This window comes from Pseudomonas flexibilis (genome assembly GCF_000806415.1).
Taxonomy (GTDB): domain Bacteria; phylum Pseudomonadota; class Gammaproteobacteria; order Pseudomonadales; family Pseudomonadaceae; genus Serpens; species Serpens flexibilis.
In genome coordinates this window covers 339214-395240 of the sequence record NZ_JTAK01000006.1, presented here as the reverse complement: position 1 = coordinate 395240, position 56027 = coordinate 339214, and the positions used below count along the sequence as shown (strand labels likewise).

Genomic DNA, 56027 nt, shown 5'->3' with positions numbered 1-56027 from the left:
GGCGCTGGCCACGCTGGTGCTCTCCGCCTACGAAGGCGCCCTGCTGCAGGCGCGTGTCGCCGGCGATGGCGCGACCATGACGATCACCACCGGTCTGCTGCTGGACCTGCTGCAGCACGAACGAAACAACAAGAACCCGGAGTCCCCATGAACAGCTGCGTCGATAGCGCCCCGCGCACCGAGACCGTCACCTTCAACGCCCTGGACGGCTACCCGCTGACCGGTACCCGCTTCGCCGCCAGCGGTCCGCTGCGCGGCACGCTGCTGGTAGCCGGCGCCACCGGTGTGCCGCAGGGCTTTTATCGCCGCTTTGCCGAATACGCCAGCGGCCACGGCTATGCGGTGCTGACCTTCGACTACCGCGGCATCGGCCGCTCCCGGCCCGCCAGCCTGAAGGGCTTCGAGATGGAATACCTGGACTGGGCGCGCCTGGACCTGGCCGCCGCCGTCGAACAGGTCGACGCAACGCAGGGGCCGCTGTTCCTGGTCGGCCACTCCTTCGGCGGACATGCCTTCGGCCTGCTGCCCAGCCACACACGATTCGCCGGCGCCTACCTGTTCGGTACCGGCGCCGGCTGGCATGGCTGGATGCCGCTCGGCGAGCGCCTCAAGGTGATGCTGATGTGGAATCTGATCTTCCCGGTACTCAGCGCCTGGAAGGGCTATTCGCCCTGGAAGATGCTGGGATTGGGCGAGGACCTGCCGATGGGCGTGTATCGCCAGTGGCGCCGCTGGTGCAAGTTCCCGCGCTACTTCTTCGACGACCCGCAGATGCGCGGCATTGAGGAACCCTTCGCCACGGTGCGCACGCCGATCGTCGCGGCCAACACGCTCGACGACCTGTGGGCGCTGCCACGTTCGCGCGATGCCTTTGTGCAGGCCTACCGCAACGCACCGCTGCAGCGCCGCGACATCGACCCGACCCCGTTCGGCCATATCGGCCACATGGGCTATTTCCGTCCCGCCGCCCAGCCACTCTGGGACGAGGCGCTGGACTGGTTCGCGCAGCAGGCTTAGCGCCCCGGCGGCCACGGCCGCATCACCGCAGGGCGGTCGAGGCAACGCCTTGGCCGCCGAACGCGGCGTCGATGCACACCGCATCGCCGGCCGGAAACACGCCACCCACGAAAAAGCCGCCCGAAGGCGGCTCTTTCATCAGCAGGTGGCGCTTACAGCTGCGGACCGGCGTTACGGATGGCTTCGCTCACCTCGAACTTCTGGAAGTTCGTGACGAACTTGCCGGCCAGCTCGCGGGCGGCGGCATCGTAGGCAGCCTTGTCGGCCCAGGTGTTGCGCGGATTGAGCAGCTCGGTCTCAACGCCGGCGACGGCCTTCGGCACGTCCAGGTTGATGATCGGCAGGTGCTCGGTTTCCGCGCCCACCAGCGAGCCGTTCTGGATCGCAGCGATCACCGCACGGGTGGTCGGGATGCTGAAGCGCTTGCCGACGCCGTAGCCGCCACCGGTCCAGCCGGTGTTGACCAGGTAGACCTTGGAGCCGAATGCCTGGATGCGCTTGATCAGCAGCTCGGCGTAGACACCGGCCGGGCGCGGGAAGAAGGGCGCGCCGAAGCAGGTGGAGAAGGTGGACTTGATGCCGGCACCCGAACCCATTTCGGTGGAGCCGACCAGAGCGGTGTAACCGGACAGGAAGTGGTAGGCAGCCTGCTCGTTGTTGAGGATCGACACGGGCGGCAGCACGCCGGTCAGGTCGCACGTCAGGAAGATCACCGCCTTCGGCTCGCCACCCAGGTTCTTCTCGCTGCGCTTCTCCACGTATTCCAGCGGATAGGCGGCACGGCTGTTCTGGGTCAGGCTGTCGTCGGCATAGTCCGGGATGCGCTTGTCATCCAGCACGACGTTTTCCAGCACGGTACCGAACTGGATGGCCTTCCAGATCACCGGCTCGTTCTTCTCGGACAGGTCGATGCACTTGGCATAGCAACCGCCTTCGATGTTGAACACCACGCCTTCGCCCCAGCCGTGCTCGTCGTCGCCGATCAGGTAGCGGCTCGGGTCGGCGGACAGGGTGGTCTTGCCGGTGCCGGACAGGCCGAAGAACAGGGTGACGTCGCCGTCTTCGCCGATGTTGGCGGCGCAGTGCATCGGCAGCACGTCCTTCTCCGGCAGCAGGAAGTTCTGCACCGAGAACATCGCCTTCTTCATTTCGCCGGCGTAGCGCATGCCGGCGATCAGCACCTTCTTCTGGGCGAAATTGATGATCACGCAGCCATCGGAGTTGGTGCCGTCACGCTCGGGCACGCACTCGAAGTTGGCGACATTGAGCACCTGCCACTCGTCCTTGCCGGCCGGGTTGTAGGTGTGCGGGTTGATGAACAGCTGACGGCCGAACAGGTTCTGCCATGCGGTCTGGGTGGTCATCTTCACCGGCAGGTAGTGCTCACCGGCGGAACCGACATGCACATGGGAGACGAAATGATCCTGGGCGTTGTTGAACGCCACGACGCGGTCCCACAGGGCGTCGAACTTGTCGGCGGGGAAGGGACGGTTGATGGCGCCCCAGCCGATCTGTTCGCGGGTGCTCGGCTCTTCGACGATGAAGCGGTCGGCCGGGGAACGACCGGTGCGGTGACCGGTACGGACAACCAGTGCACCGTTGGCGGCCAGTTGGCCTTCGCCGCGGCGCAGCGCTTCCTCGACCAGCTGGGCGGGGCTGATATCGGTGTAAACAGTAGTGTTACCTTGCGTCATGTGCGTCCTCGTCGGCGGCTGCCGAGCCCTCTCTGTTGCTGTGTAGTGCCCCCAGGGTTCCACTACAGAAAAAAGTGCCGGGGATTATGCCAGAAACGCAGCGCCTTAGGGAGCGCTTCAAATGAAGCCTGGCTATCGCTGCGATTGAGCAAATCTCTCGTGAATGCCCCTCAATGCCGCGTGGACGACGGCTCGTCACTGCCTCCGCCAGCGAACAGCTGGGCGATATCGGCGGCATCGAAGAGATAACGGTGATTGCAGAACTGGCAGTCGATGCTCAGCGTGCCGCCTTCCTCTTCCAGCAAGCGGCGCGCATCCTCCTCGCCCAGGCTGACCAGCGCCCGCGACGAGCGCTCGCGCGAACAGCTGCAACGGAACTGCAAGGGTAGCGCGTCGAACAGACGCACCTGCTCCTGGTGATACAGGCGATGCAGCAGGGTTTCGTTGTCCAGCTTCAGCAGCTCTTCGGCGCGCAGGGTATCGGCCAGCGTAGTGACGTGCTCCCAGGCGGCCTGACGCTCCTCCGGGTCGCGCAGCCGGTCGGCAGGCAGCGCCTGGAGCATCAGCCCGCGTGCGCGCCGGCCGTCGGATTGCAGCCAGAACTTTGTGGGAAGCTGCTCGGAATTGACGAAATACTGGCTCAGGCATTCGGCCAGGTCGGCACCGTCCAGGGCGACGATCCCCTGGTAACGCTGGCCATCCTTGGGGTCCACGGTCAGCGCCAGCACACCCTCGGGCATCAGCTCGCGCAAGCCGGCCTGCGCGTCGATCTGCTCGGCATGGTAGCGGGCAATGCCACGTACCTCGCGCTCGCTGGAGCATTCCACCATCAGCAGCGGCACCGGACCGGACGAGCGAGCCTGCAGCACCAGCAAACCTTCGAACTTCAGATTGCCGGCCAGCAGGGCGGCCGCCGCCATCATCTCGCCCAGCAGGCGGGCTACCGGCTCGGGATAGGCGTGCTTGGCCAGCACCTGCTGGTAGCTGTCTTCAAGCGCGACCAGCTCGCCACGCACGTCGTTGTCATCGAAGAGAAACCGCTGGGAAAAGTCGAAATCGGACATCGGCAAGCCCTTGTGAGACCGCCGCACAGGCGGTGTCACGCTGCAAGGAAAACGCGAATTCTAGGTGCTTTCGCCTCCGCCTTCCAAGCTGCCCGGGGCCGGCGACTTTTTTCACCATTCGTCGCCTGCAAATTTTCTGCGCTCGTCTACGCTGCCCAGCTCCGCTTGCAGGGGGTCCGTTGCCTTGACAGTTTCCCGGACCCATCACCTATACCTGTAGGCGCAACACACACCTTGCCGAAGGGGCGCTAGACATGGATGTAAGCGTTTTCGGTACCGGCTACGTAGGATTAGTCCAAGCCGCTACCATGGCCGATGTCGGCCACCGCGTGGTTTGCGTCGACATCGACGCCAACAAGATCAAGCAACTGCAGCGTGGGGTCCCCACGATCCACGAGCCAGGCCTGTCAGGCCTGCTTGAGGACAACCTCAAGGCCGGCCGCCTGTCGTTCAGCACCCAGGCCAGCGATGCCGTCACCCATGGCGAGCTGATCTTCATTGCCGTGGGCACGCCGCCCGACGAGGATGGTTCTGCCGATCTCAGCCATGTGCTGACCGTCACCCGCGAGATCGTCGCGCAGATGACCGACGACCGCACCCTGATCATCAAGTCCACCGTGCCGGTGGGTACCGCCCATCAGGTGGAACAGACCGCTCGGGACGAACTGGTCCGCCTGGGCAAGCAGCACCTGCGGGTGCGCGTGGTCTCCAATCCGGAGTTTCTCAAGGAGGGCAGCGCGGTCGCCGACTGCATGCGCCCCGACCGCATCATCATCGGCACCGAGGACGAGCAGGCCCGCGCGCAGTTGGCCGAGGTCTACGCGCCGTTCTGTCGCAACCACGACAAGCTCATGTGGATGGACAACCGCAGCGCGGAACTCACCAAATACGCCGCCAATGCCATGCTGGCCACCCGTATCAGCTTCATGAACGAGCTGGCCAACCTCGCCGAACGCCTGGGCGCCGACATCGAAGCGGTGCGCAAGGGCATCGGCTCCGACCCGCGCATCGGCTACCACTTCATCTACCCCGGCTGCGGCTTCGGCGGCTCCTGCTTCCCCAAGGACATCCGTGCCCTGCTGCACACTGCCGAACGCAGCGGTATGCCGCTGCGCCTGCTGCAGACCGTCAGCGACATCAACGACAGCCAGCGCCACATCCTGCTGGCCAAGCTGCGCCAGCACTTCCCCGAAGGCCTGGCCGGCAAGGCAATCGCCCTCTGGGGTCTGGCCTTCAAGCCCAACACCGACGACATGCGCGAAGCGCCCAGCCGCTACCTGATGGAAGCGCTGTGGCGCGAAGGCGCCACGGTGCGCGCCTATGACCCGGAAGCCATGGCCGAATGCCGACGCCTGTACGGTCATCGCAACGACCTGGTGCTCTGCCCGACCCGCGACGACACCCTGCTGGATGCCGACGCCCTGGTCATCTGCACCGAATGGAAGACGTTCCGTGTGGTGGATTTCGACTGGCTGGCCAGCCAGTTGCGCGCTCGCCTGGTCGTCGACGGACGCAACCTCTACAACCCGGCCCAGGTGGCAGGTGCCGGCCTGCACTATCTGGGCATCGGCCTGCCACACATCGCCCCCGCCAGCCAAGCGAGCCCGCAATGAAGATCCTGCTGACAGGAGCCGCCGGCTTCATCGGTGCGCATTGCGCATTGCGCCTGCTGCGCGATGGTCACCGGGTGGTCGGCGTGGACAATTTCAACGACTACTACGACCCCGCCCTCAAGGAGGCTCGGGTCGAGTGGGTGCGCGAACAAGCGGGCGACTTTCCGCTGCTGCGCCTCGACCTGGCGGATGCCTCCGCCACCGCCGAGGTATTCGCGGAGGTCCAGCCCGATGCCGTCATCCACCTGGCCGCCCAGGCCGGCGTCAGGCATTCGCTCAGCCACCCGCGCGCCTACACCCGCAGCAACATCGAAGCGTTCCTGAACATTCTCGAAGGTTGCCGCGCCAACCCCGTGGAACACCTGCTGTACGCCTCGTCCAGCTCGGTATACGGCGCCAACCAGCACACGCCCTATTCGGTGCACCATCCGGTCGACCATCCGCTCTCGCTGTATGCGGCGACCAAGAAGGCCAACGAGGCGATGGCTCACGCCTACAGTCACCTGTTCGGCATTCCCTGCACCGGGCTGCGCTTCTTCACCGTGTACGGTCCCTGGGGCCGACCGGATATGTCCCCCGTCCAGTTCGCCCGCGCCATCAGCACGGGGCAGCCCCTGCAGCTGTTCAACCACGGCCAGCATCAGCGCGACTTCACCTACATCGACGACATCGTCGAGGGCCTGGTGCGCCTGCTCGACCATCCGCCGAGCCCGGACTCCGCATGGGACCGAGACCGGCCCGACCCGGCCAGCAGCATGGCGCCCTGGCGCCTGCTCAACATCGGCGGCCAATCGCCTGTGGAGCTGCTGGAGTACGTCGCAACCCTGGAAAAACACCTTGGGCAGAAGGCACAGGTACAACTCAGGCCCCTGCAACCCGGTGACGTGCTGAGTACCTGCGCGGATGCCGGCGAGCTACAGCAACTGACTGGTTTTTCGCCACGGATCGGCCTCGACGAGGGAATCGCCCGGTTCGTGGAGTGGTTTCGCGCCTACTACCACCCGGACGCATCTGCCCGATCCGGCGCCGTTTCGCCCGGGCAGATCGCCCTGACTCGTTGAGGAGACCGTTCGGCATGACTGCTTCGCATAGCAAACCGCTGCTGGGAACCCGCGAAAAGCGCCTTGATCCTGCACTGCGCAAGACGATCGGCGAAAGTCTCTATATCCAGGATCGGGGCTGGATCACGGGGCGCGCCGGTGGCCGGCCCTGGAACCTGTCGCATACCAAGCGCTGGCTGGACGCCGGCGGCGCCCTCCTGCTGCTGCTGGTGCTCTCCCCCTTACTGCTCGGCATCGCCTTGCTGATCAAGCACCACAGCCCCGGCCCGGTGTTCTTCGTGCAACAACGCACCGGCTACCGCGGTAGGCGCTTCGGCATGATCAAGTTCCGCACCATGGTGGCCAACGCCGAGGCGCTCAAGGAGTCCCTGCGCCATCTCAACAAGCACGGTGCCGATTCGGTCGACTTCAAGATCGACAACGACCCGCGGGTCACCCCGATCGGTCGCTGGCTGCGCAAGACCAGCCTCGACGAACTGCCCAACCTGGTGAACGTGGTGCTCGGCGACATGCGCTTGGTCGGACCGCGCCCCACCTCCTTCAACGCCTCGCGCTACCACCGCCACCACCTCGGGCGGCTCAGCACCTATCCGGGCATGACCGGGCTCTGGCAGATCTCCGGGCGCAGCGACGTCGATTTCGACGACCGCGTGAACCTGGACATGCAATACATCCACCAGCAGGGGCCGCTGCAGGATCTGCAGATCCTACTCAAGACCCCCGCCAAGGTGCTTTCCGGCCATGGCGCCGGCTAGCCCCTCAATCGCCTCGTTTTTTATCTGGAGCAGCCGTCCATGAAAATGCTCAGCGCCAACGAAGTCGGGCTCCCCGTGGAGCGTGACAAACCCATTCTCGAAGCCAGCGAGAGCAACCTCATCGCCACGGTCCTGAACCCGGCCTGCCGGACGCTGCTGATCACGGCGCCCAACGCCGGCTGCGGCGGCACCACCAGCGCGCTGACGCTCGCGCAACAGCTGGCCATGTCCAGCGCCGGCAGAGTGCTGCTGGTGGATGCCAGCCCGTCACCACGCGGACTGACCTCCCTGTACCAGCTCAACGGATCGCCCGGACTGCTTGATCTGCTGGCCAGCGACGATATGCCGGGCCTGCTGAACCAGTGCGTGTACCCGCACCCCGACCTGCCTTTCGATCTGTTGCCTCTGGGCGTTCCCCATGGGCATGGCAGGCATCTGCTGCACGAGCAGATTCCCCAGCTGTTCAGCGTGCTCTCCGCGGGCTACCGCTTCGTGGTGATCGATGGCGAAGCCATCTATTCCAGCAGCTACAGCCTCGGCCTGGCCGCACGGGTCGACGGCGTGATTCTGGTGGTGCGTGGCGAGGAAACCCGCTGGGAAGTCGCCCAGGCTGCCGTCCAGCGCCTGCGCCAGGCCAATGCCAATCTGCTGGGCAGCATTTTCAACGCACGTCGTTACTACACGCCGAAATGGCTGTATCGCTATCTGTGAGGGAGACAAGGATGAACGTCACGAAAGGACTCGCATCAGCTCTGCTGCTGGGCACCCTGCTGGGCTGCAGCAGCCAGGAGCGCATCATGCAGGCCCAGATCCTCTCCGCCCCCGAGGAGATGGCCGGGCGCACCGAGATCCTGCCGATCCGGCAGGTACTGCGCCCGCATGACGTGCTGGAGGTGATCTACCACATCGCACTGGACTCCAACGCCGCCTACCGCATCCAGAGCGGCGACCAGTTGGACCTGAACTTCATCTCCGCCCGAGGCATGAGCGGCTCGAAGACGGTCATGCCGGACGGCACGGTCAGCCTCGAGTACGTGGGTTCGGTGAAGGTCACCGGCCTGACCGTCAAGGAAGTCGAGGCCAAGCTGACCGAGCTGTATGCCCAGACCCTGCGCAACCCGATCATCTCCGCCTCGGTACCCCGGGCCCAGAGCAACCTGCAGAACCTGCGCGACACCCTGTTCAGTCCCGGCAGCGGCATGAGCCGTGACATCACCATCGGCCCGGACGGCCGGGCGACCTTCCCCATGCTGGGCAGCATGGCACTGTCGGGTGTCACCCTCGACGAGCTGCAGAAGACCCTCAGCCGCCGCTATGCCTCGGAGGTTGGCCCGCTGAAGGTGGACGTGCTGCTCAAGAGCAGCGCGGCCAACGAGGTCTTCGTCCTCGGCGAGGTGGGCCAGCCGGGGGCCTATGCGGTCCGCCGCCCGATCTCGGTGCTCGAGGCGCTTACCCTGGCCCGCGGCTATACCCCGCGCTCCAACCTCAGCGAGGTGATGGTGGTCAATCGCCAGGGCGAACAGGTCATCACCCGCACCTACGACATCAAGTCGGTACTCAAGGACAAGGCCGCAGCGATGGCCTACCTGCAGCCCGACGACCTTCTGTTCATCCCCAAGACCGGGTTGGCCGAGGCCGGCGACACCATCCGCCAGCTCTCCGACCTGATCCTCTTCAGTGGCTTCAACTTCGGCTTCAGCTATGAAGTCAACAACGGGAACGACTAGACGTCATGAACCAGACCGAAAACTACCTGCATGAATTCCTGCGGATATTTTTTGCCAACCAGCGGCTGATCAAGCGGGTGTTCCTGTTCTTCGCCGCGATCACCCTGCTGATCCCGGTGCTGGCTAAGCCGACCTTCGACATCACTGCGGAAGTGCTGGTGCAGTCGAAGAAGCTTCCCCAGATGGATCCCAGCGGCGGCGCGCTGAACAAGCTCAGCGACGTGTTCGTGCCGCCGACCCTGATCGACATGGAAACCGAAAGCAGCATCCTGCGCTCGCCGGCGCTGGTTCGCCGCACCGTCGAGCAGCTGTATGCCGAAGGGCACTTCCAGGAGGAGCCGGGGCTGCTGCAACGCTGGGTGAGCGATCCCTGGCGCCGCCATGTCAGCGAGCCCTTCCAGGCCCATGTGCTTAATCCGCTGCGCGAGCTGTTCGGCATGGAGGTCGAGCCGATCCGCGACAACCTGCTCGATGCGCTGGCCATGATGGTGCTGGAAGACCTGGAGATTCAGACCCTGCCCGGCTCGAACGTGATCAGCGTTGCCTACAGCGCCGGCGAGCCGGTGTTCGGCACGCTGCTGATCAATCGCCTGCTGGACACCTACCTGATCCATCGCCAGGAGCTGTACTCGAACGACCTGCCCCTGGACTTCTACGAGCAGAAGAAACTGCAGTACCAGGAACGCCTGAAGGGCCTGGAAGAGCAACGCCTGACCCTGCTGGAAGGCGCCAAGGCCGCCAACCCGGACGAGGAGATCACCTTCCTGCTCAGCGCCATCAACCAGGAAGAACTGAACCTCAGCCAGTACCGGGACCGGGCACTGGAAGGCAACCGCTGGCTCGACTACCTGCAGAAGAGCCTCAACGTGGCAACCCAGGCACGCCTGAACGACTACAGCTTCCCCTACACCTTCGCCCAGACTCTGGAGAACGCCACCTACGACGACCGCGAGATCCGCCAGCTCGGTGACCGCCTGATCGAGCTGGTCAGCCAGTACGGCACCGAAAGCGACATCTTCCAGGCCGACAGCGTACCGATGCAGACCCTGCGCGCGCAGATCCAGCGCGCCCGCCAGCAGTTCCTGCAGGTGGTGAGGAACCGGATCCAGGAGCGGGAGAAGAATCAGGAAATCGTCACCGGGGTGATCGCCCAGAAAAGCGAGCGCGTCGCCGAATACAAGAGCCGCATCCGCGATCTGCAGGGCATCCAGTCGCAACTGCGCCAGCTGAACACGGAGATCGAGGCGCTGCATCAGGCGTTCTTCGCCTATACCCAGCGCTACGAGGAAAGCCGGACCAGTGACGTGCTGGGTGCCCTGTCCAATGCGCGCATCCTGACGCGGCCGTTCGAACCCACCGAAGCCACCTTCCCGGTGCCCTCCAAGGTCATTCCGCTGGGCTTGCTGACCGGACTGCTCCTGGCCATCGCCCTGGGCTACATCCGCGAGTTCTTCGATCACCGCTTCAAGCACCCGGGTCAGGTCGGTGAGCAGCTGGGCCTGCCGGTACTCATGACCATCGACGCCGATGATCCCGACCAAACCGACCCGCACAAGACAGGACGTCTGCCATGGATTCGGCACTGGGCTGCCAGCTGACCGCAACACGGGACGCGCCACAGCGCATCGTGCACCTGCTCGGCAGCGGCGGCTTCTACGGACTGGAGCGCATGCTGCTCGACCACTGCCTGCATGTGCCGGGGAAACATCAGGTGTGGCTGCTCAGCGGTCCCGACAGCCTGTTCCAGCGTTTCGCCGCAGCCGGCGTGGAGATCCGCCGCTGCGGCGGCGGGCTGCGCGAACTGCTGCAGGCCATACGCCAGGCGCAATTTGACCCGGCCGGCCCCCGGCTGCTGATCAACGCCCACGGTTTCAAGGGCCTGGTGCTCGGCTGGCTGGCCGCCTGCCGTTTCGGCCTGCCGCTGATCGCCACCCAGCACGGCTTCACGCCCAGCAACCGCAAGCAGCGCGTGTACACCTGGCTGACCCTGCAGCTATGCCGCACGCCGCAGGTGAAGGCGGTGGTCTGCGTAGCCGACAGCATTGCCCGCCTGTTGCGCAAGGCCGGCGTGCGCGGACACAAGCTGCATGTGCTGCCCAATGGCCTGCCGGCAAGTGCTGGACAACCGGTCGGACGTCCGGCTGCAGCCCCACCGGCGCCGCTGCTGGGCTTCGTCGGTCGGCTCAGCCTGGAAAAGGGACCGGACCTGTTCGTCGAGCTGGCCATCGCGCTGTGTCGACGCCATCCGGCGCTGTCAGTGGTACTGCTGGGTGAAGGTCCGCAGCGCGCAGAACTCGAAGCACGCATCGCGGCGTCTGGCCTTTGCGGACGCATCCTGCTCCCCGGCTACCAGGAGCGGATGACCGACTGGCTGAGCGCGCTGACCGTGCTGGTCCTCAGCTCGCGGACCGAGGGAACGCCCATGGTGCTGCTGGAAGCCATGCAGCTCGGTACTCCCATCGCCACCTTCGCGGTAGGCGGGATTCCCGACGTGCTCATCCATGAGCAGTCCGCGCTGCTCAGTCCGGCCGAGGATCTGCCCGACCTGATCACCCAGACCGAACGCCTGCTCAACGACCCGTTGCTGCGCCAGCGCCTGGCCGAACGGGCCCGTCAGGTTCAGCAGGAACGCTTTCACCTACCTGGCCAGACCGCACGCTGGGACCAGCTCTATCGTCGCGCGGGAAACCCTTCATGGCATTGATACTTCCGCTGTCCCTGCTGCTCGGCCTGACCATCGCCATCCTGTTGGCCGGTCCCCTGCCGTTCGTAGCGCCGCTGCTGGCGCCCGCACTGATCGCGCTCGGCGTGCTGTACAAGCATCCCTCCTGGGGCATTCTCGGTCTGGTGGCGATGATTCCGGTCGAGGGCCTGTTCCCGGAGGGCAGCGCCATCACCGGCGGCAAGCTGGTGGGCTACACCCTGATCCTGGTGGTGGCCTTGCAGCTGCTGCTGCGCCAGCTGCCCGAGCAGCGCCTGCGCAGCAACCTGTGGAAGCTGCTGCTGCCATTTCTGTTCTGCTATGTGCTGAGCATTCTCTACAGCCGGCACATTCCCCTGTCGCTGGAAACCCTGCGCCAGCTGTCGGTCGGCCTGTCACTGTTCGGCCTGACCCTGCTGCTCTACAAGGAGCTCGACCTGCTCTGGCTGGCCCGTCTGATGGTGCTAGGTGTCAGCGTCAGCGGCGTCATCGCGCTGGACAACATCGACGAGCGCACCGGTCGCTCCCTGGGATTGCTCACCGATCCCAACTATTTCGCCCTGCTGCTGACCACCGCCATTCCGCCCGCACTGCTGCTGGCCCTGCGCGCCCGCCATCTGCTGATGCGCCTGTTCTGGCTGGGCCTGATGGTGTTCCTGATCTTCGGCCTGACCAAGACCGGCTCGCGTTCGGGCTTCCTGATCTTCCTGCTCTGCCTGTTGGGGGCGCTCTGGCACTTTCGCGCCTACCGCCGCTACATCCAGCCGCGCCACTTCGGCTTCATTCTACTGGCGCTGATGATCGGCGCCCCGCTGGCCTTCCAGGCATTGCCCGATGAGTACGTCGAGCGGGTCAAGACCCTGGCCTTCATCAAGCAGGGAGTGCGTTCCTACGACGACCCCTCTCTGGGCCGCCGCACCTCCTATCTGGTCGTCGGCAGCCAGGTGATTGCCGAGCATCCGTTGCTCGGTTCGGGGCCGGGCACCTTCCCGCTGGAATACGCCGAGTCGGGCTTCGCCGTGGCTTTCTCCCTCAGCCCCAATGACCCCAACCTGCACCGGGTCGCCCACAACACCTATATGGGCATGCTCAGCGAGGTCGGCCTGCCCGGTGGCCTGCTGTTCATCGCCCTGGTGCTGCTTGGCCTGAAGAACTTTCAGCACGCCCGCGCGCACTGGCTCCAGGCTGGCGACAACCATCGCGCGCAGCTGGCGGCCTTCATGGGGCTGACGTTTCTGGCCCTGAGCGTGTTCCTGCTGTTCCTGAGCATCCCCAATAGCAAGCTGCTGTGGATCCTGCTGGCCATCTCCAGCGGCATGCGCCTGGAAACCACCGAGGCGACCGCGGCGGCCACCCTGCCGGAGGCACGTCCCGCATGAGCCAGGCCATCAGCGTCGTCATCCCGATGTTCAACGAGGCTCGGCACATCACCCGCACCCTACAGGCCGTGCGAGCGGCCGCCGAGCGCGCCGGGTGCGAGTGGGAAGTGATCGTCGTCGACAACGGTTCCAGCGACGACGGTCCGCGGATCGCCCGGGAGCTCGGCGCCAGGGTACTGGACTGTCCTCGCCTCAGCATCGCCGCCCTGCGCAACCGGGGCGCGGCGGCCTCCCGACACGCGTGGCTGGCGTTTCTCGATGCCGACATGCAGGTGCCGGAAAGCTGGCTGCTGGAATGGAACAACGTTCGCCAGAAGGACTGCGCCGACGTGCTCGGACTGGTCCATCAGCCGCCACCGCAAGCGCCCTGGTACGCCCGCGCCTGGCTGCACAAGGTGGCCGCCGAGCGTGATCGCGCCACCCTGCTGGACTGGCTCCCCACTGCCAACCTGTGCCTGGAGCGGCACTGGTTCGAGCGGGTCGGCGGCTTCGATGAGCGTCTGCGCACCGGCGAGGACAAGGACTTCAGCCTGCGCCTGGGCCGCGCCGGGGCCCGCCTGCTCAGCCTGCCCACTCCCACGGTGCTCAACTGGGGCTTTGAAACCAGCTGGCGCGAATGGCTGGGCAAGGAGCTCTGGCGACAGAACAGCCTGGTTCAGCTGCTGCGTGGCAACCAGCTCAATCCACGCCTGCTGCGCTTTCCACTGCTGGCGGCTGGCCACTGGGCGGTTACCGCATTCGCACTGCTCCTCCTGCTGCTTGGTCAGCCGCTGGCGGCTCTGGGCGTCTTCGCCTTCGGCTGGTTGCCAGCCGCCCTGCTGACACTGCGCCATCGCTACAACCGCCGACGCCCGCTGCTGGCGCTGCGTCTGCTGCTGCTGCACTGGCTGCGCATGCACGTGGCCGGACTGGCCCTGCTGCTCGGATTCCTGGACTTGACCGCACGGAGGCCCTCACGTGGCTGAAGCACTGTTCTGGCTCTGCCTTTTCCTGCCCTTCTTTGCCTACCTGGGCTATCCCGCCCTACTGGCGCTCTACGGCTTGCTGCAGCCGCCGCCCCGCATGGCGCTCCCCGCCGAGCGCCCGCGGGTAAGCCTGATAGTCGCCGCCTACAACGAGGAGCGGCACATGCAGGCCAAACTGCAATCGCTGCTCGACGCCGATTACCCGCACGAGTTGTGCCAGATCATCATCGCCAGCGATGGCTCCAGCGACGCCACCGTGTCGCTGGCTCAACGCTTCGCCGACGAGCATCCCGACCACGACATCCGCGTCCTGGACCTGCCCCGCGGCGGCAAGGCCGAGGCCCTGAACGGGGCGGTGTCGGTCGCCGACGGCGATATCCTGGTGTTCAGCGATGCCGACACGCTCTGGGAGCCGGACACCCTGGCGCAGCTGGTGCAGCCATTTGCCGATCCCCGCGTCGGCGCCGTGGCCGGCAACGTGGCCATTCCCTCGTCCGGCCGGGCCCTGGCCATCGGCGACCGCCTCTACCGCGCCTACGAGTCCTGGCTGCGCCGCCTGGAAAGCCGTACCGGCTGCATGGCCTCCGCCGATGGCGGATTGCAGGCGCTGCGCCGCGAACTGTTCCAGCCCGTGCCGGGCGATGTGACCGACGACTTCTTCCTGACCACCTGCGCCTCGGTGGCCGGCCGGCAGATCGTCTTCGCCGAAAACGCCCGGGTCGTGGATACCGGCGTGGAAACCGCCGGCAACCAGTTCCGACGCCGGCACCGCATCACCACCCAGGGCCTGCAGAGCCTGGTGCGCCGCCGCGAATTGCTCGATCCGCGTCGCCACGGCTTCTTCGCCATCGGCCTGCTGACCCACAAGCTGCTCCGCCGCCTGGTGCCGATCCTGCTGATTCCGCTGCTGCTCAGCAATCTCTGGCTCTGGGACAGCGGCGCGTTCTATCGCTTCACGCTGCTCGCCCAGCTGAGCGGCTACGCCGTCGCCCTGGTCGGCCTGCTGGGCCGTCATCACCGCCTGCCGAAGCCCTTCCGCCTGGCCGCCTACGTGCTGGTCACCCTCACCGCCATCGGCGCCGGCGTCTGGCACTTCGCCAGTGGCCAACGCTTCAGCCAGTGGAATCCGCAACAGAATCGCTGAGTAACCTCCATGAATTTGAAACAGGCTCTCAAGGCCGGTGCCGGCTGGTGCTATCTGCACAACCCCCTGTCCCGACGCCAGCAGGCCGAGGGCGTCATTCTCATGCTGCACCGGGTCATTCCGGACGACCGGGAAGCCGCCCTGCCGCACCGCCGGGAGCTGTGCATCGGCAGCCCGGCCTTCGAAAGGCTGTTGCGCTGGTTGCGCAGCCACTTCGAGTGCGTGCCCCTCATGGAGCTGCTCGACCCGCATGCCGGACCTTCGGATCGCCTGCGCGTGGCGCTGACCTTCGATGACGGCTGGCGAGACAACGCCAGCCAGGCCTTTCCGCTGTTGCAGCGCTACGAAGTGCCGGCCAGCATCTTCCTGTCCACCGACTTCATCGGCACGCGACGCCACTTCTGGTGGGAAAGCCTTGGGGAAACACTCTGGGGCCGGCACGGCACGGCCGCCTGCGGACAGCTCTGCACCCGTCTGCGCGAGATGGGCGCATCACCCCCACCGGCCATTCTCGACGCCAGCGACCCACTGACGCGCAGCACCGCCCTGGGCCTGTTCCTGCAAAGCCTCAAGCGGCTGCCGGGCGGCGCCCTGCAGGCCCTGGCCGACAGCTGTCCGGCGGATGCCGAGCCCCATGCCCTCGACTGGGAGCAGGTGCGCACCCTGGAGGCCTCCGGCCTGGTGCGTTTCGGCCCCCATGGCGCCAGCCACAGCATCCTTACCCAGCTCGACGCGCAGCAGTTGGAACGGGAACTGCACGATAGCACTGCGCTGCTGCAACAGCGCTGCCGCAACCCGCTGCCGGTGTATTGCTATCCCAATGGCGACCATGACGAAACCGTGAGGCGCCGGCTCGGCAGCCACCGTTACCGCTATGCCCTGGGTACCCGGCCCGGCCTGTTCAGCGGCCGGGACGACAGCCTGGCGTTGCCACGTATCGGTGTCAGCCAGCTGAATGCCGTTCGACCGTCGTTGCTGGCCTGGCGAATGATGCAGGGTGAGCGGGCATGAGCAAGCGCCACTTCCTGCGCCAGATGCTGCAGAGCGTGGGCACCAGCCTGGCCATGCTGGTGCTGCGCCTGGCACGTAACATCCTGCTGGCACGCATTCTCGGCCCCGCCGACCGGGGCCTGTTCGCATTGCTCAGCGCCATGCCGGAGATGATCGGCGGCATCACCAGCGGCGGTCTGAACACGGCGCTCGGCTATCAGTCGGCGCGCCAGCGTCCGATGGGCGCCCTGCTGGCCCTGGTGCTGGTGTATGGCTGCCTGTTCTCGGCGCTGGCCACCCTGGTGGGTGTCGTCCTGCTGCGCAGCCTCGGTCAGGATCTGGACCTGGCCCAGGAGCTGGGCCTGCTGGCCTGGCTGCTGTTGCTGGTGGTGCCCCTGTTCGTACTGAAAAGCGCGCTGTTCAATCTGCACAACGCCGATGGCCGCGTGGGCGCCTTCAACAGCCTGCGCCTGATTGAATCCCTGACCCCGCTCGCGCTGTTCCTGGCGTTGTTCTGGATCTGGCAGGACATGGCGCTGGAGGCGGCGGTGATCAGCTGGATCGGCGGGCTGTCGCTGGCGGTCGTGGTCGGCCTGTGTCTGCTGGCGCGCTTCCATGACCTGCACCTGCGCTGGAACCGCGAAAGCCGCCGGGAGATGCTCAGCATCGGTGGCAAGAGCCACCCGGACATCCTCTTCCAGCAGTTGCTGATGCGCGCCGATTACCTGCTGATCGGCCTCATGCTCGACAGCACCGCACTGGGCTATTACGCCATGGCGAGCGCGGCAGCCGAACTGCTGATCATCGTGCCGGAGGCGGTGACCACGCCCCTGATGAAAAAACTGCTGCAGCAGGGCGAGGGCATCGACGAACTGACCCCCCTGGCCCTGCGCCTGACCGGCACGGCCATGCTCGGCGCCTGCCTGGGCATGGCGGTGCTGGGCGAATGGCTGATCGTGCTGCTGTTCGGCGAGGCCTATCGGCCGGCCTACCCGGCCCTGCTCGCGTTGCTGCCGGGCATCTTCAGCCTCTGTTACGCCAGCATTCTGCACCTGGACCTGGTCGGCAAGGGTCGCCCCGGGACCCTGTCGTGGATGGCCGGCTTCGCCGCCGCGCTCAACCTGGCCATGAACGCGGTGCTGATTCCGCAGATGGGCATCGTTGGAGCGGCAATCGCCTCATCCACCGCCTACAGTGTCCTCACGTTGTCCATGCTGGTGCTGTATACCCGGCTCAGCCGGGTACCCGTCGGCAAGACCCTGCTGATTCTGCCCAGCGACATTGGCTTCCTTTCTTCCCATCTGCTGGCACGGAGGTCGGCATGCGAACCCGGCGGGCTCTGATCGGGCTGCTGCTCAGCAGCCTTCCCTCCCTCTCCCTGGCGCTGGAATGGTCGGGCATCCGCGACGGCGCGGTACATGTCTGGCCCACTCGGGAGGAACTGCTGCACATCGAATGGAGCCCGGCCTGGCAAGCCGATGCCAATCAGGAGCAGCTGTATCTGCAACGCGGCAACGGGCAGCTGGTGCAACGCTTCGCAATCCCTGCCGAAGAAGTGCAGGGACGACGCGAATGGCGGATAAAGCCCGACGACGACGGCTATCGCCTGGAGATTCCCGGCTATAGCTTCCGCCACTACCGGGTCCGCCATCCCGACACGGCCGCCTCGCTGTTCGAACCCGTCAAGCACCACTTCAGCCTGGAAACCGGCCGCGAGCTGGAGCTGTATTTCCGCGTTCCGGCCGGGGTCGGCGCCCAGCTGGGCGGTAAGCACCATGACGGGGTCAGGGCGTTGCACGCCGAACGCCTGAGCGACGGCAAGGCTCTGACGCTGCAGCTCAGGCGCCACGGCCTGTACCCGCGCCACGATCTGCTCTCCCTGCCGGTATCCGAGCGCGACGAAATCTGGCGCCTGCGCCTCGTTGGCACGGGCAAGGCCGCCTTCTGGCTGGACAACACCGACAACCTGTTCGCCCAGCGCCCCGAGGACCTGCGACGTCGCCCCAGCCAGGCCGAGGGCCGCGTCAACCTGACGTTGCGCGACAGCGTGGTTGGCCCGCCGGCGCGCCTGGGCATCGGGCTTCCCTACACGTTGCCGGAGGATGCCCAGTTGATGGGCGAGCTGCGTCCGCAGACGGCCGGCCACTACAGCTTCGTCAACGTGATGGCCCGCAACCCGGCACACGAACAGCGCTTCCGCCCCCAGTACCGGCACCGCTACGGCATCGACCACGACATTACGCTGATGGCCAAGACCGGGCGCGTGCACCTGCTGGACTTCGACGCCACCAGCCGAGCCGGCCTGAAGGCCTGGCTGGACAGCACCATCAGCCTGGGCAAGGGGGGGATCCATTACCTGTCGCCAGCGGACGAGCCCAACCTCAACTACCCCAGCTATGCGGCGTTCTCACGCTACTTCGCCCAGATGGCGCGACAGGTGCGCGACGACCCGCGCGCCCAGGCGGCGGGTATCCGCATCGCCATGCCGGCGTCCTCCCGACTGGTCAACGGCCCCACCATGCAGGGCGCACGAGACCGGCGCGGCCTGGACTGGGCGGCCCGATTGCTGGCCGAGCATGAGCCGCTGATCGACGCGCTGGCCTGGCACGAATGGTTCATACGCGACCTGCGCGCCACCGAGTGGTACCGCTACAGCGTGCGCCAGGCCGCCGACCTGGTCGGCTACACCCCTCAAGGGCGACCCCGCAAGGCCCTGCTGATCGACCAGACCAATCTGTCCAGCGGCAATACCGTCAGCCCCTACGAGCAGGAAACCCGGTTCGCCGCGCTGTGGTGGGCCTCGGTGGCCATCCAGGCCTCGCAGGATGGCTTGCTGGACATGCTCAACTGGTTCCTGCTCGCCGACGACGACCATCACTTCAAAGGCCTGCTGAAGCTGGAGGCCGGTGATCGCTACAGCCTGCGGCCGGTCGGGCAGGCCATGGTGTTCATGCTCGAGCACTGGGGTGATCAGGTGCTCAAGCTCGACAACGACGCCTTCGAGATCGATGCCCTGGCCATGCGCAGCGGCGTCAGGATGAATCTGCTGGGGGTGAACAAGGTAGCCCGCAACCAGCAGGTGCGCTTCGATCTGGACGGCACCCCCTGCTCGGGACTCGACCCTCCGCACCTCACCCTGTTCGGCGATGGGGCCACCCCCTCGTCGCCCCGCTGTGAGGACACCGCGTGGCGTTTCGAGGTTCCGGGCGAAACCCTGTTCGCATTGACCTGGGAGCAGCCATGAAACTTCAGGAGCTCAACCGCAAGCTGCGGCGCAAGGGATGGATGGGTACGCTGCGCCTGTTCCGGGAACGCTTCATCTATGCGCACAACGAGCTGCACTGGTTCGCCCGCGAGCTGAGCCAGACGCCAATGAAGCTGCCGCGCCGGCACGCCTGGCGCTATGTGGATATCAGCCCGCGCCTGCTGCCGGCCTTTCGGCGCCACTTCCCCGAGCAGGTGGGGGTGATGGCCGACCTGCTTGCCCAGCCCGACCTGCATGGCTACGCCGCACTGGATTCCTTCGGAGACGTCTGCGCCTTCATGTGGATCAGCCCGCGCGACTACTACGATGGCCATTACTTCCGCAGCTGGTTCCCGGTGACACCCGGTGATGCTTATCTGTTTGCCCTGGAGATTGCACCGACCCATCGGGGCAGCGCCCTGTTCCTGGGCGGACAGGACTATCTTTGGCAACTGCTGGGCAGTCGCGGCTACAAGCGCGCGGTCGCCGTGGTGGACTGTCGCAACCGCATCATGCTGCGGCTCATGGAGCGCCTGGGCTTCCGTGAGGACGGCCGCAAGGTGCATGCCCACACCTTCTTCGGCGGCCTGCGCTTCACCGTACAGCCCGCCCGTCCCCAGCCACCCATCCCGGTCGAACGACCGGGCCTGCTGCCCAGCGGCAAATCCAGCGGCTGGTGGTGAGACTCAAGGCGCGCACCCGGGTCTCGGACCCGGGGCAACCGCTCAGGCCGTACGACCCGCTTCTTCCAGGCGCCAGCGTTGACGCAGACGCTTCAGGCCACTCGACGCCATCAGGCCTGCCCACGCCAGACCCTGGGGGCAGATGGTCAGGTCGCTCAGGCTGCGGCGGCCCGGGTAGAGTCGGTTGAGGAGCGCGTTATCCGGTGCCGCGCAGGAATCCAGCCATTCCACGCCACGCGGGTCCTGGAAGCTGAGGGTGGCGTTTTCGATTTCCAGCAGGACGCCCGGCGCAAAACGCGAGTAGTCCTCATCGTAGGCGGTCTTGAAGGCATAACGCCCCGGCGGCGCCAGCAGGTCGCAGAGCATGGCCAGCGGCTTGCCGTCCAGGCTCATACGCATCATCACCAGCAGGCCTCTTTCGTGGGCGCTGCGCGCGGTTTCCTCGAAGAAGCGCCGGCACTCGGGCCGGCTGCCCAGGGCAGTGCCTTCGCGCCCTTTCCAGCCCTTGAGCTCCAGCGCGACAAAGGCATCCAGCCAAGATTGCAGATCCCGCGCGCCCGGCCGCAAGACATCGACCTGCAGATCGCCCAGCCCAGCCAGACGCTCCCGCAGGCGTCGATACTCCTTGCGCTTCTTGGCCGGCGTACGCTCCAGGAACGCCTCGAGACCACCCTCAAGGGGTAGCAGCGCGCGCTGCACCGGGGCGGCTGGCAGAAAGCGCAACCCGCAGCGCTGCAGGGCGGGGCGGAGCTCGCGCAGCCAGGCACCCTCGGCATCCAGTCCCCGCAGGCTCAGCAGTGGGTAGCGAAACTGCCGCAACCAGGCGACAAAGCTGTGCGCCACCTCGCTTTCCCGGCCGCGGCGCAGCAGGGGTTCGGCGGAGAAGCAGTAGCGATGCCGGTACGTGTGCAGGCAGGCGAGCAGCCTGCCGTAGCTCCTGCCGAACAGGGGCAGGATGCCATCGAGCACTGTCCGCTCACTGTCCCGAAAGAACAGCAGCACGCGGACCGCCTGCCCTCCGCGTAGATGGCGCAACGCCGGCAACAGGGCCCAGGGCTCATAGAAGGCATTGGGCTCGGCGGCCTGTTCGACCAACTGTTCCCAGGCTTGCAGATGGTGGGCCAGCTCGTTGGGCTCGGCGACCACGACGATCCGGTGCACAGGTTCCGTCGACACGGGAAGATCGGCAGCCAGTGCGGAAAGGTCTGTCATTTCATGCGTCCTTGCAGAAATAGAGGCGTTCTCATCCCCGTGAAAGACAGCCCACGCCAGGGATTGCGCGAACTCTAGCCAAGCTCTGGCAGGCCCGTGCGAGCCGCCGACAAATGTCAGTTTTTCGTAAAGCGCAATGTGTAACCCATCCTTTCGAGGCGCCGGCCGGTCGAAACACTGCTATAACAGGTGCTGCCCATGCAGCAGGACGTCGCACGGGCTCGTTTGCATAGCTCACTTTCCAAACAGCCAGAGCGATCGGTCATGGATTACCGCTTCCAATGGTGTGATTCGCTGTCCGCACCCGACTTCCCCGTCCAGGCTTATGCGCAACTTTGCGAGCGCCTGTCCCACAGCACCCCGTTCAATCACCTGACCTGGCTGCTCGCCGCTGAGCACAACCTGGAGCCGGACCAGCCGCTGCATGTCCTGCTGGCGTGGAAGGGCGACCAGTTGTCCCTGTGCCTGCCGCTGGTGGCGTTCCGCGAATCGCGTTTCGGACTGCGCTGGCGCACCCTGCGCCACCTCGGTTATCCGATGAGTGATCGACTCGCCCTGCTTTGCCAGCTCGACGACAGCGGCCTGACCCAGGCGCTGGAAGAAATACGCCGCCGGCTGCCGCATACCCTGTTGCAGCTGAACGAACTCACCACCGACGCCAACACCCAGCGCTGCATGCAGCACTGGGCTCACCTGAGTTCAAGCCACCACTGCCACCTGAGCTGTCGTGCTCCCTACCACCTCATTTCCCCGCAGGACCGCCAGGAACCGCACCGCAACGTGCGCTACAAACTGCGCAAGGCACGCAAGCGCAGTGATGAGATCGGCGCCACGGTGCGCCGGGTAGCGCCGGATGCCGCCAGCATTGGCGCTCTGCTGGATAGCCTGGCCGCAGTGGAAGAACGCAGCTGGAAAGGCCAGGAGGAAGTGGGCATCTTCTGCGAACCCCGACGCGGCTGGATGCGCGAAGCCTTCACCGCCCTTGCCGCCGTCGATCTGGTGCGGGTGGTCATGCTCGAGCATGAGGGACGCTGCATCAGCTATCGCCTGGGCCTGCTGCACAACGGCCGGCTGTACGATTACAACCTGGCGTTTCTGCCGGAGTACGCCGAGCTGAGCGGCGGCCGCCTGCTGCTGGACGAATGGATCCAGTGGGGCCTGGAAGAGGGCTGGCGCTGGGTCGACGCCTCACGGATCAGCCGCAGCGGCTCCACCCACCAGTTGCACGAACGCATGAACGGCCAGGTCGAACACCTGCGCTGGAGCTTTTACTCCTGGCGGCCTTCCGGGATTCTCATGGGCCTGGCACACCGCGCCTGGGAATGGCGCAAGCAGCGGCGCAGCGGGGAGCCCCTGGGCGGCGACCTGCTGCAGGGAGCCGGCCAATGATCCAGCGCGTCATCATCAATGCCGATGACTTCGGTCTCAGCCACGACGAAAACCGCACCATCATCGCTGCCTTCCAGCAGGGACTGATCAGCTCGGCCACCCTCATGGCCAACATGCCGGCCTTCGTCGAGGCGTGCGCGCTGACCCGCGAGCACGGCCTGCAGGGGCGCGTCGGCCTACACTTCAACCTCACCTATGGGCGTCCGCTGAGCACGGCCATCCGCGCCCAGCCGCGCCTGTGCAACGCCGCCGGGGAGTTCGACCTCAACCTGCCGCGTCATCGGCTCTGGCTGCCGCGGCGCACTCGCCAGGCCATCGAGGCGGAACTGCAGGCGCAATGGCAGCGCTGCCTCGAGCACGGCGTCCGCCCCAGTCATATCGACTCGCACCAGCATGTGCACAACATCCTGCCGGTCGGCGAGGTGGTGGCCCGCTTCGCCGCCCACCAGGGCGTGCCGGTGCGTCTGGCCCGCAACCTGGGACGCAACCTCACGCTGCCCAAGCGCCTGTTCAAGGCGCTGCTCAACCAGCGACTGCGCCGCCTGGGCCATGCCAGCGCGGACCACGTCTGCACACCGTTGGACCTGCACCATGGCCTGCTCCCCGGCAACGGTGTGCTTGAGGTCATTGCCCATCCCTATCCCCTGCAACAGGGCTTCGGCGATGCCTACCTGGCGGAGGGCCAGTCGCTGGGCGAGGTGCTGGCCCGGCGCCTGGAGGGCGTGCCGCGCATCGCCTACAGCGCACTGGCTCAGTAGTCGTCGAGGAAACGGTGAATCTGCCGGCGCTGTTTCTTGGTCGGCCGTCCGTCGGTCTCGATGCCCAGGGCGCCGGCCTTGCGCTGCCGCGCGGCCTCCTCGCGCCGCGCGATGCTCTCCTCGGTTTCCTGGTACAGCAGCTGCGCCTCCGGCGCACCGCGACGCACGTCGGAGAGCGCCAGCACGCGCACCGTGCGCTCGTCGAACCCGGTGCGGATCAGGTATTCCTCGCCGACCTTCGGCTCCTTGCCCGGCTTGCAGCGCTCGCCCCGGTGCTGCACCTTGCCGCCCTCGATGGCCGCCTTGGCCAGGGCGCGGGTCTTGAAGAAACGGGCCGCCCACAGCCATTTGTCCAGGCGGACCTTGTCATCACGATCGTTCATGCTCTCTCCAGGCTCGTTCGCGGATGAACGCCGTCCCTGTACAACAGGTGTGCGGCCCGCAGCGGGCCACTAGAATGCCGGAAATTTACCGGGGAGGCCGCCATGAAGACGTTCGACCACCTCAGCGTCATCGGATTGCACGAATGGATCGGCCTGCCGGACCTGGGTCTGCTGGGCCTGCGCGCCAAGATCGACACCGGCGCCGGCACCTCGGCGCTGCATGCCACCGATATCCAGCCCTTCACCCATGGCGGCGAGGACTGGGTACGCTTCACCGCGCATATCGGCACCCTGGTGCAGCGCCGGCATCGCTGCGAAGCGCCGCTGGTGGCCGTCAAGAAGATCAAAAGCTCCAACGGCCAGACCCAGTTGCGCTATATGATCCGCACCCGCCTGACCCTGGGCGACCGCACCTGGCCGGTGCACTTCACCCTGACCTGCCGCCGCAACATGCGCTTTCGTGTACTGCTCGGCGCCAAGGCGCTGATCGACGGCCAACTGGTGGTCAACCCCGCCCTTGCCTATGTCCAGGACAAGCCCCAGCTCCCCAATCTCTCCGGTGCGCAATGAAGATCGCCATCCTGTCACGCAACCCCAACCTGTATTCGACGCGCCGTCTGGTGGAAGCCGGAGTGCAACGCGGCCACGAGGTGCAGGTGATCGACACCCTGCGCGCCTACATGAACATCGCCAGCCACAAGCCGCAGATCCACTACCGCGGCCGGGCGCTGGAAGGTTTCGACGCGGTGATTCCGCGCATCGGCGCCTCGGTGACCTTCTATGGCTGCGCGGTGCTGCGCCAGTTCGAAATGATGGGCGTGTTCCCGCTCAACGAGTCGGTGGCCATCAGCCGATCGCGGGACAAGCTGCGCTCGCTGCAGCTGCTGTCGCGCAAGGGTATCGGCCTGCCGGTGACCGGTTTCGCCCACTCGCCGGACGACGTACCGGACCTGATCCGCATGGTCGGTGGCGCGCCGCTGGTGATCAAGGTGCTGGAAGGCACCCAGGGCATCGGCGTAGTGCTGTGCGAAACCGAGAAGGCCGCCGAATCGGTGATCGAGGCCTTCATGGGCCTCAAGCAGGACATCATGGTGCAGGAGTACATCCAGGAGGCCGGCGGCGCCGACATCCGCTGCTTCGTGGTCGGTGACAAGGTGATCGCCGCCATGAAGCGCCAGGCCAAGCCCGGCGAATTCCGCTCCAATCTGCACCGCGGCGGCAGCGCCAGCCTGATCAAGATCACCCCGGAGGAGCGTTCCACCGCCATTCGCGCGGCGCGGGTGATGGGCCTGAACGTCGCCGGAGTGGACATCCTGCGCTCCAATCATGGCCCGCTGGTGATGGAGGTGAATTCCTCGCCCGGCCTGGAAGGCATCGAATCCACCACCGGCAAGGACATCGCCGGCCTGGTCATCGAGTACCTGGAAAAGAACGCCTGCCCCGGGGCTACCCGCACGCGCGGCAAGGGCTGATTGAAGGACGCTGCGGAACCTGCGGGAGCAACCTGTTGGAGCGACGTCAGTCGCGAGCTTTTGGGTGGGGTCGACAAGAAAAGCTCGCGGGCCAGTCCGCCCCCCGGCTCTCTCGGCTCAGCCCGCCTCGCGCGGCAGCAGCAGCCCCAGCGGCAGGCACACCCGCGCTTCGAGTCCGCCGCCTTCGCGGTTGCGCAGCTCCACGTGGCCGCCGTGCAATGCGGCGATGCGCTTGACGATCGCCAGGCCCAGCCCGGTGCCGGTGCCGCCCCGGGCGCGGTCGCCACGGATGAAGGGATTGAAGATGTCGCTCAGCTCGTGCTCCGCCAGGCCGGGGCCACGGTCCTGCACGCTGAGCAGCACGAAGGGCGCGCCCGGATCGCCGGCCAGCCGCGCCTCGACGCGCACCTCCTGGCCGCCGTAGCGCAGAGCGTTCTCGATCAGGTTGGTGAGCAGGCGCTTGATGGAGATACGGCGCAGCGGCACGGGAGGGATGCCGGCCTGCACCGCCAGCTGCACCTGCTCGCGCTGCTGGTTGTAGGGGGCCACGGTCTCGCGCACCAGCTCAGCCAGGTCCAGATCCTCCACCGGCTCGTCGCGCCCGTCGCGGATGAAGGCCAGGAACTGATCGAGGATGGCGTCCATGTCCTCGATGTCGCGCACCATGTCCTCCGTCAGTTCCGAGTCGGTGCCCAACAGCTCCAGCGACAGGCGCAGACGGGTCAGCGGCGTGCGCAGATCGTGGGACACGCCGGCCAGCATCAGTTCGCGCTCGCTGGCGGCCTTCTCCACGTCCGCCGCCATCTGGTTGAACGCCCGGTATACCTCAGTGAGCTCGCTGGGCGTGTCGCTGATCGGCAGGCGCACGCTGCGCCCGCGGCCCACCTGGCGGGCGGCGAACACCAGGCGCTTGAGCGGCGCGTTGAGCATGCGCACGAAGATCCAGGCCGCCGCGGTGGACAGCAGGCCGATGGCCAGGAACCAGCCGAGCACGTTCCAGATGCGCTGGCCACGCAGCGGGGAGGGGTACATGGGCACCCGCAGCCAGTCCGGTCCCAGGCTTGGTGCGTGCACCCAGAGCGCCGGCGAGCCGAGCGCGCGCAGGCGCACCTGGGTCTCGGGGCCCAGCTCGTCCTGCATCTGCCGGGCGAAGATGTCGCTATACGGCCAGTGATGCTCGCCGTCCGGCACCTGGGCGCGCGGCGCGATGCGCAGACCCGCCGCCTCGGCGATCTTCGGCCGATCCGCCTCCGGCGCCGCCCAGTAGGCGCGCACGGTCAGCGCCGCGCCGTGGCTGTACTGGCGATCGAACAGCACGTCCTCGTTCATCATCAGGTACACCAGCGTGAGTACCTTGGAGAACAGCACGACGATCAGCACCATCCACAGGGTGCGCGCAAAGAAGCTCTGCGGAAACCAGAACGGCGCGTTCATGCCGGAGAGGCTCGGCTCACTTGTTGCCGTCCGGCACGAACACGTAGCCCACGCCCCACACCGTCTGGATGTAGCGCGGCTTGGACGGGTCCGGCTCGATCAGTCGGCGCAGGCGCGAGATCTGCACATCGATGGAGCGCTCCAGGGCGTCCCATTCGCGGCCGCGCGCCAGGTTCATCAGCTTGTCGCGGGTCAGCGGTTCGCGGGCGTGCTGCACCAGGGTCTTGAGCACGGCGAACTCGCCGGTGGTGAGCATCTGCACCTGGTCGCCCTTCTTCAGCTCGCGGGTCGCCAGCGACAGCTGGTAGTCGCCGAAGCTGACCACCTCGTCCTCGCTGGCCGGCGCACCGGGCACCAGCGGCGCCTGGCGGCGCAGCACGGCCTTGATGCGCGCCAGCAGCTCGCGCGGGTTGAACGGCTTGGCCAGGTAGTCGTCGGCGCCGCCTTCCAGGCCCTGGATGCGGCTGGCCTCGTCGCCCTTGGCGGTGAGCATGATGATCGGGATCTGGTTGTTCTTCTCGCGCAGCCGGCGACAGGCCGACAGGCCATCCTCGCCGGGCAGCATGAGGTCCAGGACCACCAGATGGAACAGTTCGCGGGCCAGCAGACGGTCCATCTGCTCGACGTTTTCCACGGTGCGGACCCGGTAGCCCTGTTCGTCGAGGAAACGTTCCAGCAGACGGCGCAGGCGCGCGTCGTCATCGACTACCAGGATCTTTTCGCCATCGCTGGCGGTTGCCGTGCTGCTCATCGGAACTCCCGAAATAATGTGCGGCGCATTATGGCGCAGCCCCATCGGCGCCAAGTCTGGCCATTGTTAACAGATTTTTCCTCTGTTGGCCTTGCCGCTGCGTTTGCCGCGCGGGACACGCGGCTGCTTTATACTCCCGCCCTTTCGCGCAGGCCCGACCTGCAGGCTTTGTTCGACGCAAGGTACCTACATGGACATCAATTCCCGCATCGCCGAAGAACTGGCTGTACGCCCGCAGCAGGTGGCCGCCGCCGTGGCCCTGCTCGACGAGGGCTCGACCGTGCCCTTCATTGCCCGCTACCGCAAGGAAGTCACCGGCAGTCTCGACGATACCCAACTGCGCCATCTGGAAGAGCGCCTGCGCTACCTGCGTGAACTGGAGGAGCGCCGCGGCGCGATCCTGGCGAGCATCGAGGAACAGGGCAAGCTGACCGCCGAACTGAAACGCGAGATCCTGCAGGCCGACACCAAGACCCGCCTGGAAGATCTCTACCTGCCCTACAAGCAGAAGCGCCGCACCAAGGGCCAGATCGCCCTCGAAGCCGGCCTGGGCGAGCTGGCCGACGCGCTGTTCGGCGATCCGGAACTGAATCCGGAACAGGAAGCCGAGCGCTTCATCGACGCCGAGAAGGGCTTCGCCGATGTGAAGGCGGTGCTGGAAGGCGCCAAGTACATCCTCATGGAGCGCTTCGCCGAGGACGCCACGCTGCTCGACCGGCTGCGTACCTTCCTGAAGAACGAAGCCACCCTCAGCGCCCGCCTGGTCCCCGGCAAGGAAACCGAAGGCGCCAAGTTCAGCGACTACTTCGAGCATGACGAACGCCTCAAGGGCGTACCGTCGCACCGAGCCCTGGCGATCTTCCGCGGCCGCAACGAGGGCGTGCTGAGCATCGCCCTGAAGGTGGGCGACGAAGCGCCCGGCACCATGCATCCGGGCGAACTGATGATCGGCGAGCATTTCGGCATCGCCAGCCGGGGCCGCGCCGCCGACAAGTGGCTGGCCGAGGTGGTGCGCTGGACCTGGAAGGTCAAGCTCTACACCCACCTGGAAACCGACCTGCTCGGCGAGCTGCGCGAGCAGGCCGAGGACGAAGCCATTTCCGTGTTCGCCCGCAACCTGCACGACCTGCTGCTGGCCGCGCCGGCCGGCCCGCGCGCCACCCTGGGCCTGGACCCGGGCCTGCGCACCGGCTGCAAGGTGGCCGTGGTGGATGCCACCGGCAAGCTGCTGGACACCGCCACCGTCTACCCGCACGCGCCGCGCAACGACTGGGACGGCACCCTCGCGGTGCTGGCCAAGCTGTGCGCCAAGCACGGAGTGGACCTGATCGCCATCGGCAACGGCACTGCCAGCCGCGAGACCGACAAGCTGGCCGGCGAGCTGATCAAGAAGGTGCCGGGCCTGAAGCTCACCAAGATCATGGTCAGCGAGGCCGGCGCCTCGGTGTATTCGGCCTCCGAACTGGCCGCCCGCGAGTTCCCCGAGCTGGACGTGTCGCTGCGCGGCGCGGTGTCCATCGCCCGCCGCCTGCAGGACCCGCTGGCCGAGCTGGTGAAGATCGAGCCCAAGGCCATCGGCGTCGGCCAGTACCAGCACGACGTGTCGCAGCTCAAACTGGCGCGCTCGCTGGACGCGGTGGTCGAGGACTGCGTGAACGCCGTCGGCGTGGACGTGAACACCGCTTCCGCCGCGCTGCTGGCGCGCATTTCCGGCCTCAACGCCACCCTGGCGCAGAACATCGTGCAGTTCCGCGATGCCAATGGCGCGTTCAAATCCCGCGCCGACCTGAAGAAGGTGCCCCGCCTGGGTGACAAGACCTTCGAACAGGCCGCCGGCTTCCTGCGCGTGATGAGCGGCGACAACCCGCTGGACGCCTCGGCCGTGCACCCGGAAACCTACCCGCTGGTGCAGCGCATCGCCGCCGACACCGGCCGCGACATCCGCTCGCTGATCGGCGACTCCGCGTTCCTCAAGCGCCTTGATCCGGCCACGTTCACCGACGAACGTTTTGGCCTGCCCACCGTCACCGACATCCTCAAGGAACTCGACAAGCCCGGCCGCGACCCGCGCCCGGAATTCAAGACCGCCGAGTTCCAGGAAGGCGTGGAAACCCTCAAGGACCTGGTGCCCGGCATGGTGCTGGAAGGCGTGGTCACCAACGTGACCAACTTCGGCGCCTTCGTTGACATCGGCGTGCACCAGGACGGCCTGGTGCACGTCTCGGCGCTGTCCGAGAAGTTCGTCAAGGACCCCTACGAAGTGGTCAAGGCCGGCGACATCGTCAAGGTCAAGGTCATGGAGGTGGACATCCCGCGCCAGCGCGTCGGCCTGTCCATGCGCATGTCCGACACCCCCGGCGAAAAGGTCGACGGGCCGCGGGGCGGACAATCCCGCAGTGGCAGCCGCGGCGGCCAGCCGCGCAGCGAGCGCCACGCCACACAGGACAAGCCGGCCCCGGCCAATGCCGCCATGGCCGCGCTGTTCGCCAACGCCAAGCAGCTGAGGAAGTAACGTGAGCCTGCAAGACGAAGCCATCGGCAAGAGCAGCGCCTTCGGGCGCCTGCTGGGCCTGGAAATCATCACGGTGGAGAAGGGCGAGGCGCTGCTGCGCCTGAACATGCACGACGGGCTGCGCAACCTGCACGGCAAGCTGCACGGCGGCGCGCTGTTCTCGCTGATCGACACCACCATGGGCCAGGCCAGCCACAGCCTGAACGACGGGGTACCGAACACGGTCACCCTGGAGTGCAAGGTGAATTACATCCGCAGCGTGAGCGACGGCGAGCTGGTCTGCCGCGCCTGGGTGGTGCATGCCGGTCGGCGCACCCAGGTCATCGAAGCGGACGTGCACCAGAACGACAAGCTGGTGGCCAAGGCGCAGGCCACCTTCGCCTGCCTGTAACCTTTTCCCGTTCGGCGGCCTGTTTGCGCGGGCCGCCGCGCTCTTGTAGTCGCGAAGGTCCAACCTCATATTGGGTCGATCTTCGCGCGTAGGAATTCAGAACATTGAGCGATCTACTCACCCGTCGCCTGGCCCTGCTGGGCGAGCCGGCGCATCTGCCCCTGCTCGGCCAGGCGCTGCACGGCATCGAACGCGAGACCCTGCGGGTCGATGAACAGGGCCAGCTGGCGCTCACGCCGCACCCGGCGGCACTGGGCTCGGCCCTGACCCACGACCGGATCACCACCGACTATTCCGAAGCGCTGCTGGAATTCATCACCGGCACCAGCACCGATCCGGCGCAGACCCTTGACGAGCTGGAACGTATCCATCGCTTCACCTGCGGCAAGCTGGACTGTGAGTACCTGTGGAGCGCCTCCATGCCCGGCCCGCTGCCGGCCGAGGAAGACATCCCGATCGCCCGCTACGGCAGCTCGCACACGGGTCGCCTGAAGTACGTCTACCGCAAGGGCCTGGCCCTGCGCTACGGCAAGACCATGCAGTGCATCGCCGGCATCCACTACAACTACTCGCTGCCCGAGGCGCTGTGGACCCTGCTGCGGACCGCCGAGAACGACAGCCGCGACGCCCGCGACTACCAGTCGGCACGTTACATCGGCCTGATCCGCAATTTCCGCCGCTACAGCTGGCTGCTGATGTACCTGTTCGGCGCCTCGCCGGCGCTGGATGCCAACTTCCTGCGCGGGCGCAACCACCAGTTGCAGCAGCTGGACGCCGACACCCTGTACCTGCCCTGGGCCACCAGCCTGCGCATGAGCGACCTGGGCTACCAGAACAGCGCCCAGGCCGGCATGACGCCCTGCTACAACGACCTGGCCAGCTACACCGAGAGCCTGCTGAACGCCGTGTCCACGCCCTACCCGGCGTATGCAGCGATCGGCACCCGGCGTGACGGCGAATGGCTGCAACTGAACACCAACCTGCTGCAGATCGAAAACGAGTACTACTCCAGCATCCGCCCCAAGCGCGTCACCGCTCCCGGCGAACGCCCGCTGCAGGCCCTGCTGGCGCGCGGCGTGCAGTACGTGGAGGTACGCTGCCTGGACATCGACCCGTTCCTGCCGCTGGGCATCGATCTGACCGAGGCGCTGTTCCTCGACACCTTCCTGCTCTATTGCGCGCTGCAGGACAGCCCGCTCTTGATGGATGGCGAGTGCGGCCGCTGCACCGCCAACTTCCTGAAGACCGCCACCGAAGGACGCCGTCCCGGTCTGCAGCTGCAGAACGGCAAGCAGTCCGTGGAGCTGCGCCAGTGGGCGACTGAGCTGCTGCAGGACATGCGTCCGGTCGCCGAGCTGCTCGACCACGCACGCGGCGGCCAGGGCCACGTCAACGCCCTGCAGGCCCAACAGGCCAAGGTGGAGGATGCCGAGCGCACGCCATCGGCGCGGGTTCTGGCGGCCTTGCGCGAGCGTGGCGAAAGCCACACCGCGTTCGCCCGCCGGCAGAGCCACGCGCATGCGCAAACGCTGCTCGCCGCGCCCCTGGCGACGGACGAGCAGGCACGCTTCGAAAGCCTGGCGCGCGAGTCGCTGCTGGCCCAGCAACGCATCGAGGCAGCGGACGAAGGCGATTTCGACAGCTTCGTCGCGGCCTATCAGGCGAGCCTGCTGAATATCGCCCACTGACGTGCGTGGCCGTGCCGGGCGTGTGGGCGGTCAGCGCTGTTCTGGCCGCCACGGTGGCCAACGCATAGCGTTGACCACCCTAGGTTCCGGCTACGGATTCAACGGCTTTTCGAACACCTTCGACTGGCGCTGGTAGTTGTACAGCGAGGCGCGCGCGGCCGGCAGGCGTTCCACGCCGCTGGCCTTGAAGCCGCGTTCCTGGAACCAGTGCGCGGTGCGGGTGGTGAGCACGAACAGGGTTTTGAGCCCCAGGGCACGGGCGCGGTCCTCGATGCGCTCGAGCAGCGCATCGCCGCGATGACCATGGCGGTAGTCGGGATGCACGGCCAGGCAGGCCAGCTCGCCCCAGTCGGAGTCCGGCACCGGATACAGCGCGGCGCAGGCGATGATCAATCCGTCGCGCTCCACCACGCTGAACTGGCCGATCTCGCGCTCCAGCACTTCCCGCGAACGCCGCACCAGAATGCCCTGCTCCTCCAGCGGGCGGATCAGCTCCAGCAGGCCACCAACATCCGCGATGGTCGCCTCGCGCAGCGACTCGAACTGTTCCTGGTCGATCAGCGTGCCGCTGCCGTCGCGGGTGAACAGCTCGTTAAGCAACGCGCCGTCCTGGGCGTAGCTGACCATGTGGCAGCGCTTCACCCCGCCCCGACAGGCGCTCGCGGCGGCCTTGAGCAGGCTGGCCTGGTCGCTGGCGCCGAGGCGCAGCAGATGCTGCGGCACCTGCTGGGGACGCAGCTCGCGAATCAGGCGGCCACTGTCATCCAGCAGTCCCTGTTCGGCGCCGAACAGCAGCAGCTTGTCGGCGCCCAGCTCCACGGCGGCCCGGGTGGCCACGTCCTCGCAGGCCAGGTTGAAGATTTCACCGGTAGGCGAGTAACCGAGCGAGGACAGCAGCACGATGCTGCGCTCGTCCAGTTGGCGACCGACGCCCTTGCGGTCGATGCGGCGTACCTCACCGGTGTGCTGGTAGTCGACGCCGTCCAGCACGCCGATCGGTCGCGCGGTGACGAAGTTGCCGCCGGTCACCCGCAGGCGGGCGCCCTGCATGGGCGAAGCGGCCATGTCCATGGACAGCCGCGCCTCGATGGCGATGCGCAGTTGGCCGACCGCGTCGATCACGCACTCCAGGGTGGGCTGGTCGGTGATGCGCAGATCCTTGTGGAAACGCGGCGTCAGCCCGCGCTGCGCCAGACGCGCCTCGATCTGCGGCCGCGAGCCGTGCACCAGCACCAGGCGCACACCGAGGCTGTGCAGCAGCACCAGGTCGTGGACGATGTTGCCGAAGTTGGCGTGCTCGACGGCATCGCCCGGCAGCATGACCACGAAGGTGCGCTCACGGTGCGCGTTGATGTAGGGCGAGGAATTGCGGAGCCAGCTGACGTAGTCGTGCATGAAGGATGGGACCTGTCGAATGGGGCGTGATCAGGTGGACGGTTGCAGGCAATAGTGCTCGATCAGCCGGCGCAGCAGGTGCACGGTCGGCTCGATGCGCTCCAGGGCCAGGTATTCGTCCGGCTGGTGGGCGCAGGCGATATCGCCGGGGCCGAGCACCAGGGTCTGACAACCGAGCTGTTGAAGATACGGCGCCTCGGTGCCGAACGCCACCGCCTCGGCCGCATGTCCGGTGAGTCGCTCGGCCAGGCGCACCAGCTCGCTGTCCGCGGACTCCTCGAAGGGCGGCACCTCCGGAAACAGCGGCGCGAAGTCCATGCGCACCTGGTGCCGCTCGGCCACTGGCCGCAGCCGCTCGCGGATCGCTGCGCGCAGACTGTCGGCGTGCATGCCCGGCAGGGGCCGCAGGTCGAATTCCAGTGCGCAGCGACCGCAGATGCGATTGGGGTTGTCGCCGCCGTGGATGCAACCCAGGTTGAGCGTCGGCACTGCGACCCGGAACAGCGGGTTGTGGAAGTCGCGCTGCCACTCGGCACGCAGCACCAGCAGCTCGCCGATGGCCGCGTGCATGGCCTCCAGTGCGCTGTGGCCAAGGCTGGGATCGGAGCTGTGGCCGCTCTGGCCGGTGATGTCCAGCCGCTCCATCATCACGCCTTTGTGCAGGCGGATGGGCTTGAGGCCGGTCGGCTCGCCGATCACCGCCGCGCGTCCCAGCGGCCGGCCGGCCTCGGCCAGGGCGCGGGCGCCGCTCATGGAGCTTTCCTCGTCGCAGGTGGCGAGAATCAGCAGCGGCTGGCGGAACGGTCGGTCGAGCAGACCGCGCACGGCCTCGATGACCAGCGGGAAGAAGCCCTTCATGTCGCAGGCGCCCAGGCCGTACCAGCGGCCGTCGCGCTCGGCCAGCCGCCAGGGATCGCTGCGCCAGAGAGCCGGATCGCAAGGCACGGTGTCGCTGTGCCCGGCCAGCACCAACCCGCCGGGACCGCTGCCGCGACTGGCCAGCAGGTTGAACTTGCCGGGCTGCACCTGCTGGACGTCGCAATGAAAGCCCAACGCGCCGAGCCAGCTTTCCAGCAGGACGATGACCTCGCGGTTGGACTGATCAAGGGACGGCTGAGTGCAGCTCACCGAGGGCGCGGCGATCAGCGCGGCGAGTTGCTGCTGGAGCGAGGGAAGGGGCATCGGCCATCTCCGTGCGTGCGATCAAGCCCGGAGTGAAGCACGAAAGACGCCATGCCGGCGAGGCATGGCGCCTGTGCGGGCGATCAGGTGAAGATCGCGCGGAAGATCAGGAAGAACAGGATCGAGAACGCCGCACCCACCGGCAGGGTCACCAGCCAGGAAGTGAAGATCTTGCCGATCACGCCCAGGTTCAGGGCGCCGATGCCACGGGCGATGCCGATACCCAGCACCGCACCCACCAAGGTGTGGGTGGTGGAGATCGGCAGGCCGAGGGCTGAGGCGGCCACCACGGTCGTCGCGGTGGCCAGCTCGGCGGCAAAGCCGCGGCTGGGGGTCAGCTCGGTGATGCCCTTGCCGATGGTGGCGATCACGCGCCAGCCATAGGTGGCCAGCCCGATCACGATACCCACGGCGCCCAGCAGCAGCACCCAGCCCGGCACCGCGGACTTGGCGCCGATCAGCATGTCGCCACCGGCCTGGATAGCGCCGACCACGGCGGCCAGCGGACCGACCGCGTTGGCCACGTCGTTGGCGCCATGGGCGAAGGCCATCGAGCAGGCGGTGAAGATCATCAGCACCGCGAAGACCTTCTCGACGCTGGCGTAGTGGAAGGTCTTGTCGGCTTCTTCATCGACCTTGATGCGGCTGAGCAAGGCGATACCGATCAGCGCCACCAGCAGGCCGACGCCGATGGAGAGCAGCATGCTTTCGGCGGACGACAGGTTGATGCCGACGTGCTTGAGGCCCTTGCTGAAGGTCATGATCGAGACCATGAAGCCGGTCAGGAACATGTACACCGGCACGTAGCGCTTGGCCTTCTCGAACGGGTTGTCGGTGTTCATGATCAGCGCCTGCACGCTCATGAACAGGCCGAAGGCGATGACGCCGGACATGAAGGGCGTCACCACCCAGCTGGCGACGATCGGGCCGATGGCCCCCCAGTTCACCGCGTCGACCGACACGCCGACGGCGCCGAAACCAATCACCGCACCCACGATGGAGTGGGTGGTGGACACCGGCCAGCCCTTCACCGAGGCGATCATCAGCCAGGCGCCGGCGGCCAGCAGCGAGGACATCATGCCGAGGATGAACAGGTCAGGCGGAATCTGGGTGGCGTCGAGAATGCCGTTCTTGATGGTTTCGGTCACCTCACCGCCGGCGAAGTAGGCCCCGCAGAACTCGAAGACCATGGCGATGAGGATCGCCTGCTTGATGGTCAGTGCACGGGAGCCGACCGAAGTACCCATGGCGTTGGCCACGTCGTTGGCGCCCACCCCCCAGGCCATGAAAAAACCGAACGCGCAGGCGAGCACCAGCAGCACGAAGCCGTAGTCCGCGACAAGAGACATAACGAATTACCTGTAGATACCTAAAAAGGACGCTGGCGCTTAGCGCGCCAGCAGTTGTTCCAGACGATTGCCGACACGCTCGGCACGGTCGGCGACATCCCCGACCCACTCGATGATCTTGTACATGAACATCACATCGACGGGCGGAAGGTCCTTTTCCAGGGCGTACAGCGCGCGCCGAATGGTGATCTGCATGCGATCGGTGTCGCGCTCGATCTCCTCGAGTTCCTCGACCATCTTCTCGACCAGCGCCACCTCGCGGCCGCTGAAGCCGGTCTCGAGCAGCGAATCCAGCTCCTTGAGCGCCTTGAGCGCCTGGGCGCTGGCTTCGACGCAGCGGCTGACATAGTTCAGCATCGGCGCCTGCAGCGGCTGCGGGATGACCATGGTGCGGCCGAGCATCAGTCCGGCGATGTCCTTGGCGCGGTTGGGAATCTTGTCCTGCACGCTGAGCAGGTCGAGCAGGTCCGAACGCGGCACCGGCAGGAACAGGCTCTTGGGCAGGTGCTGGCGCACGTCCTTCTTGAGCTTGTCGGCCTCGTTTTCCATCCGGGCCATGTCCTTCTGGAGCTGTTCGACACGCTCCCAATCCTCGGCGATCACCGCCTGGAAGAAGGGGACCAGTTGGGCCGCGCATTCGTGCGCCTTGGCCATATGCTGCTGCATGGGGCCGATGGGCGAACGCCCGAACAGGCTGACGAAGGGGTTGGTTGGCATAGGGGGGACCCTGTTTGAAAGATGCCGGATTATAAAAGGCGCTTCGCACGGCAGGCCAGTTCGTGTCATCGCTCTGAAACAATTTCGCGCCCGCGGCACCCGGCGACCGCCCAGCCCGTACAATGCACGCCACCTTTGCGAGACTCCTTTCATGAACAAAGAAACCGAAATCAAACTGCGCACCAGCCGCGCCACCCTGGCGGCCTTGCGCGACCATCCGATGCTGGCCGGGCGCAGCCGCAGCGGCTGGCAGCGCGTCGAGCTGTACAACCAGTATTACGACACCGCCAACCGGGACTTGGCTCACGCGCGGGTCGCACTGCGCTTGCGCCGCGACGGCGAGCAGTTCATCCAGACCCTGAAGAGCCGCGGCCAGAGCGTGGCCGGGCTGTCCGAGCGCAACGAATGGGACTGGTACCTGCTACGCCCCGAGCTGGACCCTGCGCTGCTCGGCGACGACTGCTGGCCGGCCAGCCTGGCCGAGCTGGACAAGGCCAGCCTGCAACCGCTGTTCACCACCGACTTCGTGCGCGAGAAGGCCGACATCGGCTGGGGTGAAGGCGAGGAGGAGGTGCTGATCGAGGCCGCCCTGGACCTCGGCAAGGTGCTGGCCGACGGCCGCGAAGAGGAGATCTGCGAGCTGGAGCTGGAGCTGCGCAAGGGCCGACCCGAGGCGCTGCTGGAGCTGGCCATGGGTCTGGCGACCGACCTGCCGCTGGTGCCCTGCGACATCAGCAAGGCCGAGCGCGGCTACCGGTTGTTCGATACCGGCAGCTACAGCCTGAGCCTGCCGGCGCCGACGCTGCACGCCGAACAGCCGCTGGACGAGGTGTTCGCGGCGCTGGCCTGGCACCTGCTGGGCAGCAGCCAGCGGCTGGCCGAGCAGTACCGCTTCACCGGCCACTGGAAACTGCTGGAGCAGTGGCTGCAGCAACTGATCGACCTGCGCGCGCTGCTTAGCAGCCTCGGCCAGGCCGCGCCCCGGGTCAGCAGCCACGCGCTACGCGAAGCGCTGGACGCGCTGCTCGCCGAGTGGCGCCCGCGCGTCGTCGCCGGACAGCTCGACGAAGCGGCGCGCCAAGTCGCGCCGCAGCAGTTCGCCGCCGAGCTGGACGACACCCGCTGGGGTCTGTTCTCGCTGCAACTGGCGCACTGGCTGCTCGCGCGCAGCTGGACCCAACAACGCAACCCGCGCGGCACGCGTGCCGGCGCGGCGGCCATCGGCCGCTGGCTGACCCAGTTCCTGCACGAGGAGATCGGCGCCCTGCCGCTGGAGAACTACCAGCGCCAACCGAGCGAGCTACCCGAGCAGCTGCCGCGCCTGGAACGCATGCTGGTCTGGCTGCGCCTGGCGCGCGGCGTACTGGAGGTGACCGAGGCCGATCGCCTGTACGGCGAGCTGCACAAGCTGCATGAGCTGGCGCTGCAACCGGTGGGCGTTGACGACGAGACCACTTTGCCGGCCCGCGCCGAGCAGGCCAAGCGCGTGTGGATGCTCAAGGCCTGGAAGGCGCTTAAATAGCGGACAGCCGCCCGCTTTTCGTGGGAGCGGACAAGTCCGCTCCCACAGGTCCCGCGTCGAACCCTGTTTGATGTGCCGCGCTACGCGCGGACTGTGCAAGGGCGCACCGCCCGGTTCACGGCGAATCGCTAACCTGCCGAACCATCGTTATCAGCAGGAGCCGCCCATGTCCGCTTCCACCCCGCCCGCTGCCGACCGCTGGCTGGAGCTCGGCGGCCTGCTGCGCGAGCTGGTCGCCAGTGGCCGCCTCACCCAGGACGGCGCCGAGCAGTGCCTGGCGCGCCGGGGCGCTGCCACAGGGCGCCAACACCCGCTGGAAGTCATCGCCGCCCAGCAACTGGATGACCTCGCCCACCCCGGCCGCGCGCTGGACCTGGAAACCCTCACCCAGTGGCTGGCCGAGCAGGCCGGCCAGCCCTACCTGCGCATCGATCCGCTGAAGATCGATGTCGCCGCCGTCGTGCCGCTGATGTCCCATGCCTTCGCTCAGCGCCACCGCATTCTCGCCGTGGCGGCGGACGGCGAGGCGGTGACCATCGCCAGCGCCGAGCCCCACGTGCACGGCTGGGAAGCCGACCTGCGCCATGTGCTCAAACGGCCCTTGCGCCGGGTGATCGCCAATCCAGCGGACATCCAGCGCTACACCCAGGAGTTCTACCGTCTGGCGCGCTCGGTGAGCGGCGCGGCCAGCCTGGACCAGAAGATCAGCGGCATCGGCAACTTCGAGCAACTGCTCAGCCTCGGTGCCAGCGACCAGGAGCCGGACGCCAACGACGCGCACATCGTCAACATCGTCGACTGGCTGTTCCAGTACGCCTACCAGCAGCGCGCCAGCGACATCCACATCGAGCCGCGCCGCGAGCAGGGCACGGTGCGCTTTCGCATCGACGGGGTGCTGCACACCGTCTACCAGCTGCCGCCGCAGGTGACCCTGGCGGTGATCAGCCGCCTGAAGAGCCTCGGCCGGCTGAACGTGGCGGAAAAGCGCAAGCCCCAGGACGGCCGCATCAAGACCCGCACCCCGGAGGGCGGCGAGGTGGAGCTGCGGCTGTCCACGCTACCGACCGCGTTCGGCGAGAAGATGGTGATGCGCATCTTCGACCCCGAAGTGCTGCTCAAGAGCTTCGATCAACTGGGCTTTTCCCCGGACGACCTGCAGCGCTGGCAGGCCATGACCCGCCAGCCCCACGGCATCATCCTGGTCACCGGCCCCACCGGCTCGGGCAAGACCACCACGCTGTACACCACCCTCAAGCAGCTGGCCACGCCGCAGGTGAACGTCTGCACGCTGGAAGACCCGATCGAGATGATCGAGCCGACCTTCAATCAGATGCAGGTGCAACCGCAGATCGACCTGGGCTTTGCCAGCGGCGTGCGCGCGCTGATGCGCCAGGATCCGGACATCATCATGATCGGCGAGATCCGCGATCTGGAAACCGCCGAGATGGCCATCCAGGCGGCGCTCACCGGGCACCTGGTGCTGTCCAGCCTGCACACCAACGACGCGCCCAGCGCCATCACCCGCCTGCTGGAGCTGGGCGTGCCGCACTACCTGCTCAAGGCCACCCTGCTGGGCGTGATGGCGCAACGCCTGGTACGCACCCTGTGCCCGCACTGCAAGGCGCCGGCGCAGATTGCGCCGGCGGACTGGCAGGCGCTGACCCGGCCGTGGAGCGCAGCGCCCCCCGGTGGCGCCCAGCGCGCCGTGGGCTGCGCGGAATGCCGCGACACCGGCTACCGGGGCCGCGCCGGGGTGTACGAAATCCTGCAACTGAGCGATGCGCTCAAGCCGCTGATCAACCCGGACATGGACCTCAACGCCCTGCGCCACGCCGCCTTCAAGGACGGCATGCGCAGCCTGCGCCTGTCCGGCGCGCAGAAGATCGCCGCCGGACTCACCACCGTGGAAGAGGTGCTGCGGGTGACGTAGCCGGGCGACATCGCAGGAGTGGCGTAGGCGGTTGGCGCCTTTTCGGCAGCCATAGTGCACAGGGCCTGGCTTCGTGCCCGCCCTTTCGGCGGCCAGAAAAGCGCTGTCCGACCTACATCTGCCTCAACCGTCCGTGCGCTGGCCGAGGATGCTGGCCACCCGCTCCGGCTCGCAGTTCAGGTAGGCGGAACTCTGCAGCCATTGTTGGTCCGGGTACCAGGCAAACAGGTACTGGCCGCCCTTGAGGCTGTCCACCACCATGCGCCCGACCTCCGGGCGTACCGCCGGGCAGCCCTGGCTGCGGCCGATGCGTCCCTGGGTGGCGATCCACTGCGGGTTCACATAGTCGGCGGGGTGAATGACGATGGCGCGCTCGCGGGCCCGATCGTTGATGCCCGGCTCCAGGCCGTCCATGCGCAGCGAATAGCCGTGCTTGCCCCGGTAACTCTCCGCGGTGCGGAACAGCCCCAGGCTCGATTGGTGACTGCCGACCCGGTTGGAGAACGCGGTTGCCTCGTTGGCGCCCGACTTGTTGCCATGGGCGACGTAGTCCTTGAGCAGCAGGCGCTTGCTGCGCAGATCGAAGATCCACAGCCGCCGCTCGCTGGAGGGCAGCGAGAAGTCGATCACCGCCAGGCGGTCGGCAGCCTCGGCGCCATGATTGACGGCGCACTGCATGGCCGAAAGGGCATGGGCCAGGACCTGCTTGTTGAGTTTCGGGGCGCTGCGCGACAGCTCGTCGGCCAGCGGCGTGGAGGGAACCGCCGCCAGCAGCGGCATACCGGGCAAACAAAGCCCGGCGGCGAGCAGTAGCGCTCGTCGCAGAAGGGTCATGGGCGAAGGCCTCGTGGTTACGACTCCAGACGTCCTGTCTCGTAGCGGCGGTAGCCTGCCTATACTTTTCGCGAACTCTTGTAGTGGGCGCCACCGTGTGGGCTGGCGGCGTCCTTGAAGGTATCCGGAGTGCTGGTTTGTATAAAAAACGCGCAGCATTGTACTTGAGCACCTGGCTGATGGCGGCTCCGCTTGTCGCGTGGGGTGCTCAAGACATCATCAGCGTCGGGCCGCCGCTTCGCCAGGCGCTGGAGCAGTCGCTGTGCCCGGTCCCCGTCGAGCCGCAGGCTCGTCAGCGACTGGAAGTCTTCTATGCCTTTCTCGGTCATCAGCCACAGTGGCAGGCCGCCAGCCGCCGCGACGATCTGGCCCGCCAGCTGGAAGCGCTGGTCGACGATGGTCTTGACCCCGCCGAGTACCTGCCGGTTCGCTCGCCGGACTCGGCAAGCGACACGCTGCAACAGGCCTGCCTTGAACTGCGCATCAGCCATGCCTATCTGCTTGCGCTGCAACACCTGAGCGAGGGCCGCCTGGCGCACACCGGACTGGATCCCTTCTGGCGCCTAGAACCCAAGATTGACAGGCAGGCCAGCCTGCTGAGCCTGGCCGTGCGCGGCCTGGACGACCTGCCTGGCGCGTTCGACGCGGCACGCCCTGACCTGCCGCAATACCGGGCGCTGCGTGATCACTACGTCCGCTTGCGCAGCCAGCCTCTAGCCGAATTCGAGCCGCTACCGAGCGGTCCGTTGCTGCGTCCGGGACGCACGGATGCGCGCACCCCGCTGCTGCGGCGTAGCCTGCACCGCGCCGGTTACCTGCCCGAGCCGCTCGCCCCGTCCGGCAGCGATCCGCTGCGCCACGATGCCGAACTGGCCGCCGCGCTGGCGCGCTTCCAGCAACAGCATGGCTTGAAGGACGACGGCATCCTCGGCCCGGCGACCCTGGCCGAGCTGAACATCGGTCCCGCGCAGCGCCGCGCCCAGGTGCGGGTCAACCTGGAGCGCTGGCGCTGGCTGTCCGGCGACATGGAAGCCAACCTGCTGGTGGTGGACATCGCCGGCGGGCGCCTGCTGCTCTATCGCGAGGGTCTGCTGACCTGGGAAACGCGTACCCAGGTGGGCCGCGCGGACCGTCCGACCCCGCAACTCAAGTCGCGCATCGAGCGCCTGACCCTGAACCCGACCTGGACGGTGCCGCCCACCATCCTGCGCGAGGACAAGCTGCCGGAGATTCGCCGCGACCTCGGCTTCCTCGCCCGGCACCAGATGACCGTCCTCGATCACCAGGGGCGCCGCCTGAACCCTGCCAGCGTGGACTGGTCCCGTCCGCGCGGCATTCTGCTGCGCCAGGCGGCCGGCCCCAGCAATCCGCTCGGCAAGGTGGCGCTGCGCTTCGACAACCCCTTCTCCGTGTACCTGCACGACACGCCCAGCCAGCGACTGTTCGCCGAGGCACAGCGCACCTTCAGTTCCGGCTGCGTGCGGGTGGAGCACGCGCTGGGCCTGGTCGATCTGCTGCTGGTTGAAGGCGAGCACGAGCGGGTCAACCGCCTGCTGAGCGGCGGGCGCACCCACGAGTACCGTCTGGCGCGCCCCATGCCGATTCTCATGGCCTACTGGACCGCCGAGGTGGACAACGAGGGTCGATTGCGCTTTCGCCCCGACCTCTACCATCGGGATGCCGCGCTGCAGCAGGCCCTGGTGGAACGTGACCCTGCGCCGGGGCAGCGGAACTCCGCCGCCACTGCGCGCTTCTGAACTGCATCGGGACAGCCTTGCCCCCTTTCGTTCAGGAGTTGCCGCCATGCGTTCCGTCACCGCACTGTTCTGTGCCTCACTGCTGGTTGCGCCAGGTCTGACCCTGGCCAGGGATGCCAGCGACTATGCCACTTCGGCAGGGATCTCCGCCTCGCTGTACTCGACCTTCAAGGACGACAAACTGGTGGTCGCGGCCAGGGAGGATGCCGGCGCCTTCGTCGCGAGCGCAGGCTCGGTACGCGGCGCCTACCTGGAAGCGGCGTTGCGGCACCTGCGCGACACCCGCCCGGAACTCGCGGCTCACAGCGACCTGCAGCTGGCCGAGGCGCTGCTCGCGCAGGAATAGGAAATGGGGAGCCGCCCCACTCCGGCGGCCGGCGTAAAGCCGGCCCTGCTGGAGAAGCTGCGAGCCTCACACGAGTGCGCGGGAGCGCACCGTGTGGGGGGCGAGGCGCGTCAGCCGGCCCCAAGGGACTGGAATGGACTCAGGCGCTGGCAACCTGTTGGTAGCCGGCGGCGTCCAGCAGCTTGTCCAGCTCGGCGCTGTCGGTCGGGCGTAACTGGTAGAACCAGCTGCCATAAGGTTCGCTGTTGATCAGTTCCGGGCTGTCCACCAGGGCGCCGTTCACCGCCACTACCTCGCCGCCCACCGGCGCATAGATGTCCGAGGCAGCCTTCACCGACTCCACCACCCCGGCCTGCTCCCCGGCCTGCAGGACGCGACCGATTTCCGGCAGTTCGACATACACCACATCGCCCAGCGCCTCCTGGGCATGGTCGGTGATGCCCACGGTGACGATGCCGTCGTTCTCCAGGCGTGCCCACTCATGAGTGGCGGCATATCGCAGATCGGCGGGGATTTGGCTCATGTCGGTTCCTCTCTTGTTGGATGTCGCCAGGCATTCAGATCAGGATGCGGCCGTGGCGTACGAAGGGCGGGTTGACTACCCGCACAGGATGCCACTTGCCGCGAATTTCCACTTCGGCGCGCTCGCCGGCGGCCATCGGCAGGCGGGCCAGCGCGATGGATTTGCCCACCGTCGGTGCAAAGCTCCCGCTGGTGATCTCACCTTCGCCGATGCCCTCCACGCGCACCGCCTGATGGGCGCGCAGCACGCCACGTTCTTCCAGCACCAGGCCAACCAGCTTGCGCGCCACACCGAGGTCGCGCTCGGCTTCCAGCGCGGCGCGGCCGATGAAATCGCGTCCCGGCGTCCAGGCCACGCTCCAGGCCAGGTTGCTGACCAGCGGCGAGACACTCTCGTCCATGTCCTGGCCATACAACCCCAGGCCGGCTTCCAGGCGCAGGGTATCGCGGGCACCCAGCCCGATGGGCGCGATGCCGGCCCCCACCAGGTCGTTGAAGAAATCCGCCGCGTCGCTGGCCGGCAGCATGACTTCCAGACCGTCCTCGCCGGTGTAGCCGGTGCGCGCGATGAACCAGCCGTTTTCCTCCAGTCCCTGGAAGGGCTTGAGTTCCTTGATCAGCGCGGCGCGGGCAATGGTCACCTGGGCGCTGAGCCGGGCGCGCGCATCGGGACCCTGCACGGCGAGGATAGCCAGGTCACTGCGCTCGCGCAGTTGCACCGCGAAACTGGCGGCCTGCTGGCGCAGCCAGCTGGCCAGGCGCTGACGGGTGGCGGCATTGCTGACCAGCCGATAACCGTCGACGGTCAGGTAGACCAGCAGATCGTCGACAATCCCGCCCTGTTCGTTCAGCACCACGCTGTACAGTGCACTGCCCGGCGCATCGAGACGTGCCACATCGTTGGCCAGCAGGCGCCGCAGAAACGCCTGGGCCTGGGCACCGGTCACGTCCACCACGCACAGATGGGACACATCGAACACGCCGCATTCGCGACGCACCTGATGGTGCTCCTCCACCTGGGAACCGTAGTGCAGCGGCATCTCCCAACCGCTGAAATCAATCATCTTGGCCCCGAGGGCCAGATGCAGGTCGTACAGAGGCGTACGTTCACCCATGGGTCTCTCCTTGCAGACGTGACTCCGCGACGGGCGCGGCTGCGTCGAATGGCGCGCATTGTAGCCGCCCGGTCTTACGAAAGCACGACAAGGGGTCCGACCGGCACGGCGGCCAGACAAGACCCTGGCCGGTGGCGGAAAGTTCCGCAGACTCAGCGCCGGGCGGAGCGGCGGATCAGCAGAATCACCGGCAGCAGGCCGACCGCCACCAGGGTCAGCGCCGGCAACGCGGCGCGCGCCCACTCGCCTTCACTGGTCATCTCGAAGATGCGCACGGCCAGGGTGTCCCAGCCGAACGGGCGCATCAGCAGGGTGGCGGGCATTTCCTTGAGCACGTCGACGAACACCAGCAGCGCCGCGCTCAGCACGCCGGGCAGCAGCAGCGGCAGGTAGACCTTGAAGAACAACGCCGGTCCGCCGACACCGAGGCTGCGCGAGGCTTCCGGCAGCGATGGACGGATGCGCGCCAGGCTGCTTTCCAGCGGCCCGTAGCCGACGGTCAGGAAGCGGATCAGGTAGGCGACCAGCAGGGCACCGAGGCTGCCGAGCAGCAACGGCTTGCCGGCGCCCCCCAGCCAGGCGGACAGCGGCACCACGATGTGGGTGTCCAGGTAGCTGAAGGCGAGCATGATGGACACCGCCAGCACCGCGCCGGGCAACGCGTAGCCGAGGTTGGCCACGCCCACGCCGGAGCGGATCGCCCGGGTCGGAGCCTGGCGCCGAGCGAAGGCCAGCAGCAGCGCCACCGCAACGATGATCAGCGCCGCCATGCCGCCCAGGTAGAGGGTGTGCAGGATCAGGGCGGCGTAGCGCTCGTCCAGATCGAAACGCCCGCGCTGCCAGAACCACACCAGCAGTTGCAGCAGCGGAATGACGAAGGCGCAGAGGAACACCAGGGTGCACCAGCCGCTGGCCAGTGCTGCCTTCCAGCCGCTCAGCCGGTACAGCGCCTTGCCGCGCGGACGCTCACTGGCCGGACGGCTGGCGCCGCGAGCGCGCCGCTCGCCATACAGCACCAGCATCACCGCCAGCAGCAGCAGGCTGGCCAGCTGGGTGGCGCCGGTCAGGCTGTAGAAGCCGTACCAGGTCTTGTAGATGGCGGTGGTGAAGGTGTCGAAATTGAACACCGCGACGGCGCCGAAGTCCGCCAGCGTTTCCATGATCGCCAGCGCCAGGCCGGCGCCGATCGCCGGCCAGGCCATCGGCAATGCCACCCGCCAGAAGGCCTGCCAGGGTGACTGTCCCAGCACGCGGGCAGCCTCCATGAGACCCTTGCCCTGGGCCAGGAAGGCCGAGCGCGCCAGCAGGTAGACATAGGGATAGAACACCAGCACCAGCACCAGGATCACGCCACCGGTGGAACGCACACGGGGGAAACGGATGCCGCTGCCGAACCAGTCACGGGCCAGGCTTTGCACGGGGCCGGAGAAATCGAACAGGCCGATGAACACGAACGCCAGCACGTAGGCGGGGATCGCGAACGGCAGCATCAGCGCCCAGTCCAGCCACTTGCGACCGGGAAACTCGCAGAGCGCAGTGAGCCAGGCCAGGCTCACTCCCAGCACGGTCACGCCGACACCGACACCCAGCACCAGGATCCCGGTATTGCCGATCAGTCGGGCCATCTGGGTTTCCCACAGGTGGTTCCAGATCTCGCCGTCCACTTCATGCCAGCTGAACAGCAGGATGCTCAGCGGCAGCAGGACCAGGGCGGCCACGCTGAACACTACGGGGTACCAACGGCGCTGGATCGGATGAGACACGCGCGAACTCCTGGCGGCTCGGAAACGACGACGCCCCGGACGGAGCGGGGCGCGCAAGTTAAACAGTGGCAATGGGCCGGTGGCAACCGGCCCGTTGCGCGCTGGACTCAGCGCCAGCCCACCCGATCCATCAGACGAATGGCCTCGGCCTGACGCTTGCCGGCCACTTCCACCGGGATGGTGTCGGCCTTGAAGCTGCCCCAGCTGGCCACTTCTTCGGAGACCGGTGCCTTCGGGTTGGCCGGAAATTCCTTGTTGGCGCCGGCAAAGATGGCTTGCGCCGTTTCACCGGTCATCCATTCCACCAGCTTGCGGGCGCCTTCCGGGTTCGGCGCGTACTTGGTCAGGCCGATGCCGGAGAGGTTGACGTGTACGCCACGGTCGTTCTGGTTCGGCCAAAACAGGCGCACCTTCAGGTCCGGGTTCTGCGCATGCAGGCGACCGAAGTAGTAGGTGTTGACGATACCCACGTCGCACTGGCCGGCGTCGATGGCGTTGATCACCGAGTTGTCGTCGGAGAACACGTCGGTAGCCAGGTTGTTGACCCAGCCGGTGAGGATCTGCTCGGTCTTCTTCGCGCCGTGGGTTTCCAGCAGGGTGGCGGTCAGCGACTGGTTGTACACCTTCTTGCTGGTGCGCAGGCACAGGCGGCCTTCCCAGTTCTCGTCGGCCAGCGCCTCATAAGTGCTCAGCTCGCCCGGCTTGACCCGCTCGGTGGAGTAGACAATGGTCCGCGCGCGCAGCGACAGGCCGGTCCAGGCACCACTGGAAGCGCGGTACTGGGGCGGGATGTTGGCGGCCACCCAATCGGACTTGAGCGGCTGCAGGATGCCCATCTGCTCGGCCTGCCAGAGGTTGCCGGCATCCACGGTGAGCAACAGGTCGGCCGGCGTGTTGGCGCCTTCGGCCTTGATGCGCGCCATGAGAGGAGCTTCCTTGTCGGTGATGAACTTGACCTTCACACCGGTTTCCTGGGTGTAGGCGTCGAACACCGGCTTGATCAACTCGTCGATGCGCGAGGAGTAGACCACCACATCCTCGGCGGCCTGGGCCTGACCGATCCAGACACCCAGCGCCAGGGTGGCAAACAGCGCGTTACTGACCCGCATGGCAATGCCTCTCGTTTTGGTAGGAAATTGCCCCAGATGATAGTGACTATCACTTATCACCACAACGCGCGGTTTCGCCGCAGGTAAATACCACTCGCGTGGTGCGGATATTGCAGTCGGCCCCGCCCCGCGTCAGCGGTTCGCCGACGCCCCTTTTGTTTCCTGCAGTAAGGCTGTCCCTTGCAACATTCTGTTATTCGCGCCGCCTGCGCGCTCATCGCCCTGGGCGCACTGGGCGCCGAGGCTCAGGCTTCCCATGTGCTGAGCCTTCACTACGGCCCCTACGTTCACCACTGGAAGCCGGATCCCCTTCACAATGACACGCCCGACCTGTTCGGCCTGGAGGTGGAAAATCCAGACCGCTGGCTGGCCGGAGCCATGTGGTTCCACAACTCCTACCATCAGCCCAGCCAGTACTTTTACGTGGGCCGGCGCTGGTCGTTCGACGAGCAGGTGCCTGGCCTCTACGCCAAGCTGACCGCCGGCCCACTGCTGGGCTACAAGGGCGAGTACGAGGACAAGATCCCGGTCAACCGGGACGGCGTTGGCGTCGGCGTGATTCCGGCGCTCGGCTATCAGTACCGGCGCGTCAGTGCCCAGTTTGCGATCCTGGGCACCGCCGGTTACATGATCACCTTCGGCAGCGATCTGCTGAGCTGGTAAGGCTCAGCCCCGCGCCAGCTCCGGCAGGTCGCCGTCCAGGCCCAGGGCCTGACGCACGAACAGCGACTTGAGCAGATGATGACGGTCGGCCAGACGCAGACCGGCGTTGCGCAGCCAGCGCAGCGCCGGCAAGTCGGCCTGGAACAGCCGCTCGAAGCCTTCCATGGACGCCATCATCGCCAGGTTGTAGGGCATGCGCCGGCGCTCGAAGCGGGCCAGCACGCGCTCGCTGTGCAGGGCTTCGCCTCGCGCCCGCGCCTTGAGCAACTCCTCGGCCAGCACGCCGGCATCCAGGAATCCCAGGTTCACGCCCTGTCCGGCCAGGGGATGAATGACGTGCGCGGCGTCACCGATCAAGGCCAGCCCCGGCGCGATGTAACGCTTGGCGTGACGCTGGCGCAGCGGGATGCAGACACGCGGATCGACCTCCAGCACCTCGCCCAGGCGGTACTCGAACGCCTTGCCCAACTCTTCACGGAAGGCCGGCTCGTCCAGCACCATCAGCCGCTCGGCCTCGCCCGGGGTGCACGACCAGACGATCGAGCACCAGTGGCGGTCGCCGTCGCGGTCCAGCGGCAGGAAGGCCAGCGGGCCGTCGTCGGTGAAGCGTTGCCAGGCGGTCAGTCCGTGCTCGTCGGCGCAACGCACACTGGTGACGATGGCGTGGTGGAAATAGTCCCACTCGCGGGTCTGGCAACCGGCCATGCGGCGCACCGCCGAATTGGCGCCATCGGCGGCCACCAGCAGCGGCGCCTGCAGTTCGCGCCCATCGGCCAGGCTCACCCGCCAGCCGGCCTCGCCCTGCTGCAGGCGCTCGACCCGCGCCTGGCCGAGCAGCCGCACCGGGCCGTCGCGCAGGCAGTCGAGCAGGGCATCCTGCACCACGCGGTTCTCGACGATGTGCCCGAGCACTTCGGCATGCACGCTGGCGGCCGAGAAGCGAATCTGACCCGTCCCCGAACCGTCCCACACGTGCATGTGCGCGTAGGGACTGCAGCGCCGCGCGCGGATGCCCGGCCAGGCGCCGAGACGTTCCAGCAGGTTCTGGCTGGCTGCCGACAGGGCGCTGACACGCGGCTCGAACGGGGCCGCCGGATCGAAAGGCCGGGGCTCGAGCGGGGCGCCATCCACCAGCAGGATGTCCAGCCCGCTGCCCTTCAAGGCCAGTGCCAGGGCGCTGCCGACCATGCCGGCGCCCACGATGATGATGTCCGCGTGCATGTCAGTCCCTCGTTAAATGATGCGGGCGCCCAGGCCCATGGCCTGCCGGGCGAACCAGTGCTTGGCCGGCGGCAGCAGGTCCAGGCCGAGCAATCCCAGATGGCGGGCCTGATCCAGCAGCGGCAGGTTGGTGCCGAACAGGCGGGTCAGGCGGTCGGAGAAGCCGATGGTCAGGTCCTGATCGAACCGCTGGCGCTCCTGGTAGCGCGTCAGGGTGGCCAGGTCGCCCAGTGCTTCCTCGCTTTCCAGCAGGGTCTCGGCCAGCGCCACGGCATCGCGCAGGCACAGGTTGAAGCCCTGACCGGCGATCGGATGCAGGCTGTGCACCGCATTGCCCAGCACCACCAGGTGCGGGCGCACCTGCTCACGGGCCTCGACCAGCGCCAGCGGATACAGGTGCCGGGCGCCAACGTGTTGGAAGCGCCCCAGGCGGTAGCCGAAAGCCTGCTGCAGCTCGTCGAGGAACGCGGGCTCGGGCAGCACCTGCAGGCGTTCGGCTTCCTGCGGGTCGCGGGTCCAGACCAGCACGCAGCGGTTGTCGAGGAACGGCAGCAGGGCCATCGGCCCCTGGGCGGTGAAGCGCTCGAAGGCTTCGCCACCATGGGGCAGGCTCGGCGTAACGTTGGCGATCAGCGCGCTCTGCCCGTAGGGGCGGCGCTCGACGCCAATGCCCAGCCGCTCGCGCAGCCCGGAGCGCCCGCCGTCGGCCAGTACCGCCAGGTCGCAGTCCAGGCACGCGCCATCCTTGAGTTGCAGCCGGTAGCCGTCAGGCAGCGCCTGCAGGTCGGTGACTTCCGCCGGGCAGCGCCAACTGACGACCTCGGGGTCGAGCGCCTGCCACAGGCAATGCCCGAGCCAGGCGTTCTCAGCCACATAGCCAAGGGCCGGCACGCGCTCGTCAGCGGCATGCATGCGGGTGGCGCCGAAACGCTCCCGCTCGGAAACATGGATGTGCAGGATCGGCTCTGCCCGCAGGGCCAGCCGCTGCCACAGGCCCAGCCGCTCGAAGATCAGCCGGCTGCCATAGGCCAGCGCCGAGGAGCGGGCGTCGTAACTGGGCTGATAGCTGTCGCCGGGCGCAAAGGGTTCGATCATCACGATGCGCCAGCCGCGCGCCCGCGCGCCGTCCTGCAGGGCCAGGGCCAGGCTGGCGCCGACCAGGCCTCCGCCGATGATCGCCAGCTCGACCCGTTCCATCAGGCGTGCTCCCGGTTTCCGGCCATCAGGGCCTCGATCTCGGCGACCGACTTGGGCACGTCGCCGGTGAGAATCTCGCAACCACTGGCGGTGACCACCACGTCATCCTCGATGCGCACACCGATGCCGCGCCAGCGGGGCTCGACCTGCTCGTTGTCCGGTGCGATATAGATGCCCGGCTCGACCGTCATGCACATGCCCGGCTCCAGCTCGCGCCATACGCCATTGACCTTGTAGTCGCCGACGTCGTGCACATCCATACCCAGCCAATGTCCGGCGCGGTGCATGTAGAAGGGCTTGTAGGCTTCGCGTTCGATCAGCGCATCCACCTCGCCCTGCAGCAGCCCCAGCTCGACCAGGCCGGCGGTGATCACCCGCACGGTGGCCTCGTGCGCATCGTTCCAGCGCTTGCCGGGGGCGATGTGCCGGAAGGCTTCCAGATTGGCCTTGAGGACCAGCTCATAGATGGCCTTCTGTTCCGACGTGAAGCGCCCGCTGACCGGGAAGGTGCGGGTGATGTCACTGGCGTAGCAGTCGATCTCGCAACCGGCGTCGATCAGCACCAGGTCGCCGTCGTTCAGCAGGGCGTCGTTCTCACGGTAGTGCAGGATGCAGGCGTTGCGCCCGGCGGCCACGATGGAACCGTAGGCCGGCAGACGCGCACCGCCCTTGCGGAATGCGTAATCCAGTTCGGCTTCCAGGTGGTATTCGTACAGCCCGGCGCGGCTGGCCTGCATGGCGCGCACATGGGCGCGGGCGGAGACCTGCGCGGCGTAACGCATGACCGCCAGCTCCGCTTCGGACTTGCGCAGGCGCAGCGGATGCAGCAGCGGCGCCAGGGCCACGAACTCGCTTGGCGCCGTCACCCCCTGGCGCACCTTGGCGCGCACGCGGTTGACCCAGCCCATGACCTGCTGGTCGAAGCTGTCCTGCTGGCCGACGGCGTAGTAGACCCGGCGCCGGCTCTCCATCAGCGACGGCAGGAGCTCATCAATGGCCCGGATGGAAAAGGCATCGTCCGCACCGTGGTCGCGCACCGCGCCGTCCTGGCCGGCGCGCCGGCCATCCCAGAGCTCGCGTTCCGGATCGCGGTCGCGGCAGAACAGGATGTACTGCCCCTCATCGCGTCCCGGGATCAGCACCAGCACCGCCTCCGGCTCGGGGAAGCCGCTGAGGTACTGGAAATCGCTGTCCTGCCGATAGGTGTGCTCGACGTCGCTGTTGCGCAGCTGCAGCGGGGCCGCCGGCAGGATGGCGATGCTGCCGGGTTCCATGCGCGCCATCAGCGCGGCGCGACGGCGGGCGTATTCGTCTTGCGGGATGCGGATCATCGGCAGGTTCCGGTCAGTGCAGGGAGGGTTTGGCGGCAGGCGCATCGCGTCCGACGAACATCAGCAGCAGCGGGGCCAGACGCACGTATTCCATGACTTCCATATAGTCGCTCTCGCCGTCCTCGGACTCGTCGAGCGCGCTCTGCACCTGGGCAATGGCGGCCAGGTCCTGGAGCACTTCCATGGCCTCGGCGGACAGCGCCTGTTCGCGCGGCGCCAGACCGAAGCCGGAGAGGAACCCCTGGCACCATTGCCCCAGCGCGCTGGCCCGCTCGGCCAGCGGCGCGTCGTCGCCGGGCAGCAGCAGCACCATGGAAAACTCCTCGCTGGTCAGTTCCTCCTTGACCATTGCCTGCAGGCCCAGCAGCGCCTGGCGCACGTTGTCCTGCGGCTCGCTGCCGAGCAGCTCGCGGGCGTCTTCCAGCCAGCCGTCGGCCTCGAACCCCAGGCCCGCGCAACCGCGGCCAACCAGCAGGCCGTGCAGTTCGGCGGGGGAAACGGAATAGCCCGAGGAGGCGAGCAGGGTAGCGAAGGCGGCGTAGGGCGAGGTACTGGACATGACGACTCTGGGCGGGAAACAGAAGGCTCCGTATCCTAGCAGCCCGAGGCGGGCAAGGCAGCCCTGGCGCACTGCGCCGTGACATCACGGCGCCGTCACGCACGGCGTTTGACCCCCTTGCGTCCTCCTCCCTATAGTCGGAGCCCCGTTGCCTCCCCGAGCCCTCATGGAAAACACCGAACTGCAGCGCCTGGCAGCGAAACTCGACGAGCTGCTCGAGCATTACGAACGTCTCAAAGCCCAGAACCGGCTGTTGCTGGCCAATGAAAGGGCCTGGCGCGAAGAACGCGCCCAATTGATCGAGAAGAACGAACTGGCTCGCCAGAAGGTCGAAGCGATGATTTCCCGCCTCAAGGCCCTGGAGCAGGACTCATGACCCCATCCACCACTGTCACCGTCACCATCCTCGACAAGGAATACTGCATCGCCTGCCCGAGCGATGCCCGCGCCAGCCTGGAAAACGCCGCACGCTTCCTGGACGGCAAGATGCGCGAGATCCGCCTGAGCGGGAAGGTCATCGGCTCCGAGCGCGTCGCGGTCATGGCCGCGCTGAACATCGCTCATGATCTGCAGCGCCTGCAGCAGCAGCAACAACAGCAGGACAGCCTGGCCCGCGAGCAGGTACGCGAACTGCTGGACCGGGTGGATACCGCCCTGGGCAGTGAGTGACTTGAGGGAAAAACGGCGTATACTCCCGGACAACTCCCTGGTGTGTGCGCCAGTTGGCACGTCCCTCTCCCGATAAGCAAAACTTCTGGAGGCCGTACGTGCAGCCCGTGTGCATATCCGCTCGACGGAGAGCCTTAAGGTTGCCGGCGGTCGCCACCTTGAACTCTCGGGTTCAAGGGTCACGCCGACAGCGGCATGCCGGGGAGTCGAATTCCATACCGCTGGCCCGGAGCATCCGCGCCGGCGGTTTTCATTTCAGGGCCGCCTCTCGCCATGATCCAGCGTGACGACCTTTCGCGCACCGAACTGCGCCGCCTGCTGCGCCAGCGGCGCCGCCAGCTGACCCCACTCGAGCAACGCCGCGCCGCGCGCGACCTCTACCGCCATTTGAGCCACCATCCGCTGTTTCGCCGAGCCCGGCATGTGGCCCTGTATCTGGCCAACGATGGCGAAATCGATCCCGCCTTGCTGTTGCGCGAAGCCCAGCGACGCGGCAAGGCGACCTACCTGCCGGTACTCAACCCCTGGCCGCGCACCCGCATGGTGTTCCAGCGTCTGCGCAAGGGCGAGAAACTGCGACCCAATCGTTTCGGCATTCCCGAGCCACACTTCTGCCGCGCACGGCAACGCAAGGCCTGGACCCTGGATCTGATCTGCCTGCCACTGGTGGGTTTTGATGAGCGGGGCGGACGCCTTGGCATGGGCGGCGGTTTCTACGACCGCAGCCTGGCGTATCTCGACCTGCGCAAAAATTGGCACAAGCCGACACTGATGGGCATGGCCCATCAGTGTCAGCAAGTGGATCATCTGGCGCTGGCCAGCTGGGATGTTCCCCTGCAGGCCACGGTGACCGACAGAGGCTGGTATTGCGCAGAGGCCGGCCGAGCCGGCCCGGAAACCGCGCAGCGCGCTTAGCGCTGCGACGTGGTGGGAGGCGCCTCGGCCTGGCGCTCCCAGAGACCCTGGGTATAGCCGGTAGTAACCATGCCCAGGCTGAACACAATAACCAGTACCCACAACAAATCGGGTTTTTGCCGTCTCATTGCCTTGTCTTCCCCTACAGACAACTTCAAGAATGCCGGTGGCTGTTTTTGTAGTAGGACGCTCGGTGAACTGAACGTCCGCTGACCTGCCGGCTCCAATGCCCGCGACTCGGACCAAAAGAGGAAGGCAAAGTTCATGCCGTACTGGCTGATGAAATCCGAACCCGACGAACTGTCCAGCGCGGACCTATCACGTCTCGGCGAAGCGCGCTGGGACGGGGTTCGCAATTACCAGGCACGAAACTTCCTGCGCGCAATGCAACCGGGTGATCTCTTCCTGTTCTACCACTCCAGCTGCCCACGTCCGGGCGTGGCCGGCATCGGCCGCATCCTCGGCACGAGTTACCCGGACCCCACCGCGCTCCAACCGGAAAGCCACTATTTTGACATCAAGGCAACTTCCCAGCGGAACCCCTGGAGCGCCGTTGACGTCGGCCATGTGGAAACCTTCGATCGTGTCATCGAACTGCCGCGCCTGAAGACCGAGCCGGCGCTGGCCGACCTGCCGCTGGTGCAGAAGGGCAGCCGCCTTTCGGTGATGCCAGTGACACCGGCGCAATGGGAGGCCATCCTGGCGCTGCGTTGAGGGTTCCCGGGGGCTGTGCTAAACCCACAGCACTGCAAAGGATTTGCTCATGACCCGCGTCGCCCGCCCCCCCGCCGTCTACCTGTTGCTCGGCTTGCTGCTCTGCGCCCTGTGCGCGGGCAGCCTGCTGCTTTGGCAGCGGCTGGAAAACGACCGCCAGGCGCGCGCCCGGGAGCAACTGCACCTGCACGCCCAGCATCTGGCCCGCCAGTTCGAAGCCTACCTGGCAGACCGTGGAGTCAACCTGCAACGACTGGCCGAGCGCTGGAACAACGAGGGCCGGCTGCGCCGCGAAGACTGGCAACGCGAGGCGCGACTGCTGCTGACCGGACGCGACGGCTACCACGCCATCGAATGGCTGGACGCCGCGCGTCGTTTGCGCTGGCAGGTGCCCGCCGGACGCAGCGAACCCCTCGAACCGCCCAATCCCGACAGTGCGCTGGGCGCCCGCGACCAGGGCGAGCCGCATTTCAGCGGCAGCTTCCCCCTGGCCGATGGCAGCCCGGGCATGGCCCTGTACGTGCCCCTGTATGACCGCAACACCCCCGGTCCCGGCTTCGACGGCTACCTGCGCGGCACCTTTCGCCTCTCCGATCTGCTGGACAGCTGGCTGACGCGCCTGGGTGAGTGGCGTTTCAGCGTGGCGCTGCTGGAGCAGGATCAGACCCTCCATGATCAGAATCTTGCCAACTCCGCTACTGATCTGCGCCAGCGGGTGTCGCTCAGCCTGCCCGGCGAGCCGGTATTCACCCTGCTGCTCACCCCCACCACGGAGATCCTGCAACGCCTGAACACGCCATGGCCGCGCGTGGTCCTGGGCGCCAGCCTGTCCATCAGCCTGCTGCTGGTGGCTGCGCTGTACCTGGCACTGGAAAACCACCGCCGGGCCTCCGCCCTGCTGGTCAGCAACCGTTTACTGCGGGCCGAGGCGCAGCGACGCCGGCGCATTGCCGCCCGCCTGCGCGAGAGCCGCGCGCAGCAGCGCCTGATCCTGGAACTGACCGATTTCAGCCGCGACGGGCTGTTCATTCTCGATCTCCAGGCGCACGCGTTCCTCTACATGAACCGCGCCATCCATGTCGGCCTCGGCTACGACCGCGAGACCTTCCACACCCTGTTTCAACGCGATCCCGAGCACCTCATGCCCGGCTACCAACAATGGCTGGACGAAGTACGCCAGCTGCACCGCG

General features: G+C 66.9%; 53 protein-coding genes and 1 other RNA gene (2 of these 54 only partly in view). 34 read left to right on the top strand and 20 right to left on the bottom strand.

Annotation, left to right across the window (positions count from 1 at the left end; translation table 11 throughout):
* Together PT85_RS16065 and PT85_RS16060 are read left to right on the top strand one after the other, a co-directional pair.
* Nucleotides 1-151, top strand: partial view of a TetR/AcrR family transcriptional regulator gene (locus PT85_RS16065; RefSeq protein ID WP_175444365.1) — the end only. The gene continues 446 nt to the left of window position 1, outside the view; the window shows 151 of its 597 coding nt (coding positions 447-597); its start codon lies off the left edge, out of view; the stop codon is at nucleotides 149-151.
* Entirely contained in the window at nucleotides 148-1017 is an 870-nt protein-coding gene (locus tag PT85_RS16060; RefSeq protein WP_039607200.1) for an alpha/beta hydrolase family protein, read from the top strand. The genes PT85_RS16065 and PT85_RS16060 overlap by 4 nt, the downstream gene beginning before the upstream one ends.
* 152 nt (nucleotides 1018-1169) lie before the next feature.
* Here the strand turns inward: PT85_RS16060 and PT85_RS16055 are convergent, their stop codons facing one another.
* Nucleotides 1170-2711: a phosphoenolpyruvate carboxykinase gene (locus PT85_RS16055; protein WP_039562518.1), complete on the bottom strand. Its 1542-nt coding sequence runs from the start codon at nucleotides 2709-2711 to the stop codon at nucleotides 1170-1172.
* Between the two features lie 170 nt (nucleotides 2712-2881).
* The gene (gene hslO, locus PT85_RS16050; protein ID WP_039607199.1) at nucleotides 2882-3775 is read right to left on the bottom strand and encodes an Hsp33 family molecular chaperone HslO; all 894 of its coding nucleotides are present in this window, start codon (nucleotides 3773-3775) and stop codon (nucleotides 2882-2884) included.
* Between the two features lie 254 nt (nucleotides 3776-4029).
* Here hslO and PT85_RS16045 point away from each other — a divergent pair, with 254 nt between their 5' ends.
* Genes PT85_RS16045 through PT85_RS15980 form a run of 14 tightly spaced genes read left to right on the top strand, consistent with a single transcriptional unit; the run spans nucleotide 4030 to nucleotide 20037 of the window.
* Complete coding sequence (locus PT85_RS16045; protein ID WP_039607198.1) at nucleotides 4030-5388, top strand: UDP-glucose dehydrogenase family protein; 1359 nt, start codon at nucleotides 4030-4032, stop codon at nucleotides 5386-5388.
* Complete coding sequence (locus tag PT85_RS16040; RefSeq protein WP_027589977.1) at nucleotides 5385-6449, top strand: NAD-dependent epimerase; 1065 nt, start codon at nucleotides 5385-5387, stop codon at nucleotides 6447-6449. Before PT85_RS16045 ends, PT85_RS16040 begins: the two co-directional genes overlap by 4 nt.
* Nucleotides 6450-6463: 14 nt before the next feature.
* Nucleotides 6464-7204 carry a sugar transferase gene (locus tag PT85_RS16035; protein WP_051587374.1) on the top strand — a complete coding sequence of 247 codons (741 nt, stop codon included), beginning with the start codon at nucleotides 6464-6466 and terminating at the stop codon, nucleotides 7202-7204.
* A gap of 39 nt (nucleotides 7205-7243) precedes the next feature.
* Nucleotides 7244-7915 carry a CpsD/CapB family tyrosine-protein kinase gene (locus PT85_RS16030; protein WP_037008683.1) on the top strand — a complete coding sequence of 224 codons (672 nt, stop codon included), beginning with the start codon at nucleotides 7244-7246 and terminating at the stop codon, nucleotides 7913-7915.
* Nucleotides 7916-7926: 11 nt separating this feature from the next.
* On the top strand, nucleotides 7927-8931 hold the full coding sequence (locus PT85_RS16025; RefSeq protein ID WP_027589974.1) for a polysaccharide biosynthesis/export family protein: 1005 nt from the start codon (nucleotides 7927-7929) through the stop codon (nucleotides 8929-8931).
* Between the two features lie 5 nt (nucleotides 8932-8936).
* Nucleotides 8937-10529 carry a GumC family protein gene (locus PT85_RS16020; RefSeq protein WP_039607197.1) on the top strand — a complete coding sequence of 531 codons (1593 nt, stop codon included), beginning with the start codon at nucleotides 8937-8939 and terminating at the stop codon, nucleotides 10527-10529.
* A complete protein-coding gene (locus PT85_RS16015; RefSeq protein ID WP_039607196.1) occupies nucleotides 10502-11635 on the top strand; it encodes a glycosyltransferase family 4 protein in 1134 nt (377 codons plus the stop codon). Before PT85_RS16020 ends, PT85_RS16015 begins: the two co-directional genes overlap by 28 nt.
* Nucleotides 11626-13011: an O-antigen ligase family protein gene (locus PT85_RS16010; protein ID WP_039607195.1), complete on the top strand. Its 1386-nt coding sequence runs from the start codon at nucleotides 11626-11628 to the stop codon at nucleotides 13009-13011. The genes PT85_RS16015 and PT85_RS16010 overlap by 10 nt, the downstream gene beginning before the upstream one ends.
* On the top strand, nucleotides 13008-13976 hold the full coding sequence (locus tag PT85_RS16005; RefSeq protein WP_039607194.1) for a glycosyltransferase: 969 nt from the start codon (nucleotides 13008-13010) through the stop codon (nucleotides 13974-13976). Before PT85_RS16010 ends, PT85_RS16005 begins: the two co-directional genes overlap by 4 nt.
* A complete protein-coding gene (locus tag PT85_RS16000; RefSeq protein ID WP_039562506.1) occupies nucleotides 13969-15120 on the top strand; it encodes a glycosyltransferase family 2 protein in 1152 nt (383 codons plus the stop codon). Before PT85_RS16005 ends, PT85_RS16000 begins: the two co-directional genes overlap by 8 nt.
* Nucleotides 15121-15129: 9 nt before the next feature.
* Complete coding sequence (locus PT85_RS15995; protein WP_039607193.1) at nucleotides 15130-16131, top strand: polysaccharide deacetylase family protein; 1002 nt, start codon at nucleotides 15130-15132, stop codon at nucleotides 16129-16131.
* Nucleotides 16128-17453: a lipopolysaccharide biosynthesis protein gene (locus PT85_RS15990; protein WP_027589967.1), complete on the top strand. Its 1326-nt coding sequence runs from the start codon at nucleotides 16128-16130 to the stop codon at nucleotides 17451-17453. Before PT85_RS15995 ends, PT85_RS15990 begins: the two co-directional genes overlap by 4 nt.
* Nucleotides 17432-19354, top strand: coding sequence for a hypothetical protein (locus PT85_RS15985; RefSeq protein WP_027589966.1), 1923 nt, complete (start codon nucleotides 17432-17434; stop codon nucleotides 19352-19354). Before PT85_RS15990 ends, PT85_RS15985 begins: the two co-directional genes overlap by 22 nt.
* Nucleotides 19351-20037 carry a GNAT family N-acetyltransferase gene (locus PT85_RS15980; RefSeq protein WP_052199848.1) on the top strand — a complete coding sequence of 229 codons (687 nt, stop codon included), beginning with the start codon at nucleotides 19351-19353 and terminating at the stop codon, nucleotides 20035-20037. The genes PT85_RS15985 and PT85_RS15980 overlap by 4 nt, the downstream gene beginning before the upstream one ends.
* A 42-nt stretch (nucleotides 20038-20079) precedes the next feature.
* On the opposite strand, the gene PT85_RS15975 is transcribed toward PT85_RS15980, so the two are convergent.
* Nucleotides 20080-21249, bottom strand: a complete 1170-nt coding sequence (locus tag PT85_RS15975) for a GNAT family N-acetyltransferase (protein WP_052199847.1) — start codon at nucleotides 21247-21249, stop codon at nucleotides 20080-20082.
* A gap of 264 nt (nucleotides 21250-21513) precedes the next feature.
* Here PT85_RS15975 and PT85_RS15970 point away from each other — a divergent pair, with 264 nt between their 5' ends.
* Nucleotides 21514-22638, top strand: a complete 1125-nt coding sequence (locus PT85_RS15970; RefSeq protein ID WP_051587371.1) for a GNAT family N-acetyltransferase — start codon at nucleotides 21514-21516, stop codon at nucleotides 22636-22638.
* Nucleotides 22635-23396, top strand: coding sequence for a ChbG/HpnK family deacetylase (locus PT85_RS15965; protein ID WP_027589965.1), 762 nt, complete (start codon nucleotides 22635-22637; stop codon nucleotides 23394-23396). The genes PT85_RS15970 and PT85_RS15965 overlap by 4 nt, the downstream gene beginning before the upstream one ends.
* Here PT85_RS15965 and PT85_RS15960 read toward each other — a convergent pair.
* The gene (locus PT85_RS15960; protein ID WP_039562498.1) at nucleotides 23390-23779 is read right to left on the bottom strand and encodes an RNA-binding S4 domain-containing protein; all 390 of its coding nucleotides are present in this window, start codon (nucleotides 23777-23779) and stop codon (nucleotides 23390-23392) included. The two genes, PT85_RS15965 and PT85_RS15960, sit on opposite strands and share 7 nt — an antisense overlap.
* A gap of 102 nt (nucleotides 23780-23881) precedes the next feature.
* On the opposite strand from PT85_RS15960, the gene rimB reads away from it, so the two are divergent.
* Nucleotides 23882-24349: a retropepsin-like aspartic endopeptidase RimB gene (gene rimB, locus PT85_RS15955; protein WP_027589963.1), complete on the top strand. Its 468-nt coding sequence runs from the start codon at nucleotides 23882-23884 to the stop codon at nucleotides 24347-24349.
* Nucleotides 24346-25251 (top strand): 30S ribosomal protein S6--L-glutamate ligase, encoded by a 906-nt coding sequence (rimK, locus tag PT85_RS15950; protein WP_027589962.1) that lies wholly within the window; start codon nucleotides 24346-24348, stop codon nucleotides 25249-25251. Before rimB ends, rimK begins: the two co-directional genes overlap by 4 nt.
* A gap of 117 nt (nucleotides 25252-25368) precedes the next feature.
* Here rimK and PT85_RS15945 read toward each other — a convergent pair whose 3' ends face one another.
* Both PT85_RS15945 and ompR read right to left on the bottom strand, forming a co-directional pair.
* The gene (locus PT85_RS15945) at nucleotides 25369-26685 is read right to left on the bottom strand and encodes an ATP-binding protein (protein WP_039562496.1); all 1317 of its coding nucleotides are present in this window, start codon (nucleotides 26683-26685) and stop codon (nucleotides 25369-25371) included.
* A 16-nt stretch (nucleotides 26686-26701) separates the two neighbouring features.
* Nucleotides 26702-27436, bottom strand: a complete 735-nt coding sequence (gene ompR, locus PT85_RS15940; RefSeq protein ID WP_027589960.1) for an osmolarity response regulator transcription factor OmpR — start codon at nucleotides 27434-27436, stop codon at nucleotides 26702-26704.
* Nucleotides 27437-27626: 190 nt separating this feature from the next.
* Here ompR and PT85_RS15935 point away from each other — a divergent pair, with 190 nt between their 5' ends.
* The 3 genes from PT85_RS15935 (at nucleotide 27627) to gshA (ending at nucleotide 32027) form a co-directional block, all read left to right on the top strand.
* Complete coding sequence (locus PT85_RS15935) at nucleotides 27627-29948, top strand: Tex family protein (protein WP_039607192.1); 2322 nt, start codon at nucleotides 27627-27629, stop codon at nucleotides 29946-29948.
* Between the two features lies 1 nt (nucleotide 29949).
* Nucleotides 29950-30339 carry a PaaI family thioesterase gene (locus PT85_RS15930; RefSeq protein ID WP_051587370.1) on the top strand — a complete coding sequence of 130 codons (390 nt, stop codon included), beginning with the start codon at nucleotides 29950-29952 and terminating at the stop codon, nucleotides 30337-30339.
* A 104-nt stretch (nucleotides 30340-30443) separates the two neighbouring features.
* On the top strand, nucleotides 30444-32027 hold the full coding sequence (gene gshA, locus PT85_RS15925) for a glutamate--cysteine ligase (protein ID WP_039607191.1): 1584 nt from the start codon (nucleotides 30444-30446) through the stop codon (nucleotides 32025-32027).
* Between the two features lie 90 nt (nucleotides 32028-32117).
* Here the strand turns inward: gshA and argA are convergent, their stop codons facing one another.
* The 4 genes from argA to PT85_RS15905 form a co-directional block, all read right to left on the bottom strand.
* A complete protein-coding gene (argA, locus tag PT85_RS15920) occupies nucleotides 32118-33422 on the bottom strand; it encodes an amino-acid N-acetyltransferase (RefSeq protein WP_027589956.1) in 1305 nt (434 codons plus the stop codon).
* A 30-nt stretch (nucleotides 33423-33452) separates the two neighbouring features.
* Nucleotides 33453-34604, bottom strand: coding sequence for an acetylornithine deacetylase (gene argE / locus PT85_RS15915; RefSeq protein WP_039607190.1), 1152 nt, complete (start codon nucleotides 34602-34604; stop codon nucleotides 33453-33455).
* Between the two features lie 83 nt (nucleotides 34605-34687).
* The gene (locus tag PT85_RS15910; RefSeq protein ID WP_039607189.1) at nucleotides 34688-35953 is read right to left on the bottom strand and encodes an inorganic phosphate transporter; all 1266 of its coding nucleotides are present in this window, start codon (nucleotides 35951-35953) and stop codon (nucleotides 34688-34690) included.
* Between the two features lie 39 nt (nucleotides 35954-35992).
* Entirely contained in the window at nucleotides 35993-36670 is a 678-nt protein-coding gene (locus PT85_RS15905) for a TIGR00153 family protein (RefSeq protein WP_039607188.1), read from the bottom strand.
* Between the two features lie 151 nt (nucleotides 36671-36821).
* On the opposite strand from PT85_RS15905, the gene PT85_RS15900 reads away from it, so the two are divergent.
* On the top strand, nucleotides 36822-38192 hold the full coding sequence (locus PT85_RS15900; RefSeq protein ID WP_039607187.1) for a CYTH domain-containing protein: 1371 nt from the start codon (nucleotides 36822-36824) through the stop codon (nucleotides 38190-38192).
* Between the two features lie 166 nt (nucleotides 38193-38358).
* Nucleotides 38359-40122, top strand: coding sequence for a GspE/PulE family protein (locus PT85_RS15895; protein WP_039607186.1), 1764 nt, complete (start codon nucleotides 38359-38361; stop codon nucleotides 40120-40122).
* A gap of 123 nt (nucleotides 40123-40245) precedes the next feature.
* Here PT85_RS15895 and PT85_RS15890 read toward each other — a convergent pair whose 3' ends face one another.
* Nucleotides 40246-40956 carry a murein L,D-transpeptidase catalytic domain family protein gene (locus PT85_RS15890; protein WP_039607185.1) on the bottom strand — a complete coding sequence of 237 codons (711 nt, stop codon included), beginning with the start codon at nucleotides 40954-40956 and terminating at the stop codon, nucleotides 40246-40248.
* 179 nt (nucleotides 40957-41135) lie between these two features.
* Here PT85_RS15890 and PT85_RS15885 point away from each other — a divergent pair, with 179 nt between their 5' ends.
* Both PT85_RS15885 and PT85_RS15880 read left to right on the top strand, forming a co-directional pair.
* Nucleotides 41136-42713, top strand: coding sequence for a L,D-transpeptidase family protein (locus tag PT85_RS15885; RefSeq protein ID WP_052237729.1), 1578 nt, complete (start codon nucleotides 41136-41138; stop codon nucleotides 42711-42713).
* 46 nt (nucleotides 42714-42759) lie between these two features.
* Nucleotides 42760-43059 (top strand): DUF2388 domain-containing protein, encoded by a 300-nt coding sequence (locus PT85_RS15880; RefSeq protein WP_027590158.1) that lies wholly within the window; start codon nucleotides 42760-42762, stop codon nucleotides 43057-43059.
* Nucleotides 43060-43198: 139 nt separating this feature from the next.
* On the opposite strand, the gene gcvH is transcribed toward PT85_RS15880, so the two are convergent.
* The 4 genes from gcvH to PT85_RS15860 all read right to left on the bottom strand — a co-directional run bounded on the left by gcvH (nucleotide 43199) and on the right by PT85_RS15860 (nucleotide 47568).
* A complete protein-coding gene (gcvH, locus tag PT85_RS15875; protein WP_039607184.1) occupies nucleotides 43199-43582 on the bottom strand; it encodes a glycine cleavage system protein GcvH in 384 nt (127 codons plus the stop codon).
* Nucleotides 43583-43616: 34 nt separating this feature from the next.
* Entirely contained in the window at nucleotides 43617-44696 is a 1080-nt protein-coding gene (gene gcvT, locus PT85_RS15870; protein WP_027590156.1) for a glycine cleavage system aminomethyltransferase GcvT, read from the bottom strand.
* A gap of 152 nt (nucleotides 44697-44848) precedes the next feature.
* On the bottom strand, nucleotides 44849-46459 hold the full coding sequence (locus PT85_RS15865) for an ABC transporter permease (protein ID WP_039607183.1): 1611 nt from the start codon (nucleotides 46457-46459) through the stop codon (nucleotides 44849-44851).
* Nucleotides 46460-46566: 107 nt separating this feature from the next.
* On the bottom strand, nucleotides 46567-47568 hold the full coding sequence (locus PT85_RS15860) for an extracellular solute-binding protein (RefSeq protein ID WP_039607182.1): 1002 nt from the start codon (nucleotides 47566-47568) through the stop codon (nucleotides 46567-46569).
* Nucleotides 47569-47748: 180 nt separating this feature from the next.
* Here PT85_RS15860 and PT85_RS15855 point away from each other — a divergent pair, with 180 nt between their 5' ends.
* Nucleotides 47749-48231 carry a hypothetical protein gene (locus PT85_RS15855; RefSeq protein ID WP_027590153.1) on the top strand — a complete coding sequence of 161 codons (483 nt, stop codon included), beginning with the start codon at nucleotides 47749-47751 and terminating at the stop codon, nucleotides 48229-48231.
* A gap of 3 nt (nucleotides 48232-48234) precedes the next feature.
* Here the strand turns inward: PT85_RS15855 and PT85_RS15850 are convergent, their stop codons facing one another.
* From PT85_RS15850 to PT85_RS15835, 4 genes are read right to left on the bottom strand one after another with little or no spacing between them, the layout of a single operon-like run.
* The gene (locus PT85_RS15850; RefSeq protein WP_039607181.1) at nucleotides 48235-49452 is read right to left on the bottom strand and encodes a 2-octaprenyl-3-methyl-6-methoxy-1,4-benzoquinol hydroxylase; all 1218 of its coding nucleotides are present in this window, start codon (nucleotides 49450-49452) and stop codon (nucleotides 48235-48237) included.
* Nucleotides 49453-49464: 12 nt separating this feature from the next.
* On the bottom strand, nucleotides 49465-50649 hold the full coding sequence (gene ubiH / locus PT85_RS15845) for a 2-octaprenyl-6-methoxyphenyl hydroxylase (RefSeq protein ID WP_027590993.1): 1185 nt from the start codon (nucleotides 50647-50649) through the stop codon (nucleotides 49465-49467).
* Nucleotides 50649-51980 (bottom strand): Xaa-Pro aminopeptidase, encoded by a 1332-nt coding sequence (gene pepP, locus PT85_RS15840; RefSeq protein ID WP_039607180.1) that lies wholly within the window; start codon nucleotides 51978-51980, stop codon nucleotides 50649-50651. The genes ubiH and pepP overlap by 1 nt, the downstream gene beginning before the upstream one ends.
* Before the next feature lie 13 nt (nucleotides 51981-51993).
* On the bottom strand, nucleotides 51994-52539 hold the full coding sequence (locus tag PT85_RS15835; RefSeq protein ID WP_039607179.1) for a UPF0149 family protein: 546 nt from the start codon (nucleotides 52537-52539) through the stop codon (nucleotides 51994-51996).
* 166 nt (nucleotides 52540-52705) lie between these two features.
* On the opposite strand from PT85_RS15835, the gene PT85_RS15830 reads away from it, so the two are divergent.
* The 4 genes from PT85_RS15830 to PT85_RS15820 all read left to right on the top strand — a co-directional run bounded on the left by PT85_RS15830 (nucleotide 52706) and on the right by PT85_RS15820 (nucleotide 54123).
* The gene (locus PT85_RS15830; protein ID WP_027590990.1) at nucleotides 52706-52915 is read left to right on the top strand and encodes a TIGR02449 family protein; all 210 of its coding nucleotides are present in this window, start codon (nucleotides 52706-52708) and stop codon (nucleotides 52913-52915) included.
* Entirely contained in the window at nucleotides 52912-53208 is a 297-nt protein-coding gene (locus PT85_RS15825) for a cell division protein ZapA (RefSeq protein ID WP_027590989.1), read from the top strand. The genes PT85_RS15830 and PT85_RS15825 overlap by 4 nt, the downstream gene beginning before the upstream one ends.
* Nucleotides 53209-53239: 31 nt before the next feature.
* Nucleotides 53240-53417, top strand: a non-coding RNA gene (gene ssrS / locus PT85_RS17595) — 6S RNA.
* 64 nt (nucleotides 53418-53481) lie between these two features.
* Entirely contained in the window at nucleotides 53482-54123 is a 642-nt protein-coding gene (locus PT85_RS15820) for a 5-formyltetrahydrofolate cyclo-ligase (RefSeq protein ID WP_039607178.1), read from the top strand.
* Here the strand turns inward: PT85_RS15820 and PT85_RS18375 are convergent.
* Complete coding sequence (locus PT85_RS18375; protein ID WP_256214752.1) at nucleotides 54120-54251, bottom strand: hypothetical protein; 132 nt, start codon at nucleotides 54249-54251, stop codon at nucleotides 54120-54122. The genes PT85_RS15820 and PT85_RS18375 overlap by 4 nt on opposite strands.
* Before the next feature lie 136 nt (nucleotides 54252-54387).
* Between PT85_RS18375 and PT85_RS15810 the strand changes: the two genes are divergently transcribed.
* On the top strand, nucleotides 54388-54837 hold the full coding sequence (locus PT85_RS15810; protein WP_027590988.1) for an EVE domain-containing protein: 450 nt from the start codon (nucleotides 54388-54390) through the stop codon (nucleotides 54835-54837).
* 49 nt (nucleotides 54838-54886) lie between these two features.
* Nucleotides 54887-56027 carry the 5' portion of a sensor domain-containing diguanylate cyclase gene (locus tag PT85_RS15805; protein ID WP_027590987.1) on the top strand. The gene runs 713 nt beyond the window's last position, so only the first 1141 of its 1854 coding nucleotides appear in the window; it begins with the start codon at nucleotides 54887-54889; its stop codon lies off the right edge, out of view.

Bases quoted from the DNA above. Each gene is read 5' to 3' on its own strand.
- PT85_RS16060 (WP_039607200.1), top strand. From the start codon at position 148: ATGAACAGCTGCGTCGATAGCGCCCCGCGCACCGAGACCGTCACCTTC.
- PT85_RS16055 (WP_039562518.1), bottom strand. From the start codon at position 2,711: ATGACGCAAGGTAACACTACTGTTTACACCGATATCAGCCCCGCCCAG.
- hslO (WP_039607199.1), bottom strand. From the start codon at position 3,775: ATGTCCGATTTCGACTTTTCCCAGCGGTTTCTCTTCGATGACAACGAC.
- PT85_RS16045 (WP_039607198.1), top strand. From the start codon at position 4,030: ATGGATGTAAGCGTTTTCGGTACCGGCTACGTAGGATTAGTCCAAGCC.
- PT85_RS16040 (WP_027589977.1), top strand. From the start codon at position 5,385: ATGAAGATCCTGCTGACAGGAGCCGCCGGCTTCATCGGTGCGCATTGC.
- PT85_RS16035 (WP_051587374.1), top strand. From the start codon at position 6,464: ATGACTGCTTCGCATAGCAAACCGCTGCTGGGAACCCGCGAAAAGCGC.
- PT85_RS16030 (WP_037008683.1), top strand. From the start codon at position 7,244: ATGAAAATGCTCAGCGCCAACGAAGTCGGGCTCCCCGTGGAGCGTGAC.
- PT85_RS16025 (WP_027589974.1), top strand. From the start codon at position 7,927: ATGAACGTCACGAAAGGACTCGCATCAGCTCTGCTGCTGGGCACCCTG.
- PT85_RS16020 (WP_039607197.1), top strand. From the start codon at position 8,937: ATGAACCAGACCGAAAACTACCTGCATGAATTCCTGCGGATATTTTTT.
- PT85_RS16015 (WP_039607196.1), top strand. From the start codon at position 10,502: ATGGATTCGGCACTGGGCTGCCAGCTGACCGCAACACGGGACGCGCCA.
- PT85_RS16010 (WP_039607195.1), top strand. From the start codon at position 11,626: ATGGCATTGATACTTCCGCTGTCCCTGCTGCTCGGCCTGACCATCGCC.
- PT85_RS16005 (WP_039607194.1), top strand. From the start codon at position 13,008: ATGAGCCAGGCCATCAGCGTCGTCATCCCGATGTTCAACGAGGCTCGG.
- PT85_RS15995 (WP_039607193.1), top strand. From the start codon at position 15,130: ATGAATTTGAAACAGGCTCTCAAGGCCGGTGCCGGCTGGTGCTATCTG.
- PT85_RS15990 (WP_027589967.1), top strand. From the start codon at position 16,128: ATGAGCAAGCGCCACTTCCTGCGCCAGATGCTGCAGAGCGTGGGCACC.
- PT85_RS15985 (WP_027589966.1), top strand. From the start codon at position 17,432: ATGCGAACCCGGCGGGCTCTGATCGGGCTGCTGCTCAGCAGCCTTCCC.
- PT85_RS15980 (WP_052199848.1), top strand. From the start codon at position 19,351: ATGAAACTTCAGGAGCTCAACCGCAAGCTGCGGCGCAAGGGATGGATG.
- PT85_RS15975 (WP_052199847.1), bottom strand. From the start codon at position 21,249: ATGACAGACCTTTCCGCACTGGCTGCCGATCTTCCCGTGTCGACGGAA.
- PT85_RS15970 (WP_051587371.1), top strand. From the start codon at position 21,514: ATGGATTACCGCTTCCAATGGTGTGATTCGCTGTCCGCACCCGACTTC.
- PT85_RS15965 (WP_027589965.1), top strand. From the start codon at position 22,635: ATGATCCAGCGCGTCATCATCAATGCCGATGACTTCGGTCTCAGCCAC.
- PT85_RS15960 (WP_039562498.1), bottom strand. From the start codon at position 23,779: ATGAACGATCGTGATGACAAGGTCCGCCTGGACAAATGGCTGTGGGCG.
- rimB (WP_027589963.1), top strand. From the start codon at position 23,882: ATGAAGACGTTCGACCACCTCAGCGTCATCGGATTGCACGAATGGATC.
- rimK (WP_027589962.1), top strand. From the start codon at position 24,346: ATGAAGATCGCCATCCTGTCACGCAACCCCAACCTGTATTCGACGCGC.
- PT85_RS15945 (WP_039562496.1), bottom strand. From the start codon at position 26,685: ATGAACGCGCCGTTCTGGTTTCCGCAGAGCTTCTTTGCGCGCACCCTG.
- ompR (WP_027589960.1), bottom strand. From the start codon at position 27,436: ATGAGCAGCACGGCAACCGCCAGCGATGGCGAAAAGATCCTGGTAGTC.
- PT85_RS15935 (WP_039607192.1), top strand. From the start codon at position 27,627: ATGGACATCAATTCCCGCATCGCCGAAGAACTGGCTGTACGCCCGCAG.
- argA (WP_027589956.1), bottom strand. From the start codon at position 33,422: ATGCACGACTACGTCAGCTGGCTCCGCAATTCCTCGCCCTACATCAAC.
- argE (WP_039607190.1), bottom strand. From the start codon at position 34,604: ATGCCCCTTCCCTCGCTCCAGCAGCAACTCGCCGCGCTGATCGCCGCG.
- PT85_RS15910 (WP_039607189.1), bottom strand. From the start codon at position 35,953: ATGTCTCTTGTCGCGGACTACGGCTTCGTGCTGCTGGTGCTCGCCTGC.
- PT85_RS15905 (WP_039607188.1), bottom strand. From the start codon at position 36,670: ATGCCAACCAACCCCTTCGTCAGCCTGTTCGGGCGTTCGCCCATCGGC.
- PT85_RS15900 (WP_039607187.1), top strand. From the start codon at position 36,822: ATGAACAAAGAAACCGAAATCAAACTGCGCACCAGCCGCGCCACCCTG.
- PT85_RS15895 (WP_039607186.1), top strand. From the start codon at position 38,359: ATGTCCGCTTCCACCCCGCCCGCTGCCGACCGCTGGCTGGAGCTCGGC.
- PT85_RS15890 (WP_039607185.1), bottom strand. From the start codon at position 40,956: ATGACCCTTCTGCGACGAGCGCTACTGCTCGCCGCCGGGCTTTGTTTG.
- PT85_RS15885 (WP_052237729.1), top strand. From the start codon at position 41,136: ATGGCGGCTCCGCTTGTCGCGTGGGGTGCTCAAGACATCATCAGCGTC.
- PT85_RS15880 (WP_027590158.1), top strand. From the start codon at position 42,760: ATGCGTTCCGTCACCGCACTGTTCTGTGCCTCACTGCTGGTTGCGCCA.
- gcvH (WP_039607184.1), bottom strand. From the start codon at position 43,582: ATGAGCCAAATCCCCGCCGATCTGCGATATGCCGCCACTCATGAGTGG.
- gcvT (WP_027590156.1), bottom strand. From the start codon at position 44,696: ATGGGTGAACGTACGCCTCTGTACGACCTGCATCTGGCCCTCGGGGCC.
- PT85_RS15860 (WP_039607182.1), bottom strand. From the start codon at position 47,568: ATGCGGGTCAGTAACGCGCTGTTTGCCACCCTGGCGCTGGGTGTCTGG.
- PT85_RS15850 (WP_039607181.1), bottom strand. From the start codon at position 49,452: ATGCACGCGGACATCATCATCGTGGGCGCCGGCATGGTCGGCAGCGCC.
- ubiH (WP_027590993.1), bottom strand. From the start codon at position 50,649: ATGGAACGGGTCGAGCTGGCGATCATCGGCGGAGGCCTGGTCGGCGCC.
- pepP (WP_039607180.1), bottom strand. From the start codon at position 51,980: ATGATCCGCATCCCGCAAGACGAATACGCCCGCCGTCGCGCCGCGCTG.
- PT85_RS15835 (WP_039607179.1), bottom strand. From the start codon at position 52,539: ATGTCCAGTACCTCGCCCTACGCCGCCTTCGCTACCCTGCTCGCCTCC.
- PT85_RS15830 (WP_027590990.1), top strand. From the start codon at position 52,706: ATGGAAAACACCGAACTGCAGCGCCTGGCAGCGAAACTCGACGAGCTG.
- PT85_RS15825 (WP_027590989.1), top strand. From the start codon at position 52,912: ATGACCCCATCCACCACTGTCACCGTCACCATCCTCGACAAGGAATAC.
- PT85_RS15820 (WP_039607178.1), top strand. From the start codon at position 53,482: ATGATCCAGCGTGACGACCTTTCGCGCACCGAACTGCGCCGCCTGCTG.
- PT85_RS18375 (WP_256214752.1), bottom strand. From the start codon at position 54,251: ATGAGACGGCAAAAACCCGATTTGTTGTGGGTACTGGTTATTGTGTTC.
- PT85_RS15810 (WP_027590988.1), top strand. From the start codon at position 54,388: ATGCCGTACTGGCTGATGAAATCCGAACCCGACGAACTGTCCAGCGCG.